The organism is Bradyrhizobium sp. WSM4872, from assembly GCF_055811715.1.
The window spans coordinates 1-57,354 of sequence record NZ_JBVVPT010000039.1; the positions used below are offsets into that span (position 1 = coordinate 1).

Annotated in this window: 43 protein-coding genes and 16 pseudogenes; 32 read left to right on the plus strand and 27 right to left on the minus strand. The window is 59.6% G+C overall.

What is annotated here, in order from left to right:
- Nucleotides 1–194 (minus strand): annotated as a pseudogene (locus AC0L3C_RS32705) (peptide transporter); the annotation flags it as partial.
- Nucleotides 195–834: 640 nt separating this feature from the next.
- Here AC0L3C_RS32705 and AC0L3C_RS32710 point away from each other — a divergent pair.
- Nucleotides 835–1,566, plus strand: a pseudogene (locus AC0L3C_RS32710) (outer membrane protein).
- Nucleotides 1,567–1,777: 211 nt separating this feature from the next.
- Nucleotides 1,778–2,119: a transposase DNA-binding-containing protein gene (locus tag AC0L3C_RS32715; RefSeq protein WP_438744166.1), complete on the plus strand. Its 342-nt coding sequence runs from the start codon at nucleotides 1,778–1,780 to the stop codon at nucleotides 2,117–2,119.
- Between the two features lie 207 nt (nucleotides 2,120–2,326).
- Here AC0L3C_RS32715 and AC0L3C_RS32720 read toward each other — a convergent pair.
- A pseudogene (locus AC0L3C_RS32720) lies at nucleotides 2,327–2,917 on the minus strand (IS5 family transposase); the annotation flags it as partial.
- Nucleotides 2,918–3,351: 434 nt separating this feature from the next.
- On the opposite strand from AC0L3C_RS32720, the gene AC0L3C_RS32725 reads away from it, so the two are divergent.
- The 10 genes and pseudogenes from AC0L3C_RS32725 (at nucleotide 3,352) to AC0L3C_RS32770 (ending at nucleotide 12,635) form a co-directional block, all read left to right on the plus strand.
- Complete coding sequence (locus AC0L3C_RS32725) at nucleotides 3,352–3,489, plus strand: hypothetical protein (RefSeq protein WP_317245085.1); 138 nt, start codon at nucleotides 3,352–3,354, stop codon at nucleotides 3,487–3,489.
- Between the two features lie 21 nt (nucleotides 3,490–3,510).
- Nucleotides 3,511–3,711 (plus strand): annotated as a pseudogene (locus AC0L3C_RS32730) (malonate decarboxylase holo-[acyl-carrier-protein] synthase); the annotation flags it as partial.
- Nucleotides 3,712–4,112: 401 nt separating this feature from the next.
- The gene (panB, locus tag AC0L3C_RS32735) at nucleotides 4,113–4,985 is read left to right on the plus strand and encodes a 3-methyl-2-oxobutanoate hydroxymethyltransferase (RefSeq protein ID WP_473410035.1); all 873 of its coding nucleotides are present in this window, start codon (nucleotides 4,113–4,115) and stop codon (nucleotides 4,983–4,985) included.
- Between the two features lie 14 nt (nucleotides 4,986–4,999).
- Nucleotides 5,000–5,851, plus strand: a complete 852-nt coding sequence (gene panC / locus AC0L3C_RS32740) for a pantoate--beta-alanine ligase (protein WP_473295519.1) — start codon at nucleotides 5,000–5,002, stop codon at nucleotides 5,849–5,851.
- Between the two features lie 570 nt (nucleotides 5,852–6,421).
- Entirely contained in the window at nucleotides 6,422–7,204 is a 783-nt protein-coding gene (locus tag AC0L3C_RS32745; protein WP_473410036.1) for a YggS family pyridoxal phosphate-dependent enzyme, read from the plus strand.
- Between the two features lie 1,050 nt (nucleotides 7,205–8,254).
- A pseudogene (locus AC0L3C_RS32750) lies at nucleotides 8,255–9,383 on the plus strand (8-amino-7-oxononanoate synthase); the annotation flags it as partial.
- Nucleotides 9,384–9,776: 393 nt separating this feature from the next.
- Nucleotides 9,777–10,409, plus strand: coding sequence for a dethiobiotin synthase (gene bioD, locus AC0L3C_RS32755; RefSeq protein WP_317245079.1), 633 nt, complete (start codon nucleotides 9,777–9,779; stop codon nucleotides 10,407–10,409).
- Nucleotides 10,406–10,687, plus strand: a pseudogene (locus AC0L3C_RS32760) (aminotransferase class III-fold pyridoxal phosphate-dependent enzyme); the annotation flags it as partial. The gene bioD and the pseudogene AC0L3C_RS32760, both read left to right, overlap by 4 nt.
- A gap of 576 nt (nucleotides 10,688–11,263) precedes the next feature.
- Entirely contained in the window at nucleotides 11,264–11,449 is a 186-nt protein-coding gene (locus AC0L3C_RS32765) for a hypothetical protein (RefSeq protein WP_317245078.1), read from the plus strand.
- 613 nt (nucleotides 11,450–12,062) lie between these two features.
- On the plus strand, nucleotides 12,063–12,635 hold the full coding sequence (locus tag AC0L3C_RS32770) for a GNAT family N-acetyltransferase (protein ID WP_473410037.1): 573 nt from the start codon (nucleotides 12,063–12,065) through the stop codon (nucleotides 12,633–12,635).
- On the opposite strand, the pseudogene AC0L3C_RS32775 reads toward AC0L3C_RS32770, so the two are convergent.
- Nucleotides 12,580–12,705 (minus strand): annotated as a pseudogene (locus AC0L3C_RS32775) (ATP-binding cassette domain-containing protein); the annotation flags it as partial. The gene AC0L3C_RS32770 and the pseudogene AC0L3C_RS32775 sit on opposite strands and share 56 nt — an antisense overlap.
- 178 nt (nucleotides 12,706–12,883) lie before the next feature.
- Nucleotides 12,884–14,025, minus strand: a pseudogene (locus tag AC0L3C_RS32780) (diaminopropionate ammonia-lyase).
- On the opposite strand from AC0L3C_RS32780, the gene AC0L3C_RS32785 reads away from it, so the two are divergent.
- On the plus strand, nucleotides 13,969–14,142 hold the full coding sequence (locus tag AC0L3C_RS32785) for a hypothetical protein (RefSeq protein WP_473410066.1): 174 nt from the start codon (nucleotides 13,969–13,971) through the stop codon (nucleotides 14,140–14,142). The pseudogene AC0L3C_RS32780 and the gene AC0L3C_RS32785 overlap by 57 nt on opposite strands.
- A gap of 384 nt (nucleotides 14,143–14,526) precedes the next feature.
- On the opposite strand, the gene AC0L3C_RS32790 is transcribed toward AC0L3C_RS32785, so the two are convergent.
- On the minus strand, nucleotides 14,527–14,964 hold the full coding sequence (locus tag AC0L3C_RS32790) for a MarR family transcriptional regulator (RefSeq protein ID WP_473410038.1): 438 nt from the start codon (nucleotides 14,962–14,964) through the stop codon (nucleotides 14,527–14,529).
- A gap of 64 nt (nucleotides 14,965–15,028) precedes the next feature.
- Entirely contained in the window at nucleotides 15,029–15,190 is a 162-nt protein-coding gene (locus AC0L3C_RS32795; RefSeq protein ID WP_473410039.1) for a hypothetical protein, read from the minus strand.
- A 454-nt stretch (nucleotides 15,191–15,644) separates the two neighbouring features.
- Between AC0L3C_RS32795 and AC0L3C_RS32800 the strand changes: the two genes are divergently transcribed.
- The 7 genes from AC0L3C_RS32800 (at nucleotide 15,645) to AC0L3C_RS32830 (ending at nucleotide 22,132) form a co-directional block, all read left to right on the plus strand.
- Nucleotides 15,645–15,827, plus strand: coding sequence for a DUF6894 family protein (locus AC0L3C_RS32800; RefSeq protein WP_473410040.1), 183 nt, complete (start codon nucleotides 15,645–15,647; stop codon nucleotides 15,825–15,827).
- 311 nt (nucleotides 15,828–16,138) lie between these two features.
- Complete coding sequence (locus tag AC0L3C_RS32805) at nucleotides 16,139–16,771, plus strand: hypothetical protein (RefSeq protein WP_473410041.1); 633 nt, start codon at nucleotides 16,139–16,141, stop codon at nucleotides 16,769–16,771.
- A gap of 157 nt (nucleotides 16,772–16,928) precedes the next feature.
- A complete protein-coding gene (locus AC0L3C_RS32810) occupies nucleotides 16,929–18,251 on the plus strand; it encodes a DUF2235 domain-containing protein (RefSeq protein ID WP_473410042.1) in 1,323 nt (440 codons plus the stop codon).
- Between the two features lie 1,446 nt (nucleotides 18,252–19,697).
- Nucleotides 19,698–19,982, plus strand: coding sequence for a PilZ domain-containing protein (locus AC0L3C_RS32815; protein ID WP_473410064.1), 285 nt, complete (start codon nucleotides 19,698–19,700; stop codon nucleotides 19,980–19,982).
- Nucleotides 19,983–20,387: 405 nt separating this feature from the next.
- The gene (locus tag AC0L3C_RS32820) at nucleotides 20,388–20,675 is read left to right on the plus strand and encodes a helix-turn-helix domain-containing protein (protein ID WP_231188961.1); all 288 of its coding nucleotides are present in this window, start codon (nucleotides 20,388–20,390) and stop codon (nucleotides 20,673–20,675) included.
- Entirely contained in the window at nucleotides 20,672–21,955 is a 1,284-nt protein-coding gene (locus tag AC0L3C_RS32825; protein WP_473410043.1) for a type II toxin-antitoxin system HipA family toxin, read from the plus strand. Before AC0L3C_RS32820 ends, AC0L3C_RS32825 begins: the two co-directional genes overlap by 4 nt.
- Before the next feature lie 24 nt (nucleotides 21,956–21,979).
- Nucleotides 21,980–22,132 carry a hypothetical protein gene (locus AC0L3C_RS32830; RefSeq protein WP_473410044.1) on the plus strand — a complete coding sequence of 51 codons (153 nt, stop codon included), beginning with the start codon at nucleotides 21,980–21,982 and terminating at the stop codon, nucleotides 22,130–22,132.
- 644 nt (nucleotides 22,133–22,776) lie between these two features.
- Here AC0L3C_RS32830 and AC0L3C_RS32835 read toward each other — a convergent pair.
- From AC0L3C_RS32835 to AC0L3C_RS32845, 3 genes and pseudogenes are all read right to left on the minus strand, one after another.
- Nucleotides 22,777–22,997 (minus strand): annotated as a pseudogene (locus AC0L3C_RS32835) (hypothetical protein).
- A gap of 2 nt (nucleotides 22,998–22,999) precedes the next feature.
- Complete coding sequence (locus AC0L3C_RS32840; protein WP_473410045.1) at nucleotides 23,000–23,221, minus strand: hypothetical protein; 222 nt, start codon at nucleotides 23,219–23,221, stop codon at nucleotides 23,000–23,002.
- A gap of 77 nt (nucleotides 23,222–23,298) precedes the next feature.
- The gene (locus AC0L3C_RS32845; RefSeq protein WP_473410046.1) at nucleotides 23,299–23,562 is read right to left on the minus strand and encodes a hypothetical protein; all 264 of its coding nucleotides are present in this window, start codon (nucleotides 23,560–23,562) and stop codon (nucleotides 23,299–23,301) included.
- An 882-nt stretch (nucleotides 23,563–24,444) separates the two neighbouring features.
- Between AC0L3C_RS32845 and AC0L3C_RS32850 the strand changes: the two genes are divergently transcribed.
- The 7 genes and pseudogenes from AC0L3C_RS32850 to AC0L3C_RS32880 all read left to right on the plus strand — a co-directional run.
- Nucleotides 24,445–24,666 (plus strand): hypothetical protein, encoded by a 222-nt coding sequence (locus AC0L3C_RS32850; protein ID WP_473410047.1) that lies wholly within the window; start codon nucleotides 24,445–24,447, stop codon nucleotides 24,664–24,666.
- Between the two features lie 1,261 nt (nucleotides 24,667–25,927).
- Nucleotides 25,928–26,233, plus strand: a complete 306-nt coding sequence (locus tag AC0L3C_RS32855; protein ID WP_473410048.1) for an ISAzo13-like element transposase-related protein — start codon at nucleotides 25,928–25,930, stop codon at nucleotides 26,231–26,233.
- Between the two features lie 10 nt (nucleotides 26,234–26,243).
- Nucleotides 26,244–26,333, plus strand: a pseudogene (locus tag AC0L3C_RS32860) (hypothetical protein); the annotation flags it as partial.
- 88 nt (nucleotides 26,334–26,421) lie between these two features.
- Entirely contained in the window at nucleotides 26,422–26,730 is a 309-nt protein-coding gene (locus AC0L3C_RS32865) for an ISAzo13-like element transposase-related protein (RefSeq protein WP_473410049.1), read from the plus strand.
- Nucleotides 26,731–26,782: 52 nt separating this feature from the next.
- Nucleotides 26,783–27,145, plus strand: a complete 363-nt coding sequence (locus AC0L3C_RS32870; RefSeq protein WP_473410065.1) for a hypothetical protein — start codon at nucleotides 26,783–26,785, stop codon at nucleotides 27,143–27,145.
- Nucleotides 27,117–27,319 (plus strand): annotated as a pseudogene (locus AC0L3C_RS32875) (DDE-type integrase/transposase/recombinase); the annotation flags it as partial. The gene AC0L3C_RS32870 and the pseudogene AC0L3C_RS32875, both read left to right, overlap by 29 nt.
- Before the next feature lie 62 nt (nucleotides 27,320–27,381).
- A pseudogene (locus AC0L3C_RS32880) lies at nucleotides 27,382–27,867 on the plus strand (helix-turn-helix domain-containing protein); the annotation flags it as partial.
- A gap of 265 nt (nucleotides 27,868–28,132) precedes the next feature.
- Here the strand turns inward: AC0L3C_RS32880 and istA are convergent.
- Nucleotides 28,133–29,404, minus strand: a pseudogene (gene istA / locus AC0L3C_RS32885) (IS21 family transposase); the annotation flags it as partial.
- 175 nt (nucleotides 29,405–29,579) lie between these two features.
- Between istA and AC0L3C_RS32890 the strand changes: the two are divergent.
- From AC0L3C_RS32890 to AC0L3C_RS32900, 3 genes and pseudogenes are all read left to right on the plus strand, one after another.
- Nucleotides 29,580–30,197 (plus strand): annotated as a pseudogene (locus AC0L3C_RS32890) (IS30 family transposase); the annotation flags it as partial.
- A gap of 509 nt (nucleotides 30,198–30,706) precedes the next feature.
- Nucleotides 30,707–31,072 (plus strand): hypothetical protein, encoded by a 366-nt coding sequence (locus AC0L3C_RS32895; RefSeq protein WP_473410050.1) that lies wholly within the window; start codon nucleotides 30,707–30,709, stop codon nucleotides 31,070–31,072.
- Nucleotides 31,073–31,087: 15 nt separating this feature from the next.
- Nucleotides 31,088–31,486 carry a helix-turn-helix domain-containing protein gene (locus AC0L3C_RS32900; RefSeq protein WP_473410051.1) on the plus strand — a complete coding sequence of 133 codons (399 nt, stop codon included), beginning with the start codon at nucleotides 31,088–31,090 and terminating at the stop codon, nucleotides 31,484–31,486.
- Nucleotides 31,487–31,891: 405 nt separating this feature from the next.
- Here AC0L3C_RS32900 and AC0L3C_RS32905 read toward each other — a convergent pair whose 3' ends face one another.
- The 7 genes from AC0L3C_RS32905 to AC0L3C_RS32935 all read right to left on the minus strand — a co-directional run bounded on the left by AC0L3C_RS32905 (nucleotide 31,892) and on the right by AC0L3C_RS32935 (nucleotide 40,156).
- Nucleotides 31,892–32,065, minus strand: coding sequence for a hypothetical protein (locus tag AC0L3C_RS32905; RefSeq protein WP_473410052.1), 174 nt, complete (start codon nucleotides 32,063–32,065; stop codon nucleotides 31,892–31,894).
- A 530-nt stretch (nucleotides 32,066–32,595) separates the two neighbouring features.
- Nucleotides 32,596–33,753, minus strand: a complete 1,158-nt coding sequence (locus AC0L3C_RS32910) for a hypothetical protein (protein WP_473410053.1) — start codon at nucleotides 33,751–33,753, stop codon at nucleotides 32,596–32,598.
- On the minus strand, nucleotides 33,753–35,126 hold the full coding sequence (qhpG, locus tag AC0L3C_RS32915; protein WP_473410054.1) for a flavin-dependent monooxygenase QhpG: 1,374 nt from the start codon (nucleotides 35,124–35,126) through the stop codon (nucleotides 33,753–33,755). Before qhpG ends, AC0L3C_RS32910 begins: the two co-directional genes overlap by 1 nt.
- Complete coding sequence (locus AC0L3C_RS32920; protein WP_473410055.1) at nucleotides 35,123–36,463, minus strand: radical SAM protein; 1,341 nt, start codon at nucleotides 36,461–36,463, stop codon at nucleotides 35,123–35,125. Before AC0L3C_RS32920 ends, qhpG begins: the two co-directional genes overlap by 4 nt.
- Before the next feature lie 23 nt (nucleotides 36,464–36,486).
- Complete coding sequence (locus AC0L3C_RS32925; RefSeq protein ID WP_473410056.1) at nucleotides 36,487–37,335, minus strand: hypothetical protein; 849 nt, start codon at nucleotides 37,333–37,335, stop codon at nucleotides 36,487–36,489.
- Nucleotides 37,332–38,720: a hypothetical protein gene (locus AC0L3C_RS32930; protein ID WP_473410057.1), complete on the minus strand. Its 1,389-nt coding sequence runs from the start codon at nucleotides 38,718–38,720 to the stop codon at nucleotides 37,332–37,334. The genes AC0L3C_RS32925 and AC0L3C_RS32930 overlap by 4 nt, the downstream gene beginning before the upstream one ends.
- Entirely contained in the window at nucleotides 38,717–40,156 is a 1,440-nt protein-coding gene (locus AC0L3C_RS32935) for a ferritin-like domain-containing protein (RefSeq protein ID WP_473410058.1), read from the minus strand. The genes AC0L3C_RS32930 and AC0L3C_RS32935 overlap by 4 nt, the downstream gene beginning before the upstream one ends.
- 1,059 nt (nucleotides 40,157–41,215) lie before the next feature.
- On the opposite strand from AC0L3C_RS32935, the pseudogene AC0L3C_RS32940 reads away from it, so the two are divergent.
- Together AC0L3C_RS32940 and AC0L3C_RS32945 are read left to right on the plus strand one after the other, a co-directional pair.
- Nucleotides 41,216–42,055, plus strand: a pseudogene (locus AC0L3C_RS32940) (transposase); the annotation flags it as partial.
- Nucleotides 42,056–42,956 (plus strand): annotated as a pseudogene (locus AC0L3C_RS32945) (IS3 family transposase); the annotation flags it as partial.
- Between the two features lie 468 nt (nucleotides 42,957–43,424).
- Here the strand turns inward: AC0L3C_RS32945 and AC0L3C_RS32950 are convergent.
- The 10 genes from AC0L3C_RS32950 to AC0L3C_RS32995 all read right to left on the minus strand — a co-directional run bounded on the left by AC0L3C_RS32950 (nucleotide 43,425) and on the right by AC0L3C_RS32995 (nucleotide 56,932).
- Nucleotides 43,425–44,552 carry an NAD(P)/FAD-dependent oxidoreductase gene (locus AC0L3C_RS32950; RefSeq protein ID WP_473410059.1) on the minus strand — a complete coding sequence of 376 codons (1,128 nt, stop codon included), beginning with the start codon at nucleotides 44,550–44,552 and terminating at the stop codon, nucleotides 43,425–43,427.
- Between the two features lie 5 nt (nucleotides 44,553–44,557).
- Nucleotides 44,558–46,540: a LodA/GoxA family CTQ-dependent oxidase gene (locus AC0L3C_RS32955; RefSeq protein WP_473251106.1), complete on the minus strand. Its 1,983-nt coding sequence runs from the start codon at nucleotides 46,538–46,540 to the stop codon at nucleotides 44,558–44,560.
- A 23-nt stretch (nucleotides 46,541–46,563) separates the two neighbouring features.
- Nucleotides 46,564–47,223 (minus strand): hypothetical protein, encoded by a 660-nt coding sequence (locus AC0L3C_RS32960; protein WP_473410060.1) that lies wholly within the window; start codon nucleotides 47,221–47,223, stop codon nucleotides 46,564–46,566.
- 24 nt (nucleotides 47,224–47,247) lie between these two features.
- Nucleotides 47,248–48,444, minus strand: a complete 1,197-nt coding sequence (locus AC0L3C_RS32965; RefSeq protein WP_231188945.1) for a hypothetical protein — start codon at nucleotides 48,442–48,444, stop codon at nucleotides 47,248–47,250.
- Between the two features lie 211 nt (nucleotides 48,445–48,655).
- Nucleotides 48,656–49,507 (minus strand): MBL fold metallo-hydrolase, encoded by an 852-nt coding sequence (locus AC0L3C_RS32970; RefSeq protein WP_473251109.1) that lies wholly within the window; start codon nucleotides 49,505–49,507, stop codon nucleotides 48,656–48,658.
- Nucleotides 49,508–49,516: 9 nt separating this feature from the next.
- Nucleotides 49,517–50,632: a hypothetical protein gene (locus AC0L3C_RS32975; RefSeq protein ID WP_231188941.1), complete on the minus strand. Its 1,116-nt coding sequence runs from the start codon at nucleotides 50,630–50,632 to the stop codon at nucleotides 49,517–49,519.
- A 39-nt stretch (nucleotides 50,633–50,671) separates the two neighbouring features.
- Entirely contained in the window at nucleotides 50,672–52,138 is a 1,467-nt protein-coding gene (locus AC0L3C_RS32980; RefSeq protein ID WP_473410061.1) for a hypothetical protein, read from the minus strand.
- A gap of 700 nt (nucleotides 52,139–52,838) precedes the next feature.
- The gene (locus AC0L3C_RS32985) at nucleotides 52,839–53,939 is read right to left on the minus strand and encodes a hypothetical protein (protein WP_473410062.1); all 1,101 of its coding nucleotides are present in this window, start codon (nucleotides 53,937–53,939) and stop codon (nucleotides 52,839–52,841) included.
- Nucleotides 53,940–54,176: 237 nt separating this feature from the next.
- Entirely contained in the window at nucleotides 54,177–54,659 is a 483-nt protein-coding gene (locus AC0L3C_RS32990) for a hypothetical protein (protein WP_473251112.1), read from the minus strand.
- A gap of 29 nt (nucleotides 54,660–54,688) precedes the next feature.
- Entirely contained in the window at nucleotides 54,689–56,932 is a 2,244-nt protein-coding gene (locus AC0L3C_RS32995; RefSeq protein ID WP_473410063.1) for a multicopper oxidase domain-containing protein, read from the minus strand.
- Between the last annotated feature and the right edge of the window lie 422 nt (nucleotides 56,933–57,354).

Here is a 57,354-nt window from a genome sequence, read left to right on the forward strand (position 1 = left end):
ACCGTAACGGCCAGCGCAAAATAGAGATCAAACCACAGCGCCGAGGCCGACCAGAACGTCGCAAGCCCGACCGGCTTCTCCGGGGCTTGAAAGAGATTGCCGGCAAATACATACCAAAACGCCATCGCCAATGCCGTCCAAAGAATTGACGACGCAAAGAACAACTTTGGTCGAGGGAAGAATGAAACGAACATACTCGCTGTCCTTTATCGACTCAGAACTTCAGCTCAGAAGATGAACACACCGCGGCCGCTGGCCACCACCGGTCGGCAAGCGTTATCGGCGATCTGGGCATTGGCGGTGTGGTAGGAAGCCTCGGGTGGAGAACGGCTCGCTCAACCAATAAGCAAAATCCTTCGGGCCGCATCCTGCATCCGCCGAGGGCGGAGGTTGTGTTTCGCATGCTCTGTCGACGCGGGACACAGCGGCATCTGCGACGAACGGGTCAGCATCTGCAGGACATTGATTCAATCGAATAGTCATCTGATCTCTCGGAGCCAGTGGGTGCAACACGAGCATGGTCGTAACGGGGTCTTTAGTGGCGGCACGGGACAAGAGCAAGAGTTTTGCAAACCGCTTCATTCTTCTCACTTGCGGTGTGGCTTGCGACGATCTGACTTGCGTGCGCTTACTCCGCTGAAATCAGCGGTCGCAATCTATGCTCGCACCCGAAGGTGGATTGCGACGCTGTTGGAGATGATCTGCAGCGCAACCTGACGCAGCGTTCGGTTCACGCATTTCTTTCAGCGCAAATGTTGCGATGCAGTTACAGCAATTCGCGCGGACGTTGTTACGACGCATGAGGCTCGGGGCACTGAAGAGATGAGAGTAGAAATGAAAAACTTATTGCTTGCGACTGTGAGCATTGTGGGGCTTGGCGCGTTGGTGCCCGCATTCGGCGCGGATCTGGCTGCGCAGCCGGCCAAGCCTCTCTACACCAATGCCCCGCGGCCGTCGCGGCTGCAATCTACGGCTGGAGCGGCTACAACGTCGGTATGAACGGCGGCTTGGCCTCAAGCTCGAATTGCTGGGATTCCGATGGCGGTAAGCCTGAGGGCTGTCATGATGCGACCGGCGGAAGCGTGGGTGGCCAGATCGGCTATCGATGGCAGATGGGCCCGATCGTGCTTGGTCTTGAAGGCCAGGGGAACTGGGCTGATTTGACCGGCTGGAATCCCAGCGCTGCTTTTTTGGATATCAACCAGACCAAGATTGATGCGTTCGGCCTGGTAAAGGGCAGATCGGTTATGGCTTCGACAACGTACTGCTTTAGGCCAAAGCGGCGCCGCGGTGACGAGCAACACGTTTCGGATCATCTGGACGACGGGCGAGCTGGGTGGAGAAAGCAAGCACGTTCTTTGGGGCGGCGCGTTGGCAGCCGGTATCGAGTACGGCTTCGCACCGAATTGGTCGGTTGGGTCCGAGTACGCACACCTGTTCATGCGGCCTGCCATGGTCAGCTTCACCGAGCCCGCTGGTGGGATCGACCGCGTCCGCCAAGATTTGGATCTTCTGACTGCACGGCTCAACTATAAGTTTGGCGGCCCGATTCTTCTCAAATATTGATCTATCGTTCAAAAGGTAGATAAGGCCTTGGCCCATGGGCCGGGGCCTATTTTGGTGCGCCAGGCATGGCGCGGAGCGCCGCGACTGGCGCGGTTGACCGGCTTTCAATTGTGCATAACTTTCTCCGCTTGAGCTGATCCGCCGATCAGCAAAATCTTGAAGAATCACTTGTGATTCCTTGCTGAGCACCTGATGCGCGAGGGGGTGCTCTATGGGGCTCACATTGAGGGATCGATCGGCAAAAGGCCGTTTGCGATTTGTAGGCGGTGAATGTTGGATTGATCGAGAGACTAGTGGATGCCAGTCTAGGGACGCGCGGCTCGGCGACAGATTCCGCTGCTCACGCAGATTGGAAGCGCCATCGGACAAAGTATTCCGCTCGTCTGCCAATTGGGCGAATACCAAGGCAGCTTATCGCTTCTTCTCTAATGACCAGGTCAGCGAAGCGGACATTCTGGCGGGCCACTTTCAATCGGCGCGTGAGCGCACGATTGCCGCCGGCGGTCCGGTTCTAGTGCTCGATGATACGACCCAGTTCAGCTATCAAAGATAGAACTCCGACCGATCGGAATCACGAAGAGCATAAACAGCGGCCGGGGACAAGGCGGGCTGCCTGAGCTCGCACACGGTTTGCGGCATCCTGATGCACTCGAGCCTGGCGGTGACGACTGAAGGGCTCCGCCTGGGCTGGCCGCCGTCAAATTCCGGACCCAGAAGAAATTCAAGGGGCCGCCGCGCTCAAGAAGACTAGGATCCAGATTCAATTGAGCCAATATGCGACGAGAGCGGCAAGATGCGCAGCGGCCAAGAAATTCCGGCCGAGCTTGTCGCACCGCGGGGCGATGCGCCGGAAGTCCTTGAGCCTGCAAAAGCAGTGTTCGAGACGTTTCGGCCTTTGTAGGCGCATTTGTTGAAGCGCTGGACGACAACACGGTTACATTTATTGGGGATTACGGGTTTCGCGCCGCGACGAACGATTTCGCCGCGAAGCTTGTCGCCGTCATACCCTTTGTCGGCGAGGAGCGCACTGATAGGTGGCGCGAGCGCCAGGACATCGGGAGCCGCTGCGATATCGACATCCTGGCCTGCCATCAGATGCAGGACGACCGGCCGGGAAAGGGATTGCTCAGCGTATGGAGTTTCGTCGTGCGGCCTGCGCGCGAGCGGCCGATTGCTTGATTGTGCTCCCCCCTTTTCCGTCGGACGCACACCGGTGAGCTTTAACCGAGGTCAAATCGAGCTACAGCACAACACCATCTTCGCCAGGCTTGGCCAGCGGTTCGAAGATTGCGCACCATCGTCCTCGCTTGGCCCAGCGATGAAGCGATTCGTAGATCGTCGTGTAAGGGCCATTGCTGTGGAAGGAAAATAGAAAACAGCAAGTGTGAATATGGTTGGCTGCGTCAACCGATCGGCGGAGCGGCGAGGAGGCGGTTTGATCGGCCGCAGTTCATCGGGCCGTTGCTTTCGCTGCAACAGGGTTAGGGTTGGTGGGGTATAGTATGTTGCAAGCCCTAGTCCGCCCTGAAGGAAATTCAGCAGTCCGTCGACCGTTCGAATACGCCAAGCACGACGCTGCACGGTCCTGTGAAATATCCGCGACGTGCCGCTAAGTCCCGATCTATCTCAGTTTAGGCAGGAGCCTCAAAATGTTCGACGACTGGCCTTGAGCGGCCAGGCGAACAGCGCCGGCCACGCAGCTGTGTCGGTTCTTGCACAATCGATGTCACCGCTTGCGCGCCGCAGCCGACCTGCAGCACCAGACCATTATCCAGGCGCCGACAAATGCAAAAAATCACAAGCCAGAAGAAGTCTCCGCGTGCATTAGTCGCGGGTGCCATGCAGATCGCACGTCTGCTACAACATCCGGTAGATGCCAGCGCTGACGAATCGGCGGAAGAAGAACGCGATCGCGGTCATTGACTTGCGGGTTGGTCGGACCTCGACCTGCTTTGCAGGGTGGCGGCAACCAAGCTGGCCAGCACCCTGCGCTCTGACATCGCCGACATCGCTCGCCAAGCGCTGATGCGGCTCGACCAAGAGATCATCTGTGCCGCGGGCAGCCTGCAATGGCGTGAGCCAACAACCGCGGAAACGGACGAACTCCTAGTGAAGCGTCAAGGCGGTGTCGACAGCATGACGTGAGTCGGCGGGACCACTGACCCGGACCCCGACTGACCACAGCTTCACCTTTCCGCCACTGGAAGACCATAAGCTAATCGCAGCGCTTCGGCACGACTAGATCAGCGCACCCTGCGTCGTCCCGTGCGCTCTCATCTGGAATGGCTCCGACCGCCCCAGCGCGGCGTGACACAAGGTGCTTCCACATGACAATTTGAATTTTGGAAGTTCTTGCTTGGTGGTCGCGCGACCATTGGAATGTTTGTGTACTCGGTCGCGACCTTGGAGACGTATGTTTTTTTCTTCCTTTCACGGTTGACAGTTTTCTCTTGTCCTCCATACGAAAGCATGGTCCCAGTTTGCGCGTAATACTCGGCCGCGTCCAATCGGATTTCCCTTCGCCTAGTTGATGGAACGTATCGAAAATGAGCCACGCTTCGGAAGTGTCAGTTGAGCGGGTCACGATCCCAATCTTGCAGCGGTGGAAGCAGGAGCGGCGGCGTGTCACCATGACCACCGCCTACGATGCGGTTACGGCAGGCATCGCCGACCCCATCGTCGACATCATTCTTGTGGGCGACAGCGTTGGCAATGTCTGTCTCGGATTCGACAACACGTTGCCGGTCAGCATGGCAATGATGAACCATCATCTGGAGGCTGTTGCACGCACAAGGCCCCGCGCCCTGCTCGTGGCCGATCTGCCGTTTCTTAGCTTTCACCTTGGTGCGGAGGAGACGATACGCAACGCTGGAGGGTTCCTGCAGCGAGGCGCAGATGCTGTGAAACTCGAGGGCGGGGCCAAGCGCGTGGAAATGGTGCGTGCCTTGGTCGATTGCGAAATTCCTGTCATGGGCCATCTCGGCCTCACCCCGCAAAGCGTCAATGTCATGGGCGGATTCAAGGTGCAGGGCCGGAACGCCGATGACGCTTTACGGCTGCTCGATGACGCTCACCGTCTGCAGGAGGCCGGATGCTTCGCGTTGGTGCTTGAAGGCATTCCGGCCGAGCTAGCCCAGCGAGCGACCGAATCGCTATCGATACCAACCATCGGAATCGGCGCGGGTCCCGACTGCTCGGGCCAAGTGCTCGTATTCCATGACGTGCTGGGGCTAACCATAGGTCATCGGCCCAAATTCGTTCGCGCTTATGCAGATGGTTTTCAGATGTTACAAGAGGCGCTCTCGCGCTGGGCTGCCGATGTCCGCACCGGTGCGTTCCCGGCGCCGCAGGAGTGCTATAGGCTTCCTGAAAGCCTGAGTGACATTATCGCAACCTGGGCTCCTCCCAACCCAACCTGATGTAAGGTGCAACGATGCAGACGATTACCACGGTCGCTGAGCTTCGTCGTGAGCTAGCGAAGGCTTGCAGCGCGGGCAAACGCGTCGGGTTAGTGCCTACAATGGGGTATTTGCACGATGGCCATCTGGCCCTGGTCGAGGCGTGCCGAGCGCAATGCGATGTCACCGTCGTTAGCATTTTCGTCAATCCGGCTCAGTTCGGACCAAACGAGGATCTCAGCAGCTATCCTCGCGATTTCGTGCGCGATGAAAAATTGTGCCGCGACGCCGGTGTTGAGATTGTGTTCGCGCCGGGTGTACAGGAAGTCTATCCGGCTCAATTCGAGACCTTCGTCGAGCCGGGCGAACTGGCGAAACCACTCTGCGGGGCTTTCAGGCCTGGGCATTTTCGGGGCGTGGCGACCGTCGTGTGCAAGCTGTTCAACATGGTGCATCCGGCCGTCGTGTTTTTCGGGCAAAAGGATTTTCAGCAATGCGCGGTCGTGCGTCGCATGGCGACAGATCTCAATCTTCCCATCAAGATCGTCACCGTGCCAACCGTTCGGGAACCGGACGGGCTCGCGATGAGCAGCCGCAATCGGTATCTCAGCAAGGAAGAACGTCGGCGAGCCGTTGCCATCAGTCGTGGACTGTTCGCCGCGGCGGAAGAATTCCGCGCAGGAGTGCGCGAGGTGGAGAAGCTGATTGCGATCGCCGAGCGGCAACTTGAGACAGTTGATCGGCTGCAATATCTTGAACTTGTCGACGGTGATACGCTCAAGCGCGCCGAGAGTCCCCTGCGGTTTCCGGCGGCGCTCTGTGTCGCAGCCTACGTTGGTTCGACCCGACTGATTGACAACGTCCTACTGGGACTACCAACTCCGTAGCGCAATTCAGAACCAAATCGATAAACCTATCTTCTCGTCATAATCCACGGGTCGGCCGACCGATTCACCTGTTCAGGCCGTGGGCCCAACCCAGCGATTTGAGACGGTGCAGGTCCGGGATTTGAGCGTCGGGCATCCGCGACCCTTGTTCCGCCGACGCAGCGCAAACCTTAGCATCTGGATGTGGGTCGGACATGGATTTAGCGATGAAGGGCTGGGTGCGCAAAGTTCAAGCCGCTCAGCGTCGTCAGACCAGAACTGCCCCGATTTTGAACGAATATGAACCTTACTCGTGAGTGGAGGGGCGTGAATTGTCTCTCCCGAGCAGCACAGAACTTTCCGTGCTGTCCTCCCTGAGCCAGAGCGGCGAGTTGGGCGATGGCGGATCGCGAGATCCGGAGCGCCTTGTCTGGGATTAGGATCGTCCCTATGAGGGGGATACGGCCTGGATTATGCGTCGATGTGAGAGGTTCTGACGAACTAGCCGGACTCGGCTCTGCTTTATGTGCTACCGAAATCATTGGCCTTTGCCATGTCAAACACCATGGACGTGGAAGCGAGGAATTCGCGATGTCGCAGATGAATAGCGCCCGATTCACGGACGATCCGCGCTCGTTATTGCGCTCCAACCTTGATGAGCTTGAGCAGCGCATAAATGGGGCTTGTATGCGGGCTCGCCGCAGCCGTTCAGAAGTTCGTGTTTTGCCTGTCAGCAAGACCGTACCCGCCGCGATTATCCGTATCGCATCCGAACTCGGCCTTTGCGAGTTCGGCGAGAACAAGGTCCAAGAGGCGGAGAGCAAGGTCCGCGATTTGGCCGACCTGTCGTTGAACTGGAGTATCATCGGTCACCTCCAGACGAACAAAGTGAAATCGATGGTCAAGTTCGCGAACGAGTTTCATGCGTTGGATACCTTGAGATTGGCCGAAGCGCTCCAGGCCCGCCTGAGCGCCGAAGGCCGGCATCTCGACGTGTTCGTCCAAGTCAACACCTCGGGTGAGGTGAGCAAATACGGTCTGCTGCCCCACGAGGTAGAGGATTTTGTTCTTCGGCTGTCCGACTATCCAGCCCTTGTCCCTCGCGGCTTGATGACTCTCGCCGTCCTGAGCGGAGAGGCGGACAAGGTTCGCGAATGTTTCAAGTTGCTGCGCGGGGTTCGAGACGCACTCCGCGATAGAACATCGACGCGACTTGATCTCCTCTCAATGGGGATGACAAGCGACTTCGAGATAGCAATCGAGGAAGGTGCCGATGTCATAAGAGTTGGTCAGGCGATATTCGGACCTCGGCCGACCAAGGACGGACAGTATTGGCCAGGGCTTCCTCTCCCCACCAGCGCGCTATCCGAGTGAGGCCGCGGGACCTGCCGCGAGTTCTGTTTCGTCCGTCGCCTGCCAACAGCAGAGTAAAATCACCACACCAATGCTACCAAGTCGCCCCGTCACGATCGGCATGACGCCCCTTGTGAGCTGACCAGGCTCGATGGCGGACCCACTTTAAGTCGACACGCCGGAGCCTCGCCGATTGCAGGCGGGCCGCCCAACGGAAAACACGGCAAATTTCTCCGCGACCAGGAACACTAAGGTGCGCCGCGAGGTTCTTCTGCGTCTGGGATAGGGCTTGCGGAGTTCTCTTCCATGGTGAACGCCTCGCGCAACTGTCTCCGTGAGCAGGGCTCGGTGGGTCACTGAGATATTCGATTGTTAGCCTGCCCTAAAGATACGTTAGGGTGCTGGCTTCGCAGAAGCAGGGATTTGCCGTCCCATATCGATGAGCTCGAGCGCTCCATCTCTTGACGCCCGCATCAAATCGAGCGCACGCGCGTGGCCGGGCAACGAAGCCGCCGCGCCGAATATAATGGCACACCGGGTTCGCATTGGGTGAACCCGGACGGGGCAATGTCCGGTGCGTGAACGCAACGCTACGATGCGTTGCCGCAATCAAAACCCCAAATTAATTGATGCCCTGGGTCGAGGTTAATTCTGGAACCGAGATTCGAGCGTGCAAGCGAGCAGGAACCTTCTGCTTTTCAGCCTCCGCGCCCCACCGATCAAAATTCATGGTTTGCCGGATCTTATCGCTAGAGCATTGGACATGACACTGGACGTGCAAGAGATGGACTGCGAGAGCGCCTGGAGAAGCTCTACGCGAAGTGCCGCCCACGGCGTTTCGCTCGTTTTGAACCAGAGCGGAGGGAAGCGAGACCGCTGGCGCGCGTGAGCGAACTCTACGGACGCTCGCATACGAGTCGCTTGACGAGAGGGAGGCAAGACCTTTCAAGCCGCACGTTGTGTTCGTCGATCGAGAAACTCGCATTCTGCCAGGTCGAAGCCAAGAGGCCGATAGTTGAGCTTGCTCTAGGCGGCCAACAGACTTTCTTGCGCGATCCTGGGAGTTGAAGAGTGACGTTAAGCCTTGCGGTCAAAGTTGCCGACTATGTCGCGCAGTTGCAGGCCCTGAACGAAGACGACCGTCTTCGCTGCCTCAAGCCGCGCAGTGGGGCAGATTTCACATCGAGAATGATTATTTGGCGCTGGCGAGCGCGCCGCGCATGAAAAAGGCTGTCACGGCCACGCTCGAGGCGGGCATCCCGGTCGGGGCCGGCGGGTCGCGGCTCCTGCGTGGCAATTGCGAAGAACAGTCTAGGCGGAAGCAGCTCGGTTCTTTGGGGCGGAGGCGCGCTTTTTTTCCCGCGGGCTATCTCGCAAATCTTGCAGCCTGACAACGCTGCCCCAGCGGGGTGATCTGCTTGTTCTCGATTCTCTTGTGCACGCAAGTGTTCATGAAGGGGCGCGTGCTGGCCGGGCCGAGTTTCCTCTAAGCGCCCACAATGATACTCAATCGGTCGAAAGCACAATTTGTGACTGGCGGGCCACGGGTGGAATGGGCCGCGTCTGGATCGTGGTTGAAAGTGTCTACAGCATGGATGGCGATTTCGCCCCGCTCAAAGAGCTGATCGCGATCGCGGATCGATATGATGCGTTTGTCGTAGTGGATGAGGCCCATGCCACGCGCGTTTACGGGGAGCAGGGTCGAGGGCTCACCGCGCCTTATGAAAGGCGCGAGAACCTCTTGGTTGTCCATACCTGCGGCAAAGAACTGGGAGTGGCCGGGGCGCTTGTCTCGTGGCCTCGGGCGTGCTGCGCGACTTCATCGTCAATCGTTGCCATCCATTCATCTTCGCCACCGCGCCCTCACCATTGATGGCCGTCGCCGTGCGGGAGGCACTCTTCATCCTGCGGGAGGAACCAAAGCGACAGCAGCGGCTGGCCAAGCTGATCGCGTTCACGCATCGAGAGATTGGCGCGCCCAGTGGGCGAAGTTCCTCGGAGTCGCAGATCGTGCCCTATCCTGGGCGACAACGCGCGTGCGATGCGGCTCGCATCGAGACTGCAGGCGCGCGGTTTCGATATTCGCGCAATCCGGCCGCCGACTGTGCCGGCGGGCACGGCTCGTCTGCGAATTTCACTGACGCCTGCGGAGGCTGACGTGCGTGCAATGCTCGATGCTATGTTCGAGGAGACAAGAGATGGAGCTCGAGCAACAGGTCGTGGTGACCGATGCGGAGTACCGGATGAGATAGACGTTTTTGCGGCCGGGCTCACCCATCTCTTCGGTGCAATCCTGCTGCGAACCGATTCAGGCCGGCGTGGCAATAGGCAGTGAAGGGGCTCCAGAACTTAGACGCCTCTCGTGCTTTGCTCAGGCAGACCCAGAAGCCTCGAGGCTTGTGAGATGAAAGCTTTGCAATCTCCTGATTAGCTGCGGAATTCGGCAACGACCTGCCCAGCATTGCGGAAATTCGGCTCAGAGTCCGGGCAACATAGGACGCAAAGATGAAGACTTCCGGCCGACCAAGGTCGGAGCGGACAAGGTGCGTTCAGGGCTCGGCGCGTTTATTGAAGAGACGAGAGGTGAAGCTCGATGAGTCAGCGGATCGTGGTGACAGGCACAGACACCGGAATCGGGAAAACGGTGTTTTCCGCGGGCCTCGCCGATCTCCTTGGCGCCAACTATTGGAAACCGATTCAGGCCGGTCTCGAAGGAGAGACTGATGCCGAACTTGTCGCGCGGCTCGGCGGTCTCTCGCCCGATCGCATCATGCCGGAGCTTTACCGACTTCGCACTCCCGTTTCGCCACGTCAGTCCGCTGAAATTGACGGAGTTCGCATTGAGCCAGATTCGCTCAATGTGCCAGACACCGGGGAGCGACCGTTGGTGATTGAGGGCGCTGGCGGCCTGATGGTGCCGCTCAGGGGCGATACACTCTACATTGATGTGTTCGAGCGATGGCGACTTCCAATCGTGCTTTGCGTGAGCACGGCACTTGGCACCATTAATCATTCGTTGCTGTCGATAGAGGCTCTGCGAAAACGCCAGATCCCCATTCTTGGGATAGCCTTCATTGGGGAACCCAATCCTGAGACCCAGATCGCAGTTCGCGAGATTGGGCGGGCGCGTTGGCTAGGGCGATTGCCCTGGCTGTCTCCCCTCGCGGCAGACACGCTGCAGGCCGCGTTCAAAACCGCTTTCCATGCCGATCAATTCAAGCAATGACGACGAAGCCGAAGTCGCCGATCTGGCACCCGTTCACACAACATGCGCTCCAAGAGGAGATGACAAAAGTTGTGCGGGGAGATGGCGCTTATCTCCGCACCGCTGACGGTCGCCGAATTATCGATGCTATATCATCCTGGTGGGTGGTGACCCACGGTCACTGCATTCCACATGTCGTGAGCGCCAACCAGGAACAGGCAGGCAAGCTCAACCAGATCATCTTCGCAGGCTACACCCACGAACCGGCGGAGGAGCTTGCTGCGCAACTCTTGGAGCTCGCAGGGGGATCATTCTGCTTCACGACGCCAAGGCACATACCGCTGCGATGAAGCCCGCCTTCCTACGGTACCTGCACGACAATGGCTATCACGTCGTTCAACATCGTTCCGACGGCGCCGCTGCAGAGGAATGCCGATACGCCTTGATGGCGGAATGTCACGATGGCGCAGATTGGATATAATCCCGAACCAACTAAGCCGTCCTTCATGCTAGCCGGTGCAATGATGAAGGCGGAATCGCGCCTGAGCCGGCAAGCTCCCGTCATAGGAATGTAGGAAAGTGACGTAAGTCACTTCAGACGTCTGCCTCATCCGTGCCGTTTACGCGCCGACAGGAGTGGTAGGCGCGCATAGCCGCTACGAATCGTCCTCGTGCAGCACTTCCTGATTTTGGGATGGCAGAAGCCTACCGCTTATGCCTGAGCGATCTTCCGCGACGTTCTCACGGAGTAACGCGTGTCCGCAAGCATAGAACAGTCTTTCAACAAACAGATCGTAAAGTGATCCAAGTGAACGATAGAAACGTCTCGCGCGATACGGCCCGACGATGCTCTCAAAGCATTTAACGGCAATGCGATGGCAGGCGGTGAACCCGGCTCATCAGGACGGGATGTTGTCTATTCGAAGAACACGAGAGAAGCCGGCCTCAATCGCGAGCTCAACGACCAAGTTGCACGCGTTCGTCGGGCGTCCGTGATGTTCTTCATCGGCGCGGCAACAAATGGCGCGTCCGATGAGAAATTAGAAAAACTGATTATCTAAACACTACCGAAAACAGTGTGCCATGGACTCGCGTGTTCCACGATTCTCTGAGAGCATAGATGCCAGCAATGACGGCGGTAGGGACGCTCATGATCCCCAACAACAGCTTCGACAAGGTGAGTAATTCAGTTATTCCCGCGGACGGATGAGCGTTTTTTCCGCCACGCGCGCAACCACCGTCATGGGGCCGTCAAATGTGATTGATCGAGACTGGATCCGGCAAATCGCGGGTCCGCCTGCCGTTCGAGCTTTCTACGAGGGGGGAGAGTAGACCCTAATCCGTGAGCCTGTTCGCAAGCGGTTAGCCTCGCTCCTGTAACGTCCGCGCATGAACACGATCCGCCCGATGTTGGGCGACACGCAAGTCCAAAGAAGAGAGAGACTGCTCCGTGCGATCATCACGATGTTCGGCAAGTTATCTTTCGAGTTTCCCAGATATTTTAGCTTAGCTAGGAGCGACACAAAGACGCTATCACCGCGGTGTGAACTAAACGTCATCTGACCTTCAACCCTGCGGCATATCTGTTTTGGATCGGGTGCTGCGGCAGGCTCCTGCCCCGATGCCGCCGCTGGACCAGGTCGTACATTGGTAAAACTTGAAAGAGGATGTGACATGGTGACCACGCGTGAAGTCTCTAACGGCGACGCTACAACGGTGACTCACATGGTTGCCGCCCTACTTGCCGAACTTGAGGGCGGACAAAAGCAGGGCGGACCAGATACCCAGCTCGTTGTCGACCTCTTGGCCATGAAAGAGCGCGTCCATGGGTTTTTGGCCTTCACGGAGTCACGCCCGGTCGGCCTCATTATGTTGTCGGAAAGCGTCGCCCTTTTTGCGGGCGGAACCTACGGTATTATCACCGAACTCTACGTGGTGCCGGATCAGCGGTCGTCTGGGGTCGCGATGCGTCTCATTGAGGCTGCGGTGGGCCTAGGGACGGTAAAAGGCTGGGGCCAGCTCGAAGTGGGGGCGCCGAGGCAACCAATGTGGAGCCGTAGCCCCAACTCAGCATTATACCTGAAGGCCGGTTTTGCAGAGATCGGGCCACGCCTCAAGTTGCCGTTACACGGCTTACCTGGTCAACGTGCGAAACGTGATGCTGCGGGCAGCTCGCGGTTAGATCCTCGGCAGCAACGCGCACTGAGCCGCTTTCGCTCGGATTCGACTTCTGCGAGATTTGCGTGAGCGTCGATTTGCCGGCGCCCGATTGACCCGCGATGAAGTTTGTAGTGCCGGGTTTGAGTCCGGCCGACAAGTCAGAGAGAACCGGCGCATCTCAAACCCCTCATTGTGAGTGAGCCAATCCGCGTGCCCAGCTCGAAGGGACATGAACCCCTGCGCGGCGATGAGCCTTCTGTAAGGGCGGAACGCTGGCCAGTGTCCCAAGGCGTACGGATGGGACGGGCTTACGAAAGGCTCACGAGCTCGCCCCATCAGTTGACCGGTTTAATATTCTTCGAGGTCACTTGCGCTGGCGTCGCACCGATGAGCTGTTCGTACAGGAGAGGATCTGTCGCGCCCTCGGTGTTGATCAGAAAGACCCGTGCATTGGGTCAAAGACCGACCTTGCCACGCAAGGTCAGGTCAGAAGCAGCCTTCAGTAGTGCTGCGAGGCCAACACCACCATTTTCGCCTGCAACGACAACGGGATCGCCATCCTCGGATTTGCCAGTCGTTTCATCACGCTGATTGCGTCCTCGTCGTCGACAGTCATAAAAGCATCCGCCGTGCGCGAAAAGATGCGCCAAGCGACGAGCGAAGGCTCGTAGCATTCGAGCATCGCCGTCACGGTCGGTTGCCCATGATCTACCTTGACAGGATGACCGGCGCGCGCGCTTTCGAAGAGGCATGCTGCCCGCGAGGGATCGACAACTGTGAAGAAGGGGCGGTGTCGCCCAACAGAATTGATAGATGTCCAGCAACGGCTGCGGCGATGCCACCGACGCCTGCCTGGAGGAAGACGTGCGTCGGCGGCTCCGGCAACTGGCGTAGTGCTTCGCTCGCAAGTGCGGTATATCCCTGCATTACAAAACGTGGGATCCGCTCATAGCCGGGCCAGGACGTGTCAGACACTGTGATCCATCCTTCTTGTGCCGCAACTCGCGATGCTTGGACGACAGAATCGTCATAGTTGCCGTCGACACGGATCATCTGCGCGCCAAAGCGGGCGATGGCGGCGATGCGCTCGTTGCTCACGCCTGAATGAACGAAGATGACGCATTTTGCGCCAACGAGCTGGGCACCTTGGGCAACTGATCTGCCATGGTTGCCATCCGTGGCGCAAGAGACCGTCATACGTCTTGCCACGGTCTTTACTTCAGCTGTATGCAGCTCGGACGCGTCAAGATGGCGACCGAGCTGCCGAGTTGCTTCCTCGAGCACCAGGGCATTCACTGCATAGAACCGCCTAAGGCTTTGAAACTCCCAAGCCCGAGACGTTGGCCTTCGTCCTTTAGATGGATCGAACCCCCTCCAATCTCGCGGGCAGAGCCTGGCAAAGAAATAAGAGGGTTTCCTTGTGACCATCGCGATGGTTGAGAAGCCGCTCGACCTCCTGAGCTGCTTCGAGGCTCAACGTGTCGGCGTCCGAGGCATCGAGGGGCGTGCGATGGTCGATGGGCTGTTTGAGGAGAAACATGGTTTGGCTTTTCTCGGGAGCGCTTTGCATGGAATACTTCAGTTAGGAAAATAAAGTTCCGCCTTCTGGAATCATTTTTTGCAAGATTCATACCCGAGGGAGAGCTCCTTGATCAGCTTGGACCCTCGAGCCGAAAGTCGCAAACGATACGGCGCGTTCTGCAGCATAGAAAAATCGCCCTATTGGCGTCATACCTGGCAGCGGATCGGCTGCTTCCTGAACCTGTCACAACCAGCGGGCCTTCGGTCGTGAAGACCGACCACAACCACCTTCCCCACGGTTCTTTAAGAAAATCTTGAACATGGGAAATTGATTAGACATGAGCAAGGCACAATTTTCGAAAGTTGTTTGTTTTTGGTCCTAAGAACTCCAGAGCGACTTTCAAGCGAGCTTTCTTTAGGCGATTCCTGGGTGCTGTGGGCCTGTCAGCGAACTCGGTCAGTTCGCTACTGCCGAAATCACCAAAAACAAATTCGCGAGTGCTTCCTGTTGTGCGGCGACGCTCGCGAGATGCTTGAAAGTCTTGTCCGTCAGCGACATCTTTACGACCCGGCCATTGCGTGCGCAGGGCTTGCGCCGCAGGAAGCCGTTTTTCTCGAGCAGCTTTGATTGGCTCGTAACGAACGAAGGCTCAACGTGCATCAATTTGGCCACGACGTTGACCGGGACACCGCCTTCTCTGTCCAACTCCGTTAAGGCCATCAAGATCATCCACTGTGGCCCAGTAATGCCAAGTACATCGCCGCGGAATTGGCGAAGTTCCTCCAGACACAAATTGATCGATCTGATCTCCCACGTGAATCGCCGGACCACTTCCTGAATCTCGGCAGAGCTACCGGCGAGCTGTCTTGCGGGGCTGGGTAAATCCGGCGGCATCGTCTGTCTGTCTCCACTTAAGCAGATTTAGGGACAATGCTGTCCGCGCGAACCCAATCAAACTTCACAGCGCGCTCAGATCGTCGGGGCTCTTCGTCAAACTCCCGATCAGCTTGGCGTCGCTTGAACCGCCGATGGCTGGGTCGTCGTAGCGGTTAAAAGCGACGCGACGAATCCCAGCTTGCGCGAAAGCGCCGCCAGCCGAGACCACAGCAGCGTTCTGCATAAAATAACTAGACGGCTTCGCCGACCATATCGCTTCATCGAAATACGCGTGCGCGCTCCGCCAGCTGGCCTAGGAAGGCTGGACAACGACCGCCATGCTGCGCACCCCGCAGACCGGCCGATCCGTCCGCCGCAAGATCCGGGGCCGCCCTTCGAAGATGTCTTCGGCAAAGCGCTCGCGCTGGCCTTGCAGACCCCAAATGCTTCGCAATTTTCGGACAATCAGTGTGGTGAAATCCGTCGAAAGAAGCGCTCGAACGCGGAATTTAAGCGTCAACGCGGCACTCGTTGCATTGATCAATATCGACCTATCGTTACTGTACAGCATCGAACGTCGCCCTGTTTCACGAATCGACCGTTGCGTAGTCCCAATTGGCGGTGCTCGGTGCCCCGTGCCCAGCGTGGTATACGTCTGCGAGAATCCGTTCACGTTTATGTTCGATTGGAGTTCGCCCTTGGGACGTTTCTACTTTCACCTACGTGCCGGCGACGAGATTACGCTCGATGAGGAAGGAACAGAGCTGCCGAATTTATCTGCGGCTGAGGGTGAGGCCGTATTAACCGCGCGCGAGCTTCTAGCTGAAGGGATCATGAGCGGTACGCCAGAGGTGTCGGAGGTTTTGGTTCATCGCAGATGAAGTGGGCGACCGCTCAGTACCGTACCCTCGCAACCGTTCTGCCGAGGCTCTTAAAGAAGTAGGGTGCTCAGTTTGCGGTCTGAGCATCACCCCGATACAATTGCCAGTCCCCAGTATCCTTATTGCAGAGTTATCGGCCTGCCATAGGGCACCGCCGCGCGCCAAACGGCTGGTGATGGTACGACCAACAGCAAGGCAACCGAGCGCCGGATCGCGCGGAAGACTATTTCTTCAGGCGGACGCCCCTTCAATCTCCGAGTCGTGATCGGTTATGCCTCGGTACATGCCAATCAAGTTCTTGACGGATGGAGATGATTGCGCTTGCAAGAGCAATTTTGACGACAGCATTTGTCCTGGCGAGTTTGCCGGTTCTAGCCGCCAACTGCGATCCGACAGACGTGCAGAGCAACATGGACTCTTGCAGGGACGCCTGCCGTTCATCAGGTCATCAACCTGAATGCAACGGCAGCGGCACCATGGATTTAACATCTCAAAGTAATGACGGCGCAGTCGTCGTGCTCGGTTTCGAAGTTTGTCATCCCGACCGAAGCGGCAAGGATAAAGCGAAAGATGAAGTTATTGAGACCTGTTACAACGCAGATCATCCTACAGTCGTCAAGATTGCCTGCGCTGTCTACGGGCAGTGTCGGTCCCAGGCACCTCCGCCAGTCCCCACAATTAAGAGCACCGACTTCAATCTGAAAATGTTCACCGCCAGTGGCAACAGACAGGCGGTTATCGCCGAATTTGATATCGCCGGTACCGGTACGTTCCAAGGGATGACGGTCAACTATCACAGGCACGGCAAAGTCTTCACTCTTATGAACACGTACGCAGTGGGAGTGATACCTTCGATGGGAAATTTCACATCAAGGTCACTGCCTATGACTGCACCGTTCGTGATGCCTCGAAACATACCTATGAAGTCGCTGGCTCTGTTTTGATTTTGACGTCGCCGTAGAAATGGCGTGCTAAAAGTAAGCGCTGGCTCATCTATTTCGATGCGATGGCGGTGACAGCCTGCGTTCGGGAACATTACCTAAGTAGAAACTACCAAATCTGACTGCATGACGCGGGCTGAATGAAACTCGGAGTCACATCATGGCTATCCGCTCTGCGATTGTCGGGATCTTTCACTCTAGACTCTGGCGGTTGATCGAGAGAGGAGCGCACTGGCTCGCCGTCTTGCTTGCCATCGCGGCCATCGGCTGGATCTGGGTGCGCCCTGCGGAGAAAAGTGGCGGTCAGCCGAACTTTGCAGGCGCAGAACAGCAACAAAAGCGCCTCGTGAGTTTCCTCGACGGCACATGGAATAGCATTGACAGCAACACGAACGTTTGGCGCATGCGGGCGCTGTGCGCAGGTAAAGGCAAAGATGGCAAATCCCAGATGGTCTATTACGAGACCGGGGTGAATGGTTTTCTTGGCGGCGTGTTCGGCCAGGGGCTGGATGAAAATATCCGACTGGCTTACGAGTGGCTTGTCGAAAACTATAATGATGGCGACGAAATCTACATTTTCGGATTCAGCCGCGGTGCCTTTACCGCCAGAAGTCTGGCTGGACTTGTCGCGCTCGAAGGCGTCCTGAAAGCGGGCTCACCTGTCGGCCTTGGTCAACTGTTTGCTCGCTACCAGAAGGGCAACGAAGAGAGCATCTGGACACTGAAGGACAAAGAAGCGGCGGGAGACGCAAGTAAGCTAACACCCGAGGAACATTCCCTACTCAGATATTCACAACCCGCCAAAGTTAAGGTGGTCGGCGTGTGGGATACGGTCGGATCGGCTGGTTTGGCCGCGGGGGATATTCCGCACATTAGCCGCTCACAATTTGGCTATCTGCAAACGGGATTGTTCCTGCCAATCCAAAACGGGTACCACGCACTCGCTATCGATGAGCACCGTAACGACTTCGCTCCCACGCTGTGGACCATTCATCACACCAAAGATGGAAAAGGGCCGCCGATGCGCCCGCTTGCCGCCGTTGAACAACGATGGTTTGTGGGTGCCCATGCCAATGTCGGAGGCGGCTATGAAGACGATCTGCTCAATCAGGCTCCGCTGCGCTGGTTGATGCAGAAGGCGGAATTGCACGGGCTTTCGTTCCGTTCAGAAGTCACGCTCGATGGAGATGCCCTGAAGGCGCCGGTCATGGATTCGTATCACTCATTCGCCGAGGGGTTCTACGCGCGTGTCACACCTGCTCTTTACAGGCCTATCGGCCCAGAGCCCGAGGTCCGTGATAATGGCACTCACACCAATGTCAACGAGACGATCGATGTCAGTGTCTTTCAAAGGTGGCGCGCCGACCCAAAATATCGTCCACAGAACCTCGTCGAGTGGTCACGGCGCAGGAACGTTGATCCTGCTCAGCTGCAGACTTCCGTACGGGCTGACGATCCTCGCATATCGGTGCCCGACCAATAGGGTTCGCCTAATTGATCCAAAACTAATACTGGCAGCCGAATTCGAATCGGCAATCGCCTATTTGAAAATGAAGGGCCTAAATCTGTGGAACAGGATGTAGGTGGTTTGAGCCCACCCAACTGTACCAAGGCTGCGGATAACTCCGCGCGTTCTCAGCATCTTATTGATACACCACGAGGATTTGCGCGGCCTAAATACAAAAGGCTGCACAAATGGCGTTACGAATGGTTGCGTTGAATAGGATTGCTGACGATCGTTGGTTTGCTCGCAAGGTCATTGACCTGCCGAACTTTCATCCATTGGCGATGTTCATGAGATTGCCAAGTCGCACATACCATACTCTTGCCCACCCCATTCACCCGGCGCTCCGGTGGACACGGCTGCGCAATCACGACGGTTAGGCGTCTCGCCCCTCGTAAGGCGCCGGATTAGCCAGGGCTGAAGATCAAGCAGAGCAGGATCGCCGCCACGACCAATGTCCAACCGATTGACGTGGCGAGAGCCCATACTTGGATTGGCATCGAACGAACTCTCCCGACGACACTGCTGGCGGGGGACAGCGGCCTCTTGAAGTTACCTCAAACCCTGTTCGAGATAAAAGCCCTTACTTGGGGACCCCCAGAATCAAAAGCCGGACTCGCTACTTGTGAAGTCAAAAACGATTTCAGACCTATGATCTTTCGCCCGTGCCTAGACTACTGTAGAGGCGTCCATTGCGCGCAGAGGGCGATCGAAAGTGAGTAGTAGCAATCGGCGCTCAAATTGGACGGCATCAGCCTAGTTGTTTACGAAGCCAGATGGGCTTCGCGTCGCGATTGTGCCGCGCCCAAGACGTCGCCGCGTTCGACAGTCCTGCTCTGCATCTGAACGCAGGTGCTCTACTCTACTGCCGATTAGCGATCGCGTCCCCTTACGCGCCACAGGGTTGAACGGTGCGGGAATGCGGCGCACTGCTCGCTGATCGTGCTGGAAACCAGCGGCCCATTGGGAGACCAGCAGGAATTATGCGCCGTATTTGAATAATCTTTCATGATGAGCCGGCGAACCGAGGAATTACCTGATCTCTACTCCTCGCCAAAATTGAGCGCGTTCATGGGCATTGTTGATCTTGTCAGCAGCAGCTTCTGGTGCCGTCGGCAACTGGAGTTGCGCAACTCTGCTTCCGCTCGTCTTCACGTAAAGTGAGTTGGTCGGTCGTGTTGCCATCTTTGTAGACGTCAATCGCTGTGGTCCCGGAGCTTCTCCAACTACGTCGCTCAAACCCGCACGAACCATCTTCGGAAAGTGGTGGCGAGAGCTGCGTCCGCTTTCAGTATCTTTGCTATCGTATCAAGCCGACAGATATTTTGCCTCTTGGTAGTTGTCATTTTCATTTGATTGCAGATGCGAGGCCAGATGAGGAGCAATTTGACTCCGCTTCGCCCGGTCTGGACTGAAAGCCATTGGATGTGGGATAAGCGAAAATCAAAGCGCGTTCACTTCGAGCACGAGTACCGGGCAACCCTTTTAGGTCTAGACGGCACGTGGCGGCGCGATTGCATTCTCATCGACGTTTCCGACACCGGAGCACGCCTTCGAATGCATGGATCGACAGACGTGCTCAAAGCTCGCCAGTTCTTCCTGCTGCTTTCAACCGTCGGATTAGCTTACCGACGATGCAAGTTGATTCGACTGGACGGCTCGGAAATCGGGGTCCAATTTGTAACCAACCGGAATATTCGCCCGGGCTAATTGCCAGAGAAACCAAATCCGGTTCGAATTGATTCAATGAGGAGGGTCGTCCTCCCAACTCACTCCTGAATCGACGCTACCTGGCAGCAGCGATGCCCCTCATCTGCGTTCTCATTGTAGGGGCGGTCCATCCCGGGTATCGAACCCTTATGCGATTGCCTGAACGGCGCCCGAGAACATGCCGTGCAGCGGTCTCAGGACGTAGTGCTCCCCGTAGCGCTGCAGCGGTATAGTCGTTCCGGAACACGCCATATCGCCGCAAATGCGGACTACCTGCTTCGAATAGTTGGGCACTAAGTCAGCATTTGATGACATTCAACTTTGTCATCGATCGCTGACATTCAGAAATTGTCAACGAACGCCGACTTATGCTAAAGTAAGCGAACGTAGACATTTGGATGTCCCATGCTCATACGCACACCTGCCGAACTCGGCGCCATCCTTCGCGACCGGCGCAAGAAGCTCAAACTCGATCAATCGACGTTTGCCAAGAGCATTGGCGTCAGCCGCCAATGGGTGATCGAGGTTGAGCACGGTCACCCGCGCGCTGAGCTCGGGCTGATCCTTCGCGCCCTCGACGCCCTGGACATCCGCCTGGATGCGGGCACCGAACAAACGCCAGCCCGCGGGACCACCAGGCCAGCCGTCGATATCAACGCCATCGTGGCCAAGGCCAGGAAAAAAAGGGCATGACGAGCGAACTTGTTGCTCTGCTCGATGATCGGGAAATCGGCCGCGTGCGCAATGACGCCCGCGGCCGGCTCACCCTTGTCTATGACAAGGACTGGCGCCGGGCCGAGGGAGCCTATCCGCTATCGCTGTCCATGCCGCTCGCGGCCGAAGAGCACGGTCCTTCCGCCGTGCAGGCCTTCCTCTGGGGACTCCTGCCCGACAACGAGCGCGTGCTGGAAAGGTGGGCCCGAAGATTTCAGGTGTCCGCGCGCAACGTGTTTGCCCTTATTTCCCATGTCGGCGAGGACTGCGCGGGTGCCGTTCAGTTCGTCACGCCCGATCGGCTGGGCGCCTTGCGAAGCGGGGCCGAAGATCAGGTCGAATGGCTTGATGAGACGGCGATCGCCAAACGCCTGCAAACCTTACGCGAGGATCACGCCGCCTGGCGATTGCCGCGCGATACCGGACAATTCAGCCTTGCGGGTGCTCAACCCAAAACCGCCTTGCTTCTGCAAAAAGGCAAGTGGGGAATTCCCTCTGGGCGCATTCCGACCACGCATATCCTCAAACCGCCGACCGGCCATTTCGATGGGCACGCGGAAAATGAACATATCTGCCTCATACTTGCGCGCAGTCTCGGTCTGCCCGTCGCCGACACCCAGGTGATGCGTTTCGGAAAGGAAATCGCCATTGTCATCGAGCGCTACGACCGGCAGTTCAGTGGGAACGAGATCGTCCGTGTCCACCAGGAAGATATCTGCCAGGCGCTCGGCATCCTGCCGACCATGAAGTATCAAAACGATGGCGGACCAAGCCCTGCCGATGTGATCGAGCTTTTGCGCACCTACTCCACGGATCGGGTCGCCGACGTTGACACGTTTGTCGACGCGCTAGGCTTCAATTGGCTGATCGCGGGTACGGATGCGCATGCCAAGAATTATTCGCTGCTGCTGGCCGGAGGCCCTCATGTACGGCTCGCCCCGCTCTACGACATCGCCAGCATTCTTCCCTACGATGACGTCGATCTTCAGAAGATCAAGCTCGCGATGAAAATCGGCGGTGACTACAAGCTCAGCCAGATTAGTTTGCGCGATTGGCAGAAGTTCGCGCGCGAAACGCGGCTCGATCCTGACAAGGTGATCACCGGACTGATTGCCATGGCCGAGCAGCTTCCCGATATTGTAGCCGCTGTACGGAAGCAAGCCCGGAAAGACGGATTGGACAATGCCATCATCGGGCCTCTCGCCGAGCACCTGATCGCAAGAGCCGGGCAATGCCGTCGACTCCTCGGTGAGGCATAGGTTCCGGCGACCGCCGCCAGCAGCATGATCGACATGTCGTTGACGATGCCAATGATGATCATCATCGGCAGCACCAGCATCAGCACCACAGTGATCGGCATGCCGATGTCGATGTCGACATCGACGATGTCAGTGGGTGCTCGCCATCCGTGGCAGCCGCGTAGTCGCTGCGGGTAGCATCACCATACGGGCATGTCCTTCAAAGCTCCGACGGACAGCGATTTCTCCTCTGCGGGCTTTTCTATTCGGCAGGACGCTCGTAGGTCCTCTTTTTGACGCGGCCCCAAATCAATGACGTTTAGGCGTCTCGCCCGCTTAGGGGCGCCGGATTAGCCAGGTCCGAAGATCAAATAGAGCAGGATCACGGCCACGGCGACTGTCCAGCCGATCGACGTAGCGACAGCCCATACTTGCATCGGCATCGGATGGCCCTCCCGATGAAAGCTAACGAAGAGGCCGCTGGCGCTGGACAGCGACCTCTTGGACCCGCCTCAAAATGTCTTCGAGATAAAAACCCTTACCCCGGGTCGCTACAATCAAACGCCCGACTCGCCACCCTGTGAAGTCAAAACCGATTCGAGGGCCAATGGAACAATTGTGACGTTGCGAGAGCGACACACCTAACAAGCTAGGCCGGTACTGGTGAAGAGTTCTGACCGGGGCGGAAGCCAACCAATTAGCCAGAGATAATGTGTGAAACTGCCTGGCGCATAAGCCGGGAATAATTTGTGGGCTATTTCACAATGCTGATATTTGAAGTGGGGTAGATAAGCGTTCGCCGCCCGTCGGGGCTGGGCCGCAGGCGACGACGGCGGACCGTCCTACTGTTGAGGATTGCCGATGTCGAGCGCGCCTAGACGGTAATCTTCGCCCAGCGATTGGTCGGTCGTCGGCCGGGCAGTCAAGGTGAATGAGCGTCGGGGTAGCGGGCCCACACCTCAATGTCCTCTGAAGTAACGGTTAGATATCCGAAGAAGCACTTGTATCGACCCGGCTCCGTTACCCGGCCGATTTTGTCCCAATTGATCTTGTTAACGCGCATCGCTAGCTCCACTCTTTCTCGGGCGGCGAGCCGGGCGGAGCTTTAAGTTCTTCGAGGCCGGCTTCGATCACCGCCAATTCCTCTTGGATTGCTTTGGCCGCGTTTTCTGGGGTGATGCCCGACACGGCTTCCAACTGGGCGAGCACCTTGCGCCGATGCGCCAGCAAGTCGACTAGAGCCCGTCGGTCCCGCAGTTTCACGTAGCCGGTGACGATCAATTCCATGGCTTTTGACACCTTCGTCGTTTCCCACCGGTTTGCGGGTTATCGGGGGCGGCTAAGTTCTGTCAGACCGGCTGCGGTCATACGATATTCGACACCTTCGCCGGTTGAGCGTCGCTCCATCCATCCGTTTCGTAAAAGAGCGAGCGTTGTTCCGGGGTGATCGGGAAGCTTCGAAGAAGACACCCAATCGCGGTCACGAAGAGGGTCGAGCATTTGCCGGTGATACTGATAAAAAGCGGCCTGCGCGGGCGTTCGGTTTCCATGGCCCGTTTGTTGCCATCGCATTGTTTACGATCAATTACGGATCGGGAACAGCCGGCAATCTTTTCTAAGTGGTTCATGGATATTGTTCTGCGGCATGGATCACGAGGACGCATCTGCTTGGTTCGTTCCGGCTCTCAGGCGAAGCTACGCTCGTCTAGCAGCGGGGATGACGCGCGGTAATCGCGCGCCTGAGCCCAGCCGCTTGCCGGAGCCGCCGCGCTCAGAGCGGCCAGGTCGCTTTCCCGACACTCGCCGGCGGCCAGTGCCGCCGCGCATTTAGGCATTGCAGGCATCGCGAATGACGAAGCACATCTACGCGTCCGTGATTGCCGGACGAAGAGGAGCGGAATTGCTCTCGCTCTTTGGCGCAGGTGCCATAGCTGAGGAGGGCGGCGAACGGCGAGGCCGCACCCGCCAAGCGGTCGACGCTCGCTTGCAGCGCTTTCAAAAACAGCGGGGGCGAGCGAGTAGGACGAGTGGGAAATTCTTTGCTCAGTTACTAGAGTATCGTCCGTTCGCCCGGCTGAAGTAACCCTCAACCGATACATCGAAGATTCAATTGCATCCGCTTCAAAAGGCACCAAGCTGTAAGTGATCGCATTGAGGTCGACGGATGACCAGCCCGACTGATGACGAATTGCGCGCCGCTGTCACCGCCGCCATTGAGCAGTGGAAGACTTCGCGCCAGCTTCCCACCTGTCGCCGAACGATTGTGAGACGTTGAACAAGTTGATCATCACCGGACTTCAGACCGTACTGTTCCAGCGTGCGAAGGTCTTCGACAAGCGCTAAACACCGGCGGAATTCGACGACACGATCTTTGATTGAAGCATGGCCAGAAAGCCCGCGTTCATCCAAGCAAAGCCGATCGAGCAGAAAGGCGGCGCATCACAAGGGTCGAACGCTGCCAATCGCCGTGGTTGCAATGCTAAATGGTCTTCCGACTGACTTGGGGCCGCATGGTTAAGGCATTTCGCAATATGGTCATGGCACTTACTTTTGTAGGAGTTGCCGGCTGTAACATGTTTTGGAATTTCATGAATGACTATATGGCCTGCGGCCTTGCGCTGGCGGCATCAGTTGCAGCCGGCTTTTGCCTTGAGCGCATCTTCATCGAGCGGTCCCGTCGGGAGATGATCCGTCTCCACGGCGCGGACTGGCATTCCACCGAGAACCTTTAGCTCGGCTCATGAGCGTCACCCGTCGCACGCTCGTCGTTTTCATCATCCGATTGTTCGCATTCGACTGGAGGGCTTAGGTCCGATGATCAAACTCGTCCTCCATTCCGGTTCGCTCGCATGGAGCGCCTGCGAGAGCTGCTTGAACGGGACTACGAGATGGCAGTTGATCCGAATGCGGGCGTGAGCACCACGAAGCTGGTGAGACCCGATCCGCCAATGCTCGATGCAGGTTTGATACTCGGTCCTGATCCAGGAGGGTGCGAGCCGGGTCCTTCGTTGTGAGCCATACGAGCGCTACGGCACCGCAACCGGTCAATACGCCCGAGTAGCATCACGATCTGGAAGGGCGATGACCATAAGCCGACCCCGAGGTAGCGGGATGCGAAAGCGAACTCCCCGGCTCCGTTAGTCCTTACCGCCTTACAATGTTGCCAGAGGGGTTCGTCGTAGTCGTCACAATCGCCGCTAGCGATGTAGTCAAGAGGGGCGATCCGAACCAAGTCGGGCGCGAGGTTCAACGGCAACAGCTGGAGGAGAACCAGTGCACGAGCTGGCAACCTGATGGCTAGGGCGGACCACGAATTTTGGGTTGTTAGTATTAGCGCGTACCCAGGCTGTGCCCCAATCTTTTCGGGGCACACATGAGGGGAATGAAAACCGCTAAGTGTCTGTAACCAGTGTAAAAAACGAACCTTGGACCTCTCCCGTGGGAAATTTGCGGAAGGCGCGATTGAGCGCGCTGCGCGGAATGCGCCCGCCATCGTCGGTTCTCGTATACTGTGGGTAAGCCTGACGACACCGGGACAGAGCGCGACGGCGTCAAGGTGTTCGTCATCGACAATAAGGGCCCGTCCATAAACAACTGAGCCATAGTTGCCACAGATCGCGAGGATTGTTTGCGCAGGATTCACGATGATGAGTCGCGCGACGTATCGTCGTGGGATGATCCGAGCCGTTCAGGCGCGCGCCGCGCGGAAGCGCTATCGGGAGATGGTCCCTGTTCTGAATGAACAGAGCCTCCGGCGCTTTGTCGCCCTGGAGGCGAAAGCGCTGGGACACGGCGGGGTCAGCTTGATGTCCGGATCAGCGGATTGGCGCGGTCGACGATTTATCATGGACTTTCTGACATTCGCGACAACGTGGCGGTTCCGGCTGGACGCGTCCGTAAGGCGGGCGGCGGGCACAAGAAGAAGTCATCCCGGGATCCAACCCTCGCGGCCAATCTCAAGCGTCTGGTCGAACGGTGACGCGGGGCGATACGATGCAGCCATTATCGTCGACGACCCGCAGCCTGCGTAACCTCGTGACCGAGCTGGCGAAGGAGGGTCATAAGGTTCGCCCGACTGTTGTCAGCGAGCTTCTGCGCGGCATGGGCTACAGCCTGCAAGCGAACAACAAGACCCGAGAAGGCGGCCAACACATCGATCGCGACGCGCAGTTTCAATACATCAACCCGCAGGCCACCTGGCGGCGAACGAACCGGTCATATCGGTCGACACGAAGAAGAAGGAACTGGTACGCAATTTCAAGAACAACGCCGGGAATGGCGTCGCCAAGGCAGGCCTGAGCTCGTCAACATTCAAGACTTTATCGATCCCAAGCTAAACCGCGCCGTGCGGTACCGCATGTACGGCATTATCAATAATGTCGGCTGGGTCAGAGTCGGCACGGACCACGACACCGCCAGCTTCGCGGTCAATGCGATCCGCCGATGGTGGCGGACGATAGAAGTGTCATCCGACAGCCAAACGCCCGATGATCACGGCCGACGCCGGCGGCAGCAACGGGATCTCGTGTGCGCCTGTGGCAGGTCGATCTACAAAAACTGGCGGAGAGCTCAAGTTGCCGATCACGGTTTGCCACCTGCCGCGCGGCACCAGCAAGTGGAACAAGATCGAGCATCGTCTCTTCTCCTTCATCACCATCAACTGGCGGGGAAAGCCACTGCGTAGCTATCGCACGATCGTCCAGCTGATCGCCTCGACGACAACAGATGCCGGCCTCAGGTGTGCGCCGAGCTGGACGAAAGGAAATATCTCGCCGATTGGGGCTATCTCACGATGACCTGGGCAAGTCGCGGCGTACGTCGCTGCAAGGGCCGGAATACATGCGCCTGATGCGCAAGAGGACCAAGCAGGCTAGCGTCACCACTTTAGATCATAGTCCTGCGCTCGAACTGCTCGTGGACGACAATGGCGCCGTTGCTGGCGCCAGCGGCCTGCGCCGGCAGAAGCATGATTGCTGGACCGTGCGCGCCGAGGCGGTCGTAATTGCGACCGGCGGCGGTGCGCTCCTTAGCATGATCCTGCGATCGAATGTTCTGACCGGCGATGGCTGTCTGATGGCAGCGCAGGTCGAGCGGATGATGCAACGACACGGTATCCGCGCCACGATGGCGCCGCCGCGCCGGGTGATCGCACCGAAACCTGATCGCACGCGAGGTCACGGCGGATGCTCCGAACCGCGTCTGGCTCGCTGATATCACCTACATCCCGACCGCGGAGGGCTGTACCTCGCGGCCGTCATGGACCTGTTCAGCCGAACGATCGTCGGCTGGGCCATGCGGGATCATATGCAGGTCGAACTCGCATCCGCAGCCTTGACGATGGCGACCCAGCAGCAACGGCCCCAGGGCGGGTTGATCCATCACTCCCGATCGCGGTGTGCAGGGCGGATTCAGACGGTCGTCGCAACACTCGGAGTTTGGAGGTTGCGATGAACGTTGTAATGCGTCGAGGACGAGCCCCCTTGCCATCGCCAGGACGGCCCTCCGTTGCAGGGCGCAATGAACAGAACAAATTTTGGCGAGCGATTGGCGCTGGAGCGAAGCTGCTGCACTCGAAGCCGCATTGTCAGAACCTGTCGGAAGTAAATTATTCCGAAAGGCGGGCGGCATGCCACCAGCGATGTTCAGAACTTCGGCAAAGGCGCTCTCCGAGCGGTACCTCTCGTTGATTGAGCGCGAGGAGATCGCAGTTCTCAAGGTGCAGGGCCATTCTATACAGGAGATTGGACGTCGCCTGCGGCGGGCTGCTTCGACAGTCTTCTGTGAACTGCGGCGCGATGCAGCCACCCGCGGCGGCGACTTGGGCTATCGGGCATGAGCCGACCAAGCTTACGCTCAATGCAACCTTGCGCACTTCTGTGGAGGAGAGACTTGCTGGCGGCGTCGTTGCCCCGAGCGGCGCTCCCGTTCCCGGTTATAGCGCGACAATCTGGATGGGAAGCGCGCGACAATCAGGATGGCGAGTCGGTGTCGCGGCGAGGTGATGATTGCCGCGATGATTGTCGCGCGCAAGAGTTTTGTTCGCTTTGATTGTCGCGGAGCGTCAATCAGCGAGTGTTTTTGGTGTCGCGTGCGAGGATGGTCGCCCTGGACCACGCTTCCGCTCGAGCGCGGTGCGCCTGCGATAGCTTTCGACGTTCATCTCGACGATGGTGGCGTGGTGAACGAGGCGATCGATGGCGGGAGCCGTTCGCGCAAGCAATCGAAGGTTCGGCGATAGGCATCGCGCGGGAACAGCCGATCACGGTAGACGAGATTGAGCAGCGCCATTGGCTTGCGCGGCAAGGAATGGATCACGTGCCGATAATCGACGACCTGGTCGTGCTTGCCGTTGGGATGCGGCCGCCCACGCGGCAGGGTGACGAGATGGGCGCCGCCGACGAACACGTCGAGACGATCGTCGTAAAGGCGCACCCGCAGTTGGTGCCCGATCAAACGCGACGGCACGGTGTAGAACACCTTGCGCAAGGTGAAGCCGCCGCTTGACGTCACGCGGACAATCACCTCCTCGTAGTCCGAGGTGCGGCGATCTGGCAACGCCTGCAGGGTGGCGCGCTCGTGGTCGATGCGCCTGGAGTTGCGGGCATTACGGCGGCTGACGATTTCGTCGATGAAGCCGCGATAGGCGGCGAGATCATCGAAGTCGGCAGTGCCGCGCAACAGCAGCGCATCGGCAATCGTCCGCTTGAGATGACCATGCGAGCTCTCGATCGCCCCGTTCTCGTGGGCGATGCCGCGATTGTTGCGGGAAGGCCGCATGCCGTAGTGGGCGCAGAGGTCCTCGTACCGCCTGGTCAGATCGTCCCTCGCATTGCGATCGAGATTGCAGAAGGCGGCCGACAGGCTGTCGGTCCGATGCTCCCGGGGTATCCCACCGAGCGACCACAGGGCATTCTGCAGCCCTTCGGCCAATGCGACGAAGCTCTCGCCACCGAGCACCACATGGGCGTGTTCAAACCCGCAATAGGCCAACCGGAAGTGATACAGACGATGATCGAGCGGCACGCCAGCGATGGCGACCCCAAGCTCGCCCATATCGGTGAAGTCGGACAGGCCGACCTGGCCCACTTCGTGGGTCTGGCGGAAGATGACCTCCTGCTCCTCGCCGTGGATCGCCCGCCAGGCGCGGATCCGGCGCTCGAGCGTGCGGCGGATTCCAGCCCCCAGCTCAGGATGGCGTCGGAGCATCTCCTCGAAGATGGCCACGGGCCGCACGCCGGGAGCCGCCTTCAGCATCGGCACGACCTCCAGGCCGAAGACGTTGGCCAAGGGATCCGGCCGGCGCCTTCGCCGCGGTGACTTCTTTTGGGACGGAAGGCGCAGATCCTTCTCGAGCCGATAAGCCGTCGACGAACTGAACGACGCCTTCGCGGCCGCCTCTGGCGGCGAATTGGTTTGACGGAACTTCATGTAGAGCCTCATCTGGTGATCGGTGACATGGCAGCCTGGCAACGGGTGATTCCTCTTTGGCGAGAAGAACCATCCATCACCGGCCAGCCGCGATCACCAGACGGCGCGGTCCGCGCGGAGCGCGCCATCGCCGGCTCGTAACTCCGGTCGGGCTACGCCCTCCCTGCGTCACGAGCCCGGCGAAGCTTTCTCATCCTGATTGACGCTGCACTTCCATCCTGGTTGCCGCGCCGCCCCCGGTCCCGCCGTTCCGTGGAAGGGTCGCCGGCATGGCCCGCGCAAGGATCGGCGGTGGGCCAAAGCCTGGAGCCCTGAGCAGATTGCTCGACGCTTGCCGATCGACTTCCCGGACGACAAGACGATGGGCATCAGCCACGAAGCTATCTATCAAGCTCTCTTCGTTCAGGGCCGCGGCGCGCTCCGCCGCGAGCTGACGGCCTGCTTGCGAACCGGGCGTGCGTTACGGATGCCTAGGGCACGCGTAGGCAGGCGAGGCAAGGGCTTTGTCTGCCCGGAGATCATGATCAGTGAGCGCCGTGCTGAAGCTGCCGATCGAGCAGTCCGGGACATTGCGAGGGAGACCTCATCCTCGGTGTTGGCAGCTCAGCAACGGCACGCTAGTCGAGCGCACGACGCGCTTCACGATGCTATTGCACCTTCCCGGTTGGCGGGCATGGCGAAGCTCCGCGGGTGAAAACGGACCTGCGCTCGCTGGACACGGGGCCGAAGCCGTGCGCGACCCTATCACGCGCACCGTGAGCTGCGTCGCTCGGTAACCTGGGATCAGGGAGCCGAAATGGCTCAGCACGATCGTCTCAAGATCGATGCGGGTATCCCGCCTAACGGTTCGGCCGTCATCGGCCGCCTCGGCGAATCTTCTGAGCAGCAAAAAATGCATCCGATCAAGCCCGCCGCCGCGCCCGCCAGGGCATGCGAGTCGTTATTGGCTCCGCCGATTGTGTCTGCAGTGCCGAGAAGCGACTCATGCTCTTCTTCTACAGGTCTTCTCAATTCATGGGCTCTCTTTTGCCCGTTCTTGGTCTTTTCGATCATGCCGCGCCGGCTGTTGAAGGTCCGATGTTAGAAGCGAAGCGAACGTTAGGGTTCCGATTCCGCTGTAAATATATGACCATTGGTAAAGTCCCGGCAGGACTGCGACCCAACGGTCATGAGCGCCGGAAGTGTGTCGTTCGCCCGGTAAAATCCCTTATTCTGAGGCTTCCCGGTCTTCACCGTTCCAGTCTGCGCGTTATAGTTGCATCATGTCGTCGACTGCATTTATAGCTTCTTTTTTTCCAACATTCTCCGTTGATCGGGGTTGACAGAATATAAGGAATTCCCTATATGCTTATTTCGTTCGAGGATCCCGGATTGGGAGACGCGGCTGATGAGTTGGAGCAGCTTGGGCACAATTTCGCTTGCGAGATCCTGCTCTACCTGCAGAAAGTCCACAGCGGATCGGTGGATAGCAGGGATCTGTTGCCCTTCTATACGTATAGAGGCGTGGAGATGTTCCATGCTTCCGCGGCGGCTAAGTTTGCGATCTTTGCTGTCGAAATTGATGATGATGGCGATGTGACGGTAACGCTAATGCTCGCGGCTGAGCATGGCGTGCCGATGTACGCTGGAGGGTCTTCCTGGAATGGCGGCGATTATAACGCTTTGAAGACCGGAATACTGAATGCGCGAGCTTCAGTTTGGTTCGTATGAAGAGTGGAGGCTGCAATGGTCAAACTCAAAATCGACAAAAGTCACAAACGTAGAGTGCGAGCCGTTGCTGAGGTTAGCAGTAAGGGGCGTGGTCGTTCGCTTGCTGATCTGGTCGAAAGAATCGAAAGAGCTGATGCAAGCCTTGCAGCTGAAAAGGAACTGTCGAGTGCGGCAATGCGTGCTGGGGAACTAGTTCGGGCCATGCGCAAGGATGCCAGATTCTCTCAGTCACAATTGGCGGATAAGTTGGGCATTAGCCAGGCTCGAATTAGCGAAATCGAATCGGGAGTCGGGACCCAGGGGCCAACTTGGGATCTGATGGAACGAATTTCGGTTGCATGCGGCAAGACGCTTGGCGTTGCTGCCTCTAGCGATGACCTAGAACTCGCGGCGCACATGCCAATGGCTGTGTAGTCTGATCCGTCGATGAGAGCCTGAGATACATGGCGTACTCTTGGTGGGACGCTCTCAAAGACGTGCTCGGCGCCGCGAGTCCAGTATGTATCGCCGTGCCGTGGTTCAGAGATTTTTGGCTGCGCGCTCACAGATTGAAACTCGAGCGAGTCGAGGCAACAGGACGGCTTGGGAGGCTGAAGGCGTCTGTCGAAGGTTCCATCCGTCAGAAAATTGAGTCCCCCAAGCTGGCCGACATAGTGTGGACCACACTTGGGCTAGTGCTAATGTTCATAAGCTTCTTGATTGCCATCATTCGAGGCCTCGCTGATCTCTTGGGCGGAACTTAATGCAGCGTTCCCCAATGAAGCGTGCGTTCAGAACATTGGTCGGCATCTGCGCGCGGTAGTTGTTGCGGCATGATTCTCACCAAAGCCAGAACTGCGCTAAGCCAATGATAGCTCCGCGGGCCAGGCTGACGCGAACATGCAACCAGAAGGCCGCGTGGTGTAGATCGCCAATCAGATGCGCCAGCAAGAACAGCGCTTCAGCTTTGGTGGCGACATTGAAGGCCGACGGGGAGGGGCGTTTCAACAGCACGGCGACCGCAGCATCAATTGGGGCTACGATGTCATGCTCGTTGGTGCCTTACGGTCGAAACGGCCTCGCTGGATCGCGACGTTATCAAAATGATAGGTGGTTGTGACATCCCATCTCTTCATCAAACTCATGACCGTCATCGTTGCGGTGCGTCGTACCTGGCCTCGAAGTAACGCCCCACGACATGGGGGCGAACGAGCCGCTGAACTTGGCGACGCCCTCGAGCTATACATTGCATCGCTGAGTCGAGCCGACACGCACAGCCCCTTGTCTCGTCGAGTTTCTCTATGACCTACTGTGTAGTCGGCGCGTCGCTAGATGAAGGAGTATTCGCGGCGCCATGGTCGTTCCGTCGAAGCCGTGCCGACACCGGCCAACAGAGGCTCGACGTACTCCACATTTCCGTCCCCTCCCCCGCCGACGGGGAGCTTGTAGTACTCGGAAAATTGGCGGACATCTCCATAACGAATGCTACTTCAGACGAGGTGCAGCCGAAGACAAGCACGAGAGGATCCTTGCGCGAAGGAGAGTCAGGAGTCGTGAAGTAGGTGACTGACGAATACGGGCAGGGCCTTCAGAAGCAACAATAGCGTCACCACCCCGATCCCTCTCTCGAATACTTCCTTGATCGCCGTGATGACGCCGTTGTCGGTGAATTGAGCGAAGACCGTGAACAACGCGATGGCGTAGCCGACCGTGTAAAGGTCGAAGAGATCGTAGTGCAGAAGGTCCATCGTATTGGTAAGCTTGCGGTAAGCCCCGGGATGATGGTCGACGCTCCGCTTCGTTCGACCGACGGCCGCCCCTCCACGCAGTCCCGAGCGCAGCGCAGGGGCAGCCGCCAAAAGAGGTGACAGCCAGAGACAATACTGAGGTAGCTTCTCGACGCCGAAACCGGGATGGTTGATCGCGACATGAGCCGCCAGAATTGCCGGATAGATGCACACGAACGCCACAGGCGAGAAAATGGGGTGTAAGGACGTTTTTTTTCCTGCCAGGAGCCACTCGGCGTAGCCGGATTTCCGGGCAATGCAGACGGCGATGTAGAACGCAAGACTCGCGCTGAAGACCTTGTCCGGAATGGTCATCACGAGGTGCATCGGCAACGTGAGAAGATCCGACATCCGCGACCTTGCGGTGTCGATCAAGCCGTACTCCGCGAGGCCGACCTTCCAAAAGTAATCATAGAATATCCGCAGCATGAGGACGGCAGGATGTTCCTTGGCCGCGGCGTCCGGAGGAGGCACGGTTATCCAACCGGAAAAGTCGTCGAGGATCGCCATCACCAGCAGCATGCACACGACGCCGACCACGAGCCCGTTCACGAGAATCCTGATGGTCAGTTGCCGGTAGAGATTGGGTTTATGCTCGGGCGGTATGGAGGGGCCGAGCCCCCAACGATGGGCAAGTGCGCCCCAGATGATGGCTCCCCACACGCTGACCGGCGCGTAATTCAGATACTGGCCTCCGAAAAAGACGTCTCCGGTCAGATTTGTGAGACAGCCGACGATCGCTCCGTACCACGGGCCGGCCAGAATGCTGGCCGTGGCAGTGGCCCACATGTCGAGAAAAAGGAACTGGTTCAGTACCGGAAGCGCTCGCGCGACAATCAAGTTTCCGACGATGAAGGGGACGGCAAGCAGGAGAAACTTCCTGGTATCGGGTGGGACCGAGAGCTTCATCGGCATCAGCAAGCGACCGCGATTTGATGCCGCCAAAACCAACGTAGCAACTCTACCGCCTTTTCCGGTGTGTAGAACGACGACCAAAGCGTGACGACTTGGGCCGCGGTCGTCTTTCCGGCGAATGCCTTGATCATCGGGCGAAGTGCCAGTCCGCCTACGAATGCAATCGGCTCGTCGAGATTGGGATGGAACAGACACCGCTCGCGCACGACGAGATCGTCTACCAGGCATGGAGCTTCGATGAACGTCACCCAGTCCGAGAGCATCAATAGTTGATCCGGAAACGGCAAGGGCGTCGGAGAAACTGCGGAAGGCCTGGCGGCCGAAGCTGCTGCGGCCCGGTCCTTCCAGAACTCCGTCCCATGGAAGCAGAAAGCCTCGGCGTATCGCTCCGCCGCCCAACTCTTGTGAGTTTCGCTTCGTGCTATCCGGCGAGAACTCCAATAATCGTTCGCGGCCGAATGGTCCGCCGACGGGGTGAGAAGGGTGTTGATCACGGGACCGGCGCACAACGCGGATTGAACCGCTGCCTGTACGCCGCTGGACGAGAGAGGATCCAAGGCTGCGTCGGCGTCGCCTATCCTCAGAAGTCCGGTCTCGCCTCCTTCGGTCAGGTACGGTGTGGCGTCGCATGCGCGCGGCGGTGATACGAGTTCGAGTCCCGGTTCCAGGATGTCCGATTCTTCAACGAGGCGTAGGAAGCGCTTTTCCAACGATCCCTTCAGGCGGTGCAGCGCGTCGGGGCTCGTGAATACGACGGCCAGGCTCCGCCGCGTACCGGTCGGCGCCGCCCAGGCCCACGAAGAACCGTTCGAAGACATCAGCACGGTCGGTCGCACTTCGCCTCTCCACGCGCCATGCACGGCGACAGTGGGGGCTCCGAGGCGTCTTCGAGCACGATGCCCCGAGCTTCGGCCTCTGGCGTCGACGACGAACGCGGCCCGGACCTGTCGCATGCCCGCCGCAGTGGCGACGTCGGCGACACAGCCTCCGGCGAAGCGCGTCAGCTTCGCGACCCGAGCGGGCTGCAGAACTCTCGCCGGAGAACTGGCGACCGCAGCGAGCATATCGGAATCGAAACGCCCCCTGTCGGCGACCAGGACTTCGGAAGGCGCAAGGGCTGAGTCGATCGACCCCCATCGCCGTTCGACCGTCAGGCCATGCCGATGGGCCGGATGCTCCAGGACATGCCGGACACCCAGGAATTCGAGCTGTTTGAATAACCCCGGGCTGAGGCAGATCCCGATGTGGTCGCGAGGAAACGAGACCTCCTCGCAAAGGATCACGCTTCTGCGCAGCCGCGAAAGCGTGAGCGCGCACGCCGCGCCGGCCGGACCTCCGCCGATCACGAGCACTTCCGTGTCTAATGTCGTCATGTTGCTGGACCGGATCCCGCGCCGACCGCTCGGCCGAGACCTTCGGGGCCCAATCGCAGATAGGTCTGCAGAGCGTAGAGCAGCCAGCCCCTTATGAAGTCGCAGGCGGGCCTTCCGCGGGCGATCACCTCATGATGACAACCTCCGCCGCAGAGGTATCGCGCCCAGCAGGTGCGGCAGGGCTGTTGTCTGTGGACGTGGCGCTCTTCCAGCCACGCGGTCTTTCGGTCGTGATCGATGCCGCCCTCGATGCTTCCCATCGCTCCGGCTTCGTCGCCGACGAACCGATGGCAGGCGGCAAGTCCGCCGTCCGCCGAAACACCGAGATAGGCCCCCCCGGCGCCGCAAGGATAGGGGCGATGGGTTCCCTTGTGGATCTCATGGAGCGCGGTCGTGATGTTGGAAAAGGCATACCGCTCTCCCGCCATCGCACGCCGTTCGAACTCCTCGCCGCACTCGATCATGGCCGCAAGCATGTTCTGCAGGTCGGCTTCGTCCAATTCTCCGCGTCCGGTCGGCGAGGCCAGCATCGGTGAAAATCCGACGCTGTAAAACCCGATGCCAAGAAGCTCGTCCAAGGTCTGCTTCAATCCCAAATTCGTCGGCGTGACAGTCACGCGCGCGGTCGTCTGCAGGCGCCCCGTGCGGCCCAAGAGCGGCCGTACGCGCTCGATGATCCGATCGTAGCTTCCGCGACCGCTCTTGAACGGCCGTAGCCGGTCGTGGACCGTTGCCGGACCGTCGAGACTCACCGTGACCGCAAATCCATGACTTTCGAAGAAGTCGGCGTCGTCGCCGTCGATCAAGGTGCCGTTGGTGGTGATCGAAAATCCGATCTTCTGGCCTCTCGCACGTGCCTTTTCCGAAGCGTAGGCAGTCGCCTGCCGCAGGACAGCTCTGTTGATCAACGGCTCGCCGCCTAGGAAGGCGAGATTGATGCGTTCGTCCGGCCGTGTCTCCGAGATGAGGAGATCTATGGACGCTAAAGCGGTCTCGATCGGCATGTTTTTCGGCGACGACCCGAATTCGCCTTCTCGTGCATAGCAGTACGTGCAGCCGAGATTGCATTTCTGTGCGATCGCCAACGAGATGGCGCGCACGGGTATGTCGCCAGGCACTTCGTCGCCGATATGCGGTCGTTGTGTCGTCAGGCCGAGCTTCGTCAGGAGTTCCGAAACTTCACCGTCGTTCGAGGCAGACACGAACCTGGCGAAGGTACTGGCGTCGAGATCGAAGAGTTGGCTGCCGTCGACCAGGAAAAGATGACCACTTTGTCTGGTACGGAGCAGGTGTATGTCGCTGAACTGCGGCTTGCTGCCTTCGGCAGCGTTCAACACGATCCTTGATGCCGATTCCTGGTTCACTTTGGCGGAGGCTCCTGGATGCCGCCTATGACGAACCGGAGTGCGGATTCCCAGGATTTGAACAGATCATCGTAGCTGAGGCTGGACTGGAAATCCCGGTTGTCGACGATGTAGTTGCCGGTGTTCTCGCGCTGCATCCAATTGTCGCCCCGGCTGAGACCATCGTCGCCGGGGACGACGTTCACGTAGTCCGGCCTGCTCGCGGCCCAATAGTAGCAGGCACACTCGCGATAATCGTTCTGCCAGGGAGAACAGAGCCCTTGGCTCAGTTCTCCTGGTTTCGCGAGGACCTCCGAGAGAAGCGCAAGCCGCTCTGATGTTCCTTCGACATCGGTGTGCTCGAATATCTGCCTCACCTCCAACTCTATCGTCTGCGTCGCGACGTCGGGGTTACCCGGCAGCACTTCCTTTTGGGCCGTGTCCTTGGTGAATTCGCAGTGAACCCTCTCGCCTTGCCGGCCGACCAGCAGGGCTATCGTATTCGACCACTCCATGAACGACACTGCATCCGGACTGTCGCCGGTCGAAAGCGTAGCCGGACCGCGGCCGGGCATGACCGGACCTTGGGTCAGGACGGAAATCGGCCGCTCGTTGATCTTCAGGAGCCGGCGGCCGACGAGATCCTTGTATTTTTCGTCCTCGAAGCCGACCACGTAGTTGTTGTTCTCGGACAGCACGATCCCCACCAGGAAGCGCCGCCAGATCGCCCGAAAGTCGAATTCCAGTCCCGGAAAGCAGTTCGATATTGCGGACGAGGGATGGCTGGCGGGCGGATTTCCGCGACCGCGATATGCCAGTTGTGCCGCTAGATTTCGGGGCGTTATGTCGGCGCGATCGTCGCTCATTCTTCTGCGCTCCGTTCTGGAAACAGCCCGCGCGTCACCGACCTGCGGATCAGGTCTAGCTGTCGCCGCGTGAGCGTGAGATACCGCGCATCCGCTCCCCGCATCATGGCCGGCATTTTGCGTCGGCCCCTATCTGAAAGGTCTCCCACTTCCTCCGGCCGGCGCAGCACGTCGACGAACCAGGGCGGCGTTCCGCTTTTCAATGCGGTCAGGATCGATTGGTGCAAGGCGACCACGGAGAGATTGTCGACGAGGGCGGTCGCCATGATCGGGGCGAACATGCGGTGGAAGTCGTTGGAATCCTGCAACGACATCATGCTCTCGGTACCAAGGCGGCCGTCCACCGGGTTGCCGTTGAGGACCGCCGTGTTCAAGAGACGGACGGTCTCGTAGGCGCGGCGGACTATGTCTTCCACCCGTTCGGCAGAAACGTCGGCGAGCCGAACCTCGGGCCCGAACAGGGCTTGTTCGATTTCATCCGCGACTGTGCGTATCGGAAGGGAATCCGGCGCGAACGCGGGCGGACCAGCTCCGATCCTCGCAAACGCTCGCAGCGTCTTGCCTCCGACCTGAAGTTCGGCTTCCACGATGCCGTCGCACTCGTCGTCGAGGTAGCCCCAACTGACCTGTGCGCCCTTCTCGTTGGCGTACCCGGCGTAAATCGCCCCGGGATTGGTGTCCGTGGGCTCGCCCGGATCGACGTAGCCGAGCCACGTCGCATGCTCTCCGGTAGTGTCGTAGATGATCCGGTCCTTCACGACATCGTCCGCTTCGGTTATGGGGCCGTTCACCCCCATTGCCGTAATTCGCCTCTCCGAGGCTCCGTAGACCAGTCCCGCCGCAGGTGTGTATCGCAGGCGTATTTCGGGGAAGGCGGCATTGGGTCTGATGTACCGGGCCGATCCGAGCGGAAGGATCTTGCCGGGAAGGAAATTGTCGCAGCGGCCTTCGATGGGATGCGCATCGTGGTCGCTGAACGACGTCGAAGCATGCACCTTGTCCTGCTCGACGCCCGTACGCCGGAACGACTTGAGGTTGCCCAGCGAGACGGTCCATTTCACGTCGGCGGGTTTCAGGCCTTCGGCGGCGAGGAGATCCAAGGTGAGGGGGGCCAGCGTGTCGGCATCCGTCCGCGCGAAAATCTCGAGAAAGGGGGCCACCGGCCGGATGCGCTTGCCATCCCGGAATTGGACCGGTTCCTTCGGTTGGTAGGCGTCCGAGATCTCGCCGGTCCGTGTGTCAACGCGCAGGGTCTCGGCGGCCCGGATCTGCCGGTGTCCGAGGGGGTCTTCGACAACGAGCTCGTAGTTCTCAAGTGGCTCTTCGGAAGAGCCGAGACGTGCGACGGCGAGAGGCGGAAGGATCCGGATTTCATGAATGCTCATGCGGCCCCCGTCGAGCGGCGATGACCCGTGCGCACGGTAGCGGCGTCGGCGTAGAGGCGCATCTCTTCCGCCGCGCTTGCGTCGAGGCTTAGCAGGGTGGCCGCATATTCGGCGTCGGTGCCTAGGGCGATCCTGGGATCTTCCAAAAGCGTCCGGCAGGCGGCAAGGAGGTCGATATGCAATCGCCAGAACGCGGCGTCGCTATCCGGAAGCTGAAGCGAATAGGGCATCTGAAACGGCGCTGCGGCTCTTTGTTCGCCAGTGGCGTTCAAGGGATGCCGAGAAAGCACGGCGGCTACCGCTCTCAGGGTGTACATCTCTGCGAACATCCTGTTGATCACGACGCCTTGTCGCCGCGTCAGGCCGCCCTCGCCGGAAGAGGTATGGGAATGAGCCAGGTAGCTGAGCAACATGCGATAGCGGATGTTGAAAATGTTGGCCCAAAGGCCGGCCAGGTCATCCTCGATCTGCGACTGTCCCTTGGCCGCCGGCAGACCAGGGGCTACGGGATTTGAAGGCACGGGAATGGTCGCTTCCCAGGCGCCATCCTTCGGGAAGTGCCTGAAGACCGTGAGGAAGCGACGGAAGTGAGAGGACTCGTCGTCCTGGGCCGCCGTCTTGTCGGGTGCCTCGCCCTGCTCCGCGACGGCGCTCAACGCGGCGACCGCGTCCGCCCTCGATGCAGCCCGCACGACGAGAACGTCCGGCGTCTTCGTGGTGCCCGCGACCGACGACCCGCGTGCTCCCTTGCCGTATCCCCGGGCATATTCGTCCCAGGACGATTGGGTCGGATAGGATTCCGGGTGGAATTCAGAGGCGGCCAGTTTAGAAGGATCGCCGATGAGCTCAATCAGCTTCTTGTACAGCGCCCCGACGCGATTGATCTTCTGTTCATCGGGGCCCGCCGCTAGCCTCTCGATCTCCTTGCGCTCCCCGACGCTAACGTCGTCCGGCCAGGCCTCGGGACTTTCGGTGACAATGTACTTCGCCAGCGTGGTTCGCGTGAGGCGCTCTAACGCGAACGGGTAGGGGGCGAGCACGGAATCCCATGGGTAGTCTTCTCTGTCGAGCGCGAGCGGAGCCCCGAGGAAGCGGATGACGTTCTGGACCGTCACGAGGTGTCCCATCTCCTCCTTTGCAATTCCGAGGATGATCTGTCTCCATTTCGCGACCGCGTCCTGGTGCTCCTCCGGCACCTGGGCGCCGCCCAACGACCAGCCTGCGTACAGGTACTGGACCATCAGCGAATGTTCGATTTCAGCCGCGGTGGTGAGCAGGAAGACGGCGAATTCGCGCCACGTGAACTCAGGAGGCGGAGATTCCAAGGCGGCGTGCTTGGCCACCGCGAGCATCGTCATTTCGATCTTCGGCGAAGTCGCAAGCTTGGGCGAGGTTGGAAAGAGACTCGCGAGATAGCGTTCGTTGCGCGCACGCATGCCGGCATCCCCTGACTGCGGACCAGTAAACCACAGATTGCGGAATTGCATAGTATGCATGTGAATTTTCTTTTTGGGCGCCCGCATGTGGAGGCTGCGCAACCTCATCCCGGGCAGAAACGACCCGGTCTTCAGTAGCTTCGATGTCGGGTATCTTCGATCCGGCCTTCGCAAGCGCGTCGTTCAGGGTGGATTGAATGTCGGACGGGCTCTTTCCCAGGTCGGCGGCGCCGCTTTGGCCCAGGTACACGGCTTCTGCACTCCCACACGGTGAAGTGTCGAGCTTCGTCGCCGGTGGGCAAACGCCTTGGCGACCAATCGCGGACCGCCGCATTACAGGCTTTTGTCGGAACACATTCTTCGGCCGCAGCTCAAGCGGTGGCTTTTCTAGGAAAGTCGAGAATACTTTATCTTTAAGCGGGGGCTGGCTGACACTCTCTCCGCCGCTGCACTGTTCTCCACTCTATCCGATCGTTCGAACCGACAGCAGAACAGTAACTAACTCGACAAAGGCTGTTCGTGGCTGGTTCCGTGATGTTACCCCGAGTCACGGCGCAAACCGTAGCTTCTGAGCGTGGGGTCGGAGGACAGATTCCTTGTCTCGTCGTCTACGCCAAAGTTCAAATATGCACCACCGCGATTACGAGCGCCGCGATATGGCGGAGCAAGTTTCGCGCGAGCCCCACCGTCGTCTGGTGTCAATCCATGCTTTGAGCTCAATGCCAAGGTTCTCATTGATTCCCGCCACCAGATCCAACAGCTCAAGGGAAGCCTTGATTGCCTCGCGGCGAAAATTGCGACAGGCCTGGAATGGCCAGGAGGAAACATCACACTGAAATATGAGCGCGCGGTACGCGGCTCGTGTCGTGTAGTTCAGATCAATCTGCTGGGTTTGATCGCTTTGTCGCGCACGACTGCCGCTGAGAGGCAGCTTTGGGTAGGGGAGATTGCTGCGCCTATGCGAATGCATGGCAAGAGTTTGCAGAGCCAACCGAGTTCGGTGTGCCTCTCCTTGAGAGCCACAAAGGTCTCCTTGTCCTGTTCCGAGAGCTCCGGAACGGCGCGACCGGCATGCGGATTATCCGAGCCATTGTCGCAGGCGAACGCAATCCCGACGTCCTAGCAACCTATCGGGACGTGCGCTGCCATTCATCGATCGAGACGATCCGCGCAGCACTCGTAGGCAATGACCGCCACGAACATGTCTTCGCGTTGACTCAATCGCTGGAGCTCTACGACGCTTATCAGGCAAAGATGCTCGACTGTGATCGCAAGCTCGAAGTCCTGATCAGTGCATTTAACACCAAAGGAGCAGGACCAGTCGGAAAGCTAGCCAAGCCACGCGTCAAGCCCAAGCAGGTCAACACACCCACCTTCGATGTCAGGACCGCGCTGTATGGCGTGCTTGGCGTCAATTTGACTGAGATCCATGGGTTGGGTCCGTCGCTCGCATTGAAGCTCATCGGCGAGTGCGGCACGGATTTAAGGGCATGGCCGAGCGCCAAACACTTCACTTCCTGGCTCTGCCTCGCACCCGGCAACAAGATCTCCGGCGGCAAGGTCCTGTCCTCGCGCACACGGAGATCCTCAAGTCGCGCAGCTGCGCTGTTGCGGTTGGCAGCAACAACCGTGGGGCGGAGCGAGACAGCACTTGGAGCATTCTATCGTCGGCTGTCCTCACGCGCGGGTAAATCGAAGGCCGTGACGGCGACCGCTCGCAAGATTGCGGTTTTATTCTACAACACACTCCGGCACGGCATCAGTTACAGGGATCCTGGTGCAGACCAATATGAGCAGCAATATCGTAGCCGTGTCCTCGCCAACCTACAGCGCCGGGCGAAATCGCTAGGCTTCGTGTTGCAGGCCATTCCGGGCGACGCCAATCCGGCTGTTTCTTAGGAAGGCCGCTGCCTACTTCGCGAAGGAAGCGACATGAAGTTCGGCTTCATCGCGAAGCACCGGGGCATCTGGCCGGTGGCATGGCTATGCGAAGCGATCGGCGTGTCGCGGTCGGGCTTTCATGACTGGCTGAACCGATCTCCCAGCGACAGATCCCGTAGCGACGAAGCGGTCGGCCAGCAGGTCAGGGCCAGCTTCCTTGCCAGCGACCGGACCTACGGCGCACGGCGCGTCTGGCGAGACCTTCTGGCGGACGGCGTCGAATGCGGCCTGCACCGGGTCGAACGGCTGATGCGCCTGCAGGCCCTGCGGGCGCGGCCAAGACGCCGGCGTCTGCCGAAGGACGAAGGCGATCGCCAGATTGCGAACGTGGCGTCGAACCTTCTGGATCGGCAGTTCGAGGCCGAGCGGCCGAACCAGAAGTGGATCGCCGAATTCACCTATATCTGGACGGCCGGGGGCTGGCTCTACGTGTCGGCCGTGATCGACCTGTTCTCGCGCCGAGTGGTCGGCTGGTCGATGAGCACCAGCATGACCGCCCAGTTGGTTGCGGACGCCCTGTTGATGGCGGTCTGGCGTCGCGGCAAGCCGGACGCCCTGATGCATCACTCGGATCGCGGCAGCCCAGTACGTCAGCGAGCAGTTCCAGCGCCTGATGGCTGATAGCGGCATCGTCTGCAGCATGAGTCGGTCCGGCAACGTCTGGGACAATGCGGCCATGGAGAGCTTCTTCTCGTCGCTGAAAACCGAACGCACCGAGCGCAAAACTTATCGCACCAGGAACGAGGCCAGAGCAGATGTGTTCGATTACATCGAGCGGTTCTACAACGCGACCCGACGTCACTCGACGATCGGATGCCTCAGCCCTGTTGAGTTCGAGCGCAAGGTGGGATTAGCTTAACCCGGTGTCCATCAAACCGGCAGCAGCTCAGCTTCCGGGCTTCGCGCCGATGTTGGTCAAGATGCTGGCCGACCCATCGCTTTGCCTTGGCGAAATCAATCTTGCCGTCCTTCCGGGCGGGCAGGCCCTCCTTGACCACTGCGACACGCGCTGCCGGGTGACGTCGATCCGTCGGCCGAATTCTGCTTTCGAAATAATTTCAGTCGTCATCGGCCGTTCACCAGCTTCGCGCGAACGCGGCGCTCGACCTAGCGTACATGTCGCGAGGTCAAGGGAGGGCATGCGAATCGGCGAACGATCCGCACCTAGTAAGGACGCCCGATTGCTTGCTTCTTGAGCTTGCCGGCACATTCAACCTGTTGGCACATCTGAGCCCATGGCGTGGGTCCAACTCGCAATAGATCTGTCCCACTCAGGCGGCCGAGCAATAAGTCGGTGGATGCAGCGGGCGAGCGATTTCGAGCGACGTCACATTCTCAGCCGCGTCCTTGCCGCGAGCGGAAGGTGCGCTTGCCAAAAAGGTGTTGCCCAGCGGTGTGCGGCTGCTTGGTAAATCGAAAAAAGCTGCCGCACAGAATGGTGCCATGTTTCAGCAGTTCGTACGGCGAAGGCCTCCATGGCGACGCAATCGCCGAGGAGTTGACGGCCGATTGCCTCTGCACCGTCCACGGCCGATGCCATGGCGTTCGCAAGGCCTTGAGAGGCGATCGGATCAAAGCTTGCGGCGGCGTCGCCGATTGCCAGCCAACCCTCACCGGTCGGATGATCGAGGAACGACGGCGAGGCGTCGACGCTCTGCACATGGCCGCTACAAACCAGTTCCTTGGTCCAACGAGGAAGTGAGTTTGTGTCGTCGATCGCAGCGAGAAGGGCTGACCGCGCGGCGTCGCTTCGGGCGAGGGCGGGATCACCGGTGAACAGGGCGCACGTAAGCGTCTGCCCCGGGCCGCATACCGCGTACCACCATCCGACCGCAGTGGCTTCGACGGTCAGTGACGCCGGTTCGCTCTGCCTTTCTGTGTCGGGCGCGGACTGGATATGAACGGCGAGCAGGCGAAAGAGACACTTTCGTGTCGCGCCGAGCCGGCGAGCTAATGTCGACGTAGGCCCGCTTGCATCGACCACGAACGCCGCCCGCAGGGAGGCCAGACCATTCCTCGAACGGCTCTGCACAGACCAATATCTATTGCAGCGGCTTAGACCGCGAACGTGATGGCCGGGAAAGACACGGACGCCGGCCCTCATGGCTCGGCTCACGAGCAATTGCTCGAGGGCGACGCGGTCGATCACCCAAGCGCGCCCACCCGGGTGACGGAGAAAATGCTCGCGGTCCGGCCGAGCCGTCGACCATGCGCGATCGATGCATGCGAGGGGACATGCCAGATTGCCATTCGCTTCGACAACGTTGAGGAGACCGAGATGAGACAGAATAGGAATGGCGTTCGGCGTCAGTACCTCACCGGGCTTGCCCTTAGGCTGCAGGTCTTTCTCCAGGAGTGCGACGAGCAGACCCCGCTCCGCGAGAGCCGCGGCTGCGACCGCTCCCGCCGGGCCCGCGCCGACCACGAGAACGTCCCAGACGCGATCGTCGTCCACGCCGTTCACACCTCGCCCTGACGGAACTGATGGCGCGGCGGCGTGGTCGCTTCGGGCGGCGCGTCGAGGCCCGCTTGGAACGGAGTCGGCTCCGGTGTCCGCTCCCGCAGCGACTCGATCCGGGTAATCAAGGCAATTTTTTCGTCGGAGCCGGCATTCGCGCGATCGCGGCCAGTCTCCACGTGGACTGTTTCCGGGAAGCCAACCTCGCGCAGCGCCTGCGGCGTTTGGCGTGGTTCGACAATCCCGAGCGTTGCCCAGAGCTGAACCATCTTGTCAATGCGCTCGTAATAGGTGCGGCCGCGCACGTCGCGCAGCCAGTCCTCCCGCAGCAACGCGTGCTTGAGACGCTGCAGCTTTGGGTCATCAAACGGATCGGTGAGGTTAGCGCTCGCTCGCTCGAAAGCGGCAGAGCTCAGCACTTGGTCGGGCACGCGCGCGCCCCAGAAGCTCGGGAACGACAAATATGTGCTAGGGGAGTAATCGGCGCTGGAGTTGCACGATGCTTCGTCGGTCTGCCAGGGCAGGCCGAGCCAGCGCGTGAGCGCACCGGGGCCCGCAGCTGTGATCGGGCCTGCGGGTCCGAGGCATGTGTCCCGCGTCAGTTGTGAACCGAAATCCTGGCGCACGGCTTCGCCCTCAGGGACAAGGTTTAATCTGTACAGCAGGCGATCGTCGCGTTGGGCCGCGTGATGCAGCGCCCACAGCTCAGGCCGCCGCATCGGCCATGTAAGCTCGATGCCTGGGTGGAACGGGCCGCCGAGGCACTCGGTCAGGCCCACGCGCATCAGCTGAGATACTTGCGCATCGGCGGAGAGGGCCGCGAAGTCCGGTAGCGACGGTGGTCCCTGCCAATCGGACACAAACGTGCCCGCGGCCCACCGATCGAGGTGTGCGAACATCGTAGGCGTGACCGACAGAAAGGTCAGATCGACGTCGCGGGCCTCACCAAAGAGGTCCCCGTATATGTAGGGTATCTGCCGTTGCGAGCCGGGACCGGGAGATACCGGGCGGAACAAGGCAAAGACCTGTTGGCGCCAGGGCGCGTTCCCGGGACTGGCGTCGGCCAGGCGTGAGATCACCGAGACGGCCCGCGCATCGAGCGGCGACCCCACGCCGTGCGCGACAAGGAATCCGTGATTGATCCACTGCAGCGCGGTTAATCGGTCGAAGATCGGCCAAACGTTGTGCGAGAAACTTGTCCTCATCGGTCGGGCGAGCCAGCCGGCTGCCATGAACGCCTCCCGGACGGTGTCGTCCATCGTCACGAGACCGTTAAGGCCGGGCGCGAAATTGGGCGGCGTGACGATCACATAACCGGGATCAGCTTCGAATTCCGTGGTGCCCACGGTTACGCGCGCGCGCACCGGCCCGTCGCATGTGTCGTCATACCAACGATCGTTGTTGGCGAAGGTGACGGGGCGCATACTGGTGTAGAACGGCGCCGACTTGCCAAAACCGCCCAGGAAAATGAGCCGCCCGGCGTCGTCGGTTCGTAGCTCGCCAAGCGTGACGAAGAAATTGAGAATCTGCCCATCGTCGAAACGGAATTCGGGCCCGGACAGGTTCAGACCGCCGATCTGCCGCGCTGCCGGGCGAATGTCGAGCTCACGCCGCCGAGCATAGTCCACGTTGCGCCGCGCCGCTGGAACCACGAACTGCGCCGGCAGGTCCATGGCCTGGTTGAATTGGTACCAGCCGGCTTTGAGATTGGCGACTTCAACGCGCCAGGAGATCTTCACGTCCGGGCCCTGGACGAGTTCGATGGTCTCGCCTGACTTCAGCCGCGCATAGACGTGGAAGCGCACCCCTTGGCGTTTGATCTCGCCGGCCGCAGTCTGAAACCCGCCGCGCGCATCGGGCGTTCCGCCGATCACCTCGGGCGCCAGCGTGTAGTCGTCCTGCCCCTGCGCGTTGCCCAGGCGAGCAATGCCGATCGGCGGATAGACGCCTATCCAGGCAATCTCGGATGCACTCACGCCCGACATGTCGTCCCCCAGTATGCTGCCGCCTATTCCTTGAATCGAAGGTCCATCTCGTCTTCAGCGATGATGCTGTCGTTAAAGCCGGTCGAGCGCAGCACACGAACGGTGGCACGCTCCGCGGCAGGAAACTGGTTGCGGTCAAGCACGACCTTCGGGCTCTTCTGGCCAACGGCGATCGTTTGCCATGTTTTCTCGCCGGCAGGCCGCACCTGGATCGTGTAACTGACGCCCGGCTCATCGGGGGCGGCCATGGACATCGATCGCTTTTCGGGATGTCCAGGCGGCCCCGCGCCCATTTCCAATCCTTGAGACCGGGCTGCCACGGTGGGGTCCGGAGAGCCTGCCTCGAACGTGTTCACGATCTTGCCATCGTGCAGCAGCACGAGACGGGCCATGCCCTCCGCATACGATACGTTCTGGTCGATCAGCCCGGTCTTCGATGCATGGTCGTCGCTGGGAAGGAGAATAGTTGGCCGCACGCGGCTCAGCTCCTTCCCATCCGCCGCTTCCACGACGAGTTCGAACCCGGTGCCTTGCGGCGGCTGGTTGGCGGGTGGAGCCGCGCCTTCCATTGCTGATTGGCTTGCGGCCGCGGTGGCCGGATTGACATAAAGGAATTCGCCCGTACCTGATCCGATGTCGACCGATCCGACGATGTGAATAACTTTGTTCTCGTATGACATCATTCGCCTCCTGATCGTGAGCCGGTATCACGCGCTCGGCGGAGCGAGCGCCGTATCCTCATGGACCAGGCGATCGTGAATGGCCTCATAAGTATACGCCGAGAGCCACTGGCTGTCGGCATAGGTCATCACATCGTGATGGATGTTCCCCGGCAGCGCCCGCATCTGCAGGCCGAGGGCGGGGTCGCCGAAATCGAAACCCGCGAACTCCTGCGCTGGTGAGCTAATCAAGCCACCGGCATAGGGAAAGGTCGTTTCGAGGTTGTCTCGGGGCTGGCCCGTCCCCTGAACAGGATCAAAGGTCGGGAAGCCCGGGTGCCGGCGCTGGAACGTGTGGCCAAGTTCGTGCGCGCCGTACCAGTCCGCGAAACTCGCGTCGCTGTCGCCGGTCCAGCCGTTAGGCACGCCGCAGGGGCCGCATGCCACCGCCCCGAAGATGGTGGTCGCCTCATCGTAAAGGGCGCTGCCGCGCATAAAGCTTTTGCCCGCCTCATTGTCCACCAGGCCATAATAATGGGTCCGTGGATCCATTCCGGATGAAATCTCTCGCATGCGCAGGGCCGATAGCTGGGCGTTGACCAGGATCGACTGATTGCCCCCGAATGGCGGCCTGAGGCGGTCGCCATCGATGACAATCTGTGACCATTCGAGCGCGGCAACCGGGTAGGCCCGCGTCAGATAGGACCGAAGGTAATCGAAATGGATTGCGCCAGGTGTGATCGTCGCCGTCGGGGCGTTCGTGCTGCTATAGCGAAGCCCGATCGCCCGGATGCGCAACACCGGCGCTGCGACGAAATTGGCGGTCATCGCCGGTTGCGCCGCGAGTGGCAGCTTCTCTCCTCCCGGCACATTGAGGTGGTCGAGACGAAGTTCGATCGATCCGGCGCCGAGCGCGTCGGTCGGAAGAACAAAATTCAGGCTTTCGGCGACATCGAAGCGTTGTCCCATGAGATCGGGCGTGCTCGCCGGATCCAGCTTCACGCGGTTCATCGCCGCGAGATAGAAAGCGCCGCCGTTGGCGCGTCGCCACGTAATCTCGCCAGTCACCAGCGTCGAGGCAGCGACCGTGGCGGGGTCGAGATAGACGCGCACGATTGTGGGTTTGCCGGCAATGAGCCGCACACGGTTGTCGAGCGCCTGGATTACCTGCACGATCTCGACGCCGCGCACGCCGACATTGGCCGCTGAGCCCGTCCCCGCTGGAGCCAAGGCCGCTGCCGCCATTCGTGCCCGGCGCGGCCTCCTGATGGTTGGCTGTTCGTAGGGCGAGGACCCCACCGGATCATATTTCGGCGCCGCCCTGCCGCTGGAGCTCGGCGCATCCGCCGCTGACTTTCTTGGCCGTCGCGCACGTGGTTTTGTGTTCAAGGCGCCCTCCCTTCTCTTCTACAGCAGCCACGCTTGGTGTTGCGCATGGCTACCGCGCGATGCTCCCTCAACTTTGGTCAGCGCGCTCGATGATGAAATGATCACGCGTTATACGTTGCGCTAAAGTGCCAATCGCTTCACAGGCCTGATGCCACTCGGCGAATATTTCGGCACTGAGCGGCAGCGGATGTTCGTCGGGCTGAAACGTCGTCCCGAGCGGATAAAGCTCGCCGGGCGTCCTTGTCATCTCAATATGATTTCCGAGCACGACTGAAACCGGGTGCTCGGATGCGAACGCCGCAAGGCGCGCCGCGCTGCGTCGATAAGCCGCCCAGTCGGCAACAGTCAGCAGGCCAGGGTAGAGCGTGTCCCCGGTCAGCAGAGCCTGCATGCGAGGGTCATAGACGGCGATGTGATCGGAAACGTGGCCCGGAAGGGGCAACACGACCAGCGCACGGCTGCCGAGATCGAACGTGGCTTGCCCTTCCGGCCAAGCGGGAAGATTGAACGCGTGCTGAACCGCGCCTACGCCGCGGCCGATCACCCTTGTCTGGGGCCGCCCGGCAAACTGCCTGTCCCAGAAGACATGATCGCCGTGGCCATGTGTGTGCGCTATAATAAGCTCGCCGATGGCGCGACCTTCTTCGGCACGCCGTGACAGCAGCGTATCGACAGCCTCGCGGATCGGCAGGATTTTCCGTGGGTCGCCGTCGTCGGGACTGGCCCCCGTATCGAACAGCACGGCCTTCTCGCTGCCCATCAGCAGGTACATGAACGGTGCTTCGAAACTGAAGCACTTGCTCTGCCGGAGCACATGGGTGTCGTCATCGACCGACACCACTTGCAGCGGCGGATCGGTGTTCGCCGCGCAATCGGCGGAGCCGTGGATCCAACTGACCTTGTCAATACGGAGCGGCACGGCTTGCCCCTAGAGCCGTCCGCGCGTGTGGCCGGCCGAAAGCACCGCGCTCACCGAAAGCGGCCCGCCAGGACCGCCCGCGGCACCCGCTCCGTCGCCGACGCAGCCGCGAACCGGCTGCGCCGTACTCTGGCCGATGCGCGTTGCGAGCGCCCGGATCGTCATTTGAATCCGGTCTGCGATCTGGCCACCGAACTGGATCGCTCTTCCGTCGATTAGTACATCGCCCAGCACGTAATTGCGGTCGCTCGGCACTTCGATGACGGCTCGGACCGGACGTTCTGGAGTTCCGCGCGTATACTTCCAGAAAGCGGCAGGATCGCTGCCGTCGGGGGTTTCCCATTCCTGCATGTCCAGGCCGCCGAAATAGATGCCGACAGGGTTCGCGACAGTGACCTCTGCCTTGCTACGCGCATGAAAGTTCACGCGCGCGCCGATGAACGGGTCGCTGTGTCGCTGTTCGGCGCCGTATCGGCCACACCGGATCAATTCCAGGGTATCGACCATTGGCGAACCATCGGCGCGCAGCCGCGTAACCGTTGCCGCGCCCGCGATCTCGATCTCGGCGCCCAGTGTGTTGTTCCTCTGCACGAGGTGCATGGCCCCGTTGGAGGTTGAATTGTTGAAGCGATTGCGCAGGATGTAGGCGCCCGATGGGGTGAAGAGGTCTGCCTGCGTTGCCGAGGCGTCGACATGTTGCTTGTAGAGTGCGAGCGTTTGGGTCGGGTCGGTTGCGGCGAGAAAGCGCCAGTACTCCGGCCCTTCGCAGGTAAACGTGACCCGCGTGATCTTGTTCGTGCCGGATTGCCGGGTCACGCTCCACTCACAGTACTCGTCCTGAACGTCGCGTGAGGCATCGGCAGAGCGCCACCGCTCCATGTCCGAGCCGCTGCTGATCTGCACAATGCGGGGAAACGCTGTCCATTTCACATCCTCAAACGCCGGGTTGGGTCCCGCCTCGACCTTGGCGGCATTGAAGAATTGCGCCCGGGGCGAATCGAACGGATCGCCGCTACCCTCTTGAGCGGAGTTCAGCGCGTCGGAAATGAACTGATGCCAGGCATCGCGTTGGGCCGGTCCGAAATCGTCCAGAAAACCCGGTGGGTCAAATCGTTGCAACGCCATATTCACCTCCCTGATGACTGCGCGACAGGACCGGAAATCTCATCGTTCGACCACCTCGGCATCCCTGGTTACTGCCAGAGGCGGCGCGTTCTCATCGATGTTGCTGAACGGTAGCGTCAGGCCGAATTCAGCTATCTTGCGCTTGCGGAAAGCGCGCCTGCGCCAATCGGCGACACGCATGAAATCGAGAACGCCTTGCGACGTCGCGAGACGCGCGCGCACTTTGGCAACGAACGCGTCAAGTTCCGCGGCGGCCCTTGTGCGCATCGCTGCCTCGTCGAGCGTCAGGTAGTCGGCTGCGATGCGTTCCGGTGCCTCCGGAGGCAGGCCGGCCGCGGCGATGTTGATGTTCCTGCGCGTTTCGGCCTCGATCTGGCCTGCTGGCGTTGTCCCCGCCGGGACGTACTGCAGCAGACTTTCACGCGCGGCCGAGTCAGTCGGATTCCAGGCGTCCACCATCAGGAGCCCAAGAGCAAAGCCGGGAGAAAGGATGCCTCGTCGCGTGAGCTCGCCCACGACCACGCAGTCCTCGAATGCCCGCTCCGAAACCGGCCAGGCAAAGAAGGCATCGCCGGCCTGCTGGAAGCCCGCATCCGAGCGCTTCAGCACGAGCCCGAGTGCGGCGACGGCGCTTTCGTAGTCCGGTCGTCGCACCTGAAACGCCTGGCCGAGTCCGGTGATATCGAGCGCGAGCTGGTTGACGATGCTCTCGACGTCGAAGAAGAAAGTGGCCGGCAGTCCGAACTCAGGCTTGCTCCCGCGGCTTCGCTCCTCGCTTGAGACGATGTTGACGGATGTGGCCGCGAGCAGGTGGCGCAACAGCTCCCTGGGCGCCGCGATACCGCCTGACGCGCCGAGCAGGCGATCAAGGCGCGCGCGGGTCCAGCGTTGAACGGCCGGTCGTACCACCCGCCGCTCCAAGATGTCCGCGCTCTGGCGGGCAGCGAAAAGCGGATCGGTCCTCACCGGGTGATCTGGCGGAAAGGACTCAAGCGGGATCTCCTGCGCTGTGCTGTTCCAGTGCAGCCAGGGCAAGCGCAGTTCTTTCATGACCAGCGTGCCATTCACGTGGCTATCGAATGGCCCTTTGCCCCGCGCTGCATCATCGAACGCGTGCCAGGAGGAGCCTTCCCACAACCATGCGTCTCCTGCGCGCTCGTAGAAATGAAACACCTTGTTGCGGCTGTCCCAGCCAGCGACCTGCAGAAAAGCGGTCGGATCGGTCGCGGGCGGTCGCGTGCTGACCAGAACTGTTGGTCCATTGGCGGAACGGCCGCGGGTGACCACGTAGCGGACGCTCCTTGGCAGCCGCGAGTTCGCTTCGTTGAATGGAATCTGGCCGGCTTCCGCGACGACGAAGACCATTTGCTCGGGCAGGCCTTCGGGGGCGCCATTCGACTCGTTCAGGATGGCGAGGAGTTCGGCAGTCGTCCCTGGGAAGCGCCCGCGCGCCAGTACCAGCTCGAAGAAGGGGTCGCCCAGGGACGCGCGTTCGCCGTCTGTCATGGGTCGGCCTCCATTGGGATCTATACCGACCACTCTGGCGCGAAGGCTGGATGGAGATGAACCCGCGGAGTCGGAGGGACGATCGAGTCCGGCCGCGGCATACGATAGAGGATGGGAGCGTGTAGGATTAAGCGGATCTTGGCCGAGACTCATGGTGAGCCTCCCTTCCGACGCCTTTGGTGCTTGCCCTTCCAACCATCAGCGTCCCCCAATTTCATGAAGTATTCTTGTCGCAATCTAATATAGCATTGACTATCTGCTGATGCCTCGGGTTGCGCAACAATTTTTTGCTGATTGCCACGCGCGGAATGTCGCAGAACCGCTTGCGATGCTGCAGCGCGAACAATTGCGGATCTCGCTTTCGCCACATTGCGATTCGTTGCGCGGCCAAGAGATCGAAATCGCTGCCGATGCACGGTGGCTGCCTTTCGAAAGGTCAGCCGCTAGACCGAGCCCGCATCCCAGCGCGAAAGCCGAACGAAATCGTGGCAGTCGCAAGTAGAAGCGGGACACACTACGCTTGGTGCACTGCGCCGTCGGCGCCGAAAAGCGAATTATTTTCGATGGCGGATAGGGGGTAGCGAACCAAATGCCGCCGGAAATCGCCCTTACAAGACTGCTATTTTTCAGGTTTCGACACGCCCAAGCGCGTCGAGAAACGTCGCATGGTCATTTCGCTGGGTGACCATGCCTTCTGGCCCTAAACATGGGGGGCTTGAATTGGACCTTCTGGTCCTGCTACGGCATTCGAATATTGAAATTGAATGGGCACCGTACGAGTGCCATTGGTGAGATTCACCTCCTTCATCACGCGGCTCAGATTCGCACCAGCTTCGGTTATTGGGAAGTCGCCGCACTCTTCACCCTGTGCGGACGTCCATCCGAGAAACTGGACCGCATTGGGGCTGCTGCCGGCCCGAATGGCATCCTCCACGTCGGGGTCGGTCCGCGCCTCGTTCAGTTCGTGATAAAACGTCGCAACGATGTTTTTCCATGGCTGATCGAACGCGACGATCCCGTTATCGGATCCGCTCGGTCGCGTTTCGGAGAAGACGCCGATAGCGTAGTAGATCGTGACCTTGCTGGTCGGATGGATTGAGCCATGATAGCCGCCCAACCCTCGCAGCGAGCTGGCTTCATCCTCGACGGGAATAACAGCGGCGGCGGCATTGCCGACCGGGCTGATTGCAGCCGTCGGATCCTCGTCGGTCGTCAAGATCGTTTCGCTCGGCAGCAGGAAATTGAAGACGGTCGAGCCGAAATCGAAACCCTGCAGCGCGCCCTGCTGGAAAAGGCTGTTGACCAGCTGTTCGACGTCGCCTTGCGAGAACTGGGATGGCCTTGCGCCAGGCAGTATGTGCGAGGGCTGGAACGTTGTGGTGATCGGCTTGTTCTTGAAGTACTGCATCATGACGTTGTTCAAGTTGGTGTCCGCCATCGCGGCTGCCAAAGCATCGTCGATATTCTTGATGTCGCTTGCCGCCCATGACGATGCGCCACCGATATAGAAATTGGTATAGACGAGGTCCTGGATGATATTTCCACCGTGATTGATCAGATTGTGCGTGGGAGTTGGCGCGAATGTCGACGCGGTAGCCGCTACAACGGCAGCCATCGGCGCGGCCATGCCCCGGTAATACGTTTCAGCCGGCGAACCCGGGGTGGTAACAACGTTCATCGGACGAAATTTGATCGCCCTCTTGGTTGATCTCTTGGTGGGTGATTTCTTGGACTTGCCCGATTTCGCTTTCGTAACTGACTTCTTCTTTGCAACCGAGTTCTTCGTCTTTGCCTTGGCCATGAGACTTTCCCTCCTTAAGTAACTCGACATCCGGGCCATCGATATCGTCGCGCGCGTTCGCCGCGACGACGCACGAAATGCGAGAACGTCGATGGCAGCTCAATTAGTGAGCCCATCGGGCAGATCGCAGCCGCGATGGACTTCCATCGATCCTCCAATCAATCTCCCGTCGCTCCGCACGAGCATGCGAAGTGCTTCGGCGCGAGCGACAAGGGGCGCGTGCGAGCGCTGCCGATCTCACGGCTCGAGCTTGAGCACTCCCGGCATGAGGCCCTTGTGGACCACACAAAAGAAGTCGACCGGATCCTTAAACTTGTCCGTGACTTCCAGCCGGAGGCTTCCAGTGAACCCGACGCCGAACTTGCTGGTGGTCCCGTTGCAATCGAGTTCGCGGAGCGCGGCGTTGGGTTTCCCCGTCGTGTCGTCGCAGGCAAGCACGGGACTCTTGTCCTCGGCCGGAGGCCCGCCATCGGTTCGCTTGATGGTGACAAATCCGTGATGGACGGGGCCGCTGGGGATCTGAACCTCGATGATGTCACCGACCTTCAGATCATCGACGGCGAGAGGTATGGAAGCCGTCGATTTCTTGTCCTTGTAGGTCCAGGCGAGCCCCTGGACACCGATCACATGGGTGTCCGCCGCAGATGCAGCACCCGCAAATGCCAGAGTTGCACCGACAATGATGCTCGCCATCGGAAACGGCATTGACAACGTCCTCATTGGTCTCCTCCTCACTCGGCGTTTTGACGCTATTGCGCTGCCAGCCCGGGACCCCAAACCTCGATAGGAGCCATCAACCCTTTGTCCTCATGCTTGAGGATATGGCAATGGAAAACGAAGCGTCCGAGCTGCTGGCTTGTATCGAAGCTCATCACCACGAACACCGACCCCCCCGGAGGCAGAGGAATTGTATCGTGCCAGCGTCGCGTCGCGCCGGGATCCAGGTCGCTATTTTTTTGATCGTCATAGAGATCATAGTTTGGCACATCCGCCGGGCATGCGCCCTGGCCGCAGGTGCGCGCCGAATCGGGAGGCTTTATGAAATAGCTGTAGAGTTCATCGGCTGTCGCCAGGCGAAATTTCATCTGATGAATGTGGAAATTATGCAGAGTGCTTGTTTGATTGGACAGAACCCAAAGCTGTTTGTGGCTACCCTCGTGAGCTTTCTTGTCGATGAAGACGCACACATGCTTCTTGTTCGTCCAATCGACGAGCCCATCGCTCCCGACATATTCCTCGAACGGGATGCCCCCTCCGTTAAGCCCGACCGTCGTCTTGTCGGGATCTTCGTCCGCTGGTGGGTTGTGCATCGGTTCGTCCTGCGGGTCTGGTCCCGTCGGGCGCACTATCTGGGTGAAAACGCTCCAATCGGTCGTTTGCCCGTGGCTTGTCGTGACGCCATCCAGAAACATGACCCGGCGATACTCACGAAACGCCGGGGCCAGATCGCGAATGCATCCCGCGGGTAGCTCTGCAGTCTCAATCGCCAGGGCCGGGCTCGCAATTTGGGGCGGACCGGGGGTGGCGACGGCAGCATTCAATGCGATCCGCACGTTGCTCGCAGTGGCATTAGGCTCCAGCACGATACGGGCCAGCTGGATCTCCGGCCATTCGTCCGTTCCCGCTTCGACCCTGTGTCGCTTGGTCTTCAGAATATAGACCTGCCGGGTCGGACGCTTGTCGTCGTTGCGCACGTAGATCTCCGCGCGCGTGGCCGGCATCATCAGCACATCGTCATAGTCGACGGCCTGCACTGGTTTCTGTGCCTGCCCGGGTGCAATCGGTATCGCCGGTACTACTCCATCGAGGCTGAGGATCGTCATCCGCAGAGGCTTCTTGTCCGCCGCGTCCTCGTTCCGCAGCTCCAGCCAGTACGGGATGTTGGCGCTGAGATTGCCCAGCCGGAGGAGGAGATTCTTGCCGCCCTCCACAGTGATCGTCGGGTATCGCTGCCCGTTCACCGTAAAAAGCAGTGCCTTCGTCTGCTCGCGCTGACAGAAGCCGGTTCGCAGCTTCGGATCGAGGTCCGGTCCGGAACCGTCCGGATTCCACACCCCGCACGACTTGCCCGGAGTAAAATCCCGCGCGGCCGGATCCGGATCCCACGTCGCAGCATCGCCGTTCGCCTCGCCGGGGAGCTTGGCGATGTTCATTACCGGCATGTCGCGGAGCAGCGCATAGCGCACCATGGTGATACGTTTCAGGTCGCTTGTGTCCTTCGCGAGGTCGTTGGAGCATTTCTCCTTGTCGTTCGGATCCGGCAGACAGCCGGCCTTCACGTTGGCCGTTGCTTCGCCGACCGAAAGCAGACCCGACATTCCGCCCATCACCTGATCTGACGAGATCCCGTGCAGATGCGAGTGATACCAATTCAGCCCAAGAGGGTGCGGGATGAGTCCCGTGCTTTCGAGAACGCGTGCGTCGATCATGTCATTGCCGGGGATCGGCGTCTTTCCCGGGATCGGCACCTTGTAATCGAAACTCAGGCCCGGCTTGAGATGGACATAGACGTTGTCGCCCGTGCCAAGCTCCGCGGGCGCGGGTCGCGCGTTGTTCGGTGATACGATTCCGCCATGAAAATAATGAAGATTCGTCGAACCGTCATTGTGGTCGTGCATGCTGCCGTTGGCGCTGGAGGTCAGCGCGTTGATCAGGTGCGCCGAAACGGTGTCGCCCGGCATCGCTTCAACGATGGGCGTAAGATAGTTGTGATTGTAGTTTCCGGAGGTGACCTTGTAGCCGCCCATGGCGATCTCGGCGCTGGCTGCCTTCAGAGTGATCTGCACCTCGTTTTGGCCATTGACGAGCGGCGTAATGGAGCAGATGCCGGCGAGATCAGGCTGTCCTGCCGTTGCTTCAGAGCAGATTGGTGGCTGAACGAGCTCTGCTGCGATTGCCGCCTGAAGCAGGAAACCCAGGGCGACCCCGGTCACCCATGCAGCCTGGCCAAACCGGATCGGAAGCCGCGCTTCCCACTGATTTAAGCGTTGCATCGCGTGACTACCCAAACAACGGTGCGCACATGACGCCGCGCTCGAAAGCGCGGACCAAATTCAATCGATTCAAAAAGTCGTTCGAACTCATAAAAAGACGTGAGCGACCTCACGTTGCCATTGATACTACATGCGCCTTTCTGATGTAGTCAATCCATTCCACGCAGCCAGCGACGAAGACCCCAGATGCGACCATTGAATGATGGATCCTCCCTGCGCGGGCACACAGCAAGGGGAAGGTCTGAGGCCCGGTTCTGTTCGAGGGCTGACCGCCCTTCTTGCGGGGCACATCAGGGCACTGAGAGAGGGAATGAATCATGACGGAGCCGGCCAACCAGCTGACACTGAGCTGGTCCCGGTTGTCTGAACAGAGTTTCCGCGTCGATAGGTGGAGCCTCTGCCGGGGTTAGGCTGCCATGCGG

What these genes read in the sequence shown, in the direction of transcription:
- AC0L3C_RS32910 (WP_473410053.1), bottom strand. Translation starts at nt 33,753, where the DNA reads ATGCCGATGAAGCTCTCGGTCCCACCCGATACCAGGAAGTTTCTCCTG.
- AC0L3C_RS32925 (WP_473410056.1), bottom strand. Translation starts at nt 37,335, where the DNA reads ATGAGCGACGATCGCGCCGACATAACGCCCCGAAATCTAGCGGCACAA.
- AC0L3C_RS32820 (WP_231188961.1), top strand. Translation starts at nt 20,388, where the DNA reads ATGCTCATACGCACACCTGCCGAACTCGGCGCCATCCTTCGCGACCGG.
- AC0L3C_RS32975 (WP_231188941.1), bottom strand. Translation starts at nt 50,632, where the DNA reads ATGGCGTTGCAACGATTTGACCCACCGGGTTTTCTGGACGATTTCGGA.
- AC0L3C_RS32830 (WP_473410044.1), top strand. Translation starts at nt 21,980, where the DNA reads ATGATCGACATGTCGTTGACGATGCCAATGATGATCATCATCGGCAGC.
- AC0L3C_RS32840 (WP_473410045.1), bottom strand. Translation starts at nt 23,221, where the DNA reads ATGGAATTGATCGTCACCGGCTACGTGAAACTGCGGGACCGACGGGCT.
- AC0L3C_RS32935 (WP_473410058.1), bottom strand. Translation starts at nt 40,156, where the DNA reads ATGCGTGCGCGCAACGAACGCTATCTCGCGAGTCTCTTTCCAACCTCG.
- AC0L3C_RS32985 (WP_473410062.1), bottom strand. Translation starts at nt 53,939, where the DNA reads ATGGCCAAGGCAAAGACGAAGAACTCGGTTGCAAAGAAGAAGTCAGTT.
- AC0L3C_RS32825 (WP_473410043.1), top strand. Translation starts at nt 20,672, where the DNA reads ATGACGAGCGAACTTGTTGCTCTGCTCGATGATCGGGAAATCGGCCGC.
- AC0L3C_RS32900 (WP_473410051.1), top strand. Translation starts at nt 31,088, where the DNA reads ATGGTCAAACTCAAAATCGACAAAAGTCACAAACGTAGAGTGCGAGCC.
- AC0L3C_RS32995 (WP_473410063.1), bottom strand. Translation starts at nt 56,932, where the DNA reads ATGCAACGCTTAAATCAGTGGGAAGCGCGGCTTCCGATCCGGTTTGGC.
- AC0L3C_RS32795 (WP_473410039.1), bottom strand. Translation starts at nt 15,190, where the DNA reads ATGCAGAACGCTGCTGTGGTCTCGGCTGGCGGCGCTTTCGCGCAAGCT.
- bioD (WP_317245079.1), top strand. Translation starts at nt 9,777, where the DNA reads ATGAGTCAGCGGATCGTGGTGACAGGCACAGACACCGGAATCGGGAAA.
- AC0L3C_RS32990 (WP_473251112.1), bottom strand. Translation starts at nt 54,659, where the DNA reads ATGAGGACGTTGTCAATGCCGTTTCCGATGGCGAGCATCATTGTCGGT.
- AC0L3C_RS32770 (WP_473410037.1), top strand. Translation starts at nt 12,063, where the DNA reads ATGGTGACCACGCGTGAAGTCTCTAACGGCGACGCTACAACGGTGACT.
- AC0L3C_RS32725 (WP_317245085.1), top strand. Translation starts at nt 3,352, where the DNA reads ATGCAAAAAATCACAAGCCAGAAGAAGTCTCCGCGTGCATTAGTCGCG.
- AC0L3C_RS32845 (WP_473410046.1), bottom strand. Translation starts at nt 23,562, where the DNA reads ATGAACCACTTAGAAAAGATTGCCGGCTGTTCCCGATCCGTAATTGAT.
- AC0L3C_RS32960 (WP_473410060.1), bottom strand. Translation starts at nt 47,223, where the DNA reads ATGATGTCATACGAGAACAAAGTTATTCACATCGTCGGATCGGTCGAC.
- AC0L3C_RS32955 (WP_473251106.1), bottom strand. Translation starts at nt 46,540, where the DNA reads ATGTCGGGCGTGAGTGCATCCGAGATTGCCTGGATAGGCGTCTATCCG.
- qhpG (WP_473410054.1), bottom strand. Translation starts at nt 35,126, where the DNA reads ATGACGACATTAGACACGGAAGTGCTCGTGATCGGCGGAGGTCCGGCC.
- AC0L3C_RS32980 (WP_473410061.1), bottom strand. Translation starts at nt 52,138, where the DNA reads ATGACAGACGGCGAACGCGCGTCCCTGGGCGACCCCTTCTTCGAGCTG.
- AC0L3C_RS32870 (WP_473410065.1), top strand. Translation starts at nt 26,783, where the DNA reads ATGCGCAAGAGGACCAAGCAGGCTAGCGTCACCACTTTAGATCATAGT.
- AC0L3C_RS32810 (WP_473410042.1), top strand. Translation starts at nt 16,929, where the DNA reads ATGGCTATCCGCTCTGCGATTGTCGGGATCTTTCACTCTAGACTCTGG.
- AC0L3C_RS32865 (WP_473410049.1), top strand. Translation starts at nt 26,422, where the DNA reads ATGATCACGGCCGACGCCGGCGGCAGCAACGGGATCTCGTGTGCGCCT.
- AC0L3C_RS32715 (WP_438744166.1), top strand. Translation starts at nt 1,778, where the DNA reads ATGGGGCTCACATTGAGGGATCGATCGGCAAAAGGCCGTTTGCGATTT.
- AC0L3C_RS32895 (WP_473410050.1), top strand. Translation starts at nt 30,707, where the DNA reads ATGCTTATTTCGTTCGAGGATCCCGGATTGGGAGACGCGGCTGATGAG.
- AC0L3C_RS32930 (WP_473410057.1), bottom strand. Translation starts at nt 38,720, where the DNA reads ATGAGCATTCATGAAATCCGGATCCTTCCGCCTCTCGCCGTCGCACGT.
- AC0L3C_RS32745 (WP_473410036.1), top strand. Translation starts at nt 6,422, where the DNA reads ATGTCGCAGATGAATAGCGCCCGATTCACGGACGATCCGCGCTCGTTA.
- AC0L3C_RS32765 (WP_317245078.1), top strand. Translation starts at nt 11,264, where the DNA reads ATGGCAGGCGGTGAACCCGGCTCATCAGGACGGGATGTTGTCTATTCG.
- AC0L3C_RS32815 (WP_473410064.1), top strand. Translation starts at nt 19,698, where the DNA reads ATGTGGGATAAGCGAAAATCAAAGCGCGTTCACTTCGAGCACGAGTAC.
- AC0L3C_RS32805 (WP_473410041.1), top strand. Translation starts at nt 16,139, where the DNA reads ATGATTGCGCTTGCAAGAGCAATTTTGACGACAGCATTTGTCCTGGCG.
- AC0L3C_RS32965 (WP_231188945.1), bottom strand. Translation starts at nt 48,444, where the DNA reads ATGGCGGCAGCGGCCTTGGCTCCAGCGGGGACGGGCTCAGCGGCCAAT.
- panC (WP_473295519.1), top strand. Translation starts at nt 5,000, where the DNA reads ATGCAGACGATTACCACGGTCGCTGAGCTTCGTCGTGAGCTAGCGAAG.
- AC0L3C_RS32790 (WP_473410038.1), bottom strand. Translation starts at nt 14,964, where the DNA reads ATGCCGCCGGATTTACCCAGCCCCGCAAGACAGCTCGCCGGTAGCTCT.
- AC0L3C_RS32855 (WP_473410048.1), top strand. Translation starts at nt 25,928, where the DNA reads ATGCAGCCATTATCGTCGACGACCCGCAGCCTGCGTAACCTCGTGACC.
- AC0L3C_RS32850 (WP_473410047.1), top strand. Translation starts at nt 24,445, where the DNA reads ATGGTTAAGGCATTTCGCAATATGGTCATGGCACTTACTTTTGTAGGA.
- panB (WP_473410035.1), top strand. Translation starts at nt 4,113, where the DNA reads ATGAGCCACGCTTCGGAAGTGTCAGTTGAGCGGGTCACGATCCCAATC.